Genomic DNA, 57671 nt, shown 5'->3' with positions numbered 1-57671 from the left:
CTTCGGCATCCAACCGAGGGCCGAAGGCGATCTCCGCGCCGCTCAGAACGTTCAAGAACACCTGGCACAGCTGCGTGCCTCGATGTTCGAGCGGCCGTGAGGCGTCTCAAATTGAGACGCGTGACACCACTTGCCCAGGGTTGTAATCGCTGAGCAACCGGCGGGAAGGACGTGATCATGAGCCGCCAAAGTGTGGCCAGAGCCCACCAGAAGATCCAGGAACTGTCCTGGGAACCGGCGTACCACACGCCGGTGTCGCATTACGGGACCGACTACACCTTCCGCAAAGCCAAGAAGAAGGACCCGCTCAAGCAGGTCCTGCGGTCCTACTTCCCCATGCAGGAAGAAAAGGACCACCGGGTGTACGGCGCCGAGGACGGCGCGATCCGGGGCAACATGTTCCGGCAGGTCCAGGAACGCTGGCTGGAATGGCAGAAACTGTTCCTGAGCATCATCCCGCTGCCGGAGATCTCCGCGGCTCGTGCGATGCCGTTGCTGTTCCGCACGGTGCCCAACCCCGAGCTGCACAACGGACAGGCGATCCAGATGATCGACGAGGTACGGCACTCGACGATCCAGCAGAACCTCAAGCGCCTGTACATGAACAACTACATCGACCCGGCCGGCTTCAACTCCAGCCTGCGCAACTTCCAGAACGACTACTGCGGCACGATCGGCCGCCAGTTCGCCGAGGGCTTCATCACCGGTGACGCCATCACCGCGGCGAGCATCTACCTCACGATCGTGGCCGAAACCGCCTTCACCAACACACTTTTCGTCGCCATGCCAGCCGAGGCCGCGGCCAACGGCGACTACCTGCTGCCGACGGTGTTCCACTCGGTGCAGTCCGACGAGTCACGGCACATCAGCAATGGCTACGCCACCCTGCTGATGGCGTTGTCGGACGAGTCCAACCACCAACTGCTCGAGCGGGACCTGCGTTACGCGTGGTGGAACAACCACCGCGTGGTCGACGCGGCGATCGGCACGTTCATCGAGTACGGCACAAAGGACCGTCGCAAGGACAGGGAAAGCTACGCGGAGATGTGGCGCCGGTGGATCTACGACGACTACTACCGCAGCTACCTCGTGCCGCTGGAGAAGTACGGGCTGGTGATCCCGCACGACCTGATCGAGGAAGCCTGGAACCAGATCTGGAACAAGGGCTACGTGCACGAGGTGGCCCAGTTCTTCGCCACCGGGTGGCTGGCCAACTACTGGCGCATCGACCCGATGACGGACAAGGACTTCGAGTGGTTCGAGTACAAGTACCCGGGCTGGTACGACCGGTACGGCAAGTGGTGGGAGAACTACAACCGCTTGTCTGTCCCGAATGGACATCACCCGATCGTCGCCGAGAACGTCGACTACGTGTACCCGCACCGCTGCTGGACGTGCATGGTGCCATGCCTGGTCCGCGAGGACATGGTGGTGGACAAAGTGGACGGCCAGTGGCGGACGTACTGCCACGAGGCCTGCCGCTGGACCGACGCCGAGGCGTTCCGGCCGACCTTCCAGGGCCGCAGCACCCCGAACATGGGCCAGCTCATCGGCTCACGTGAATGGGAGACGCTGTACCACGGGTGGAACTGGGCGGATGTCGTTTCCGACATGGGCTTCGTGCGTGACGACGGCAAGACCATGGTCGCCCAGCCGCACCTGGACCTCGATCCGAAGAAGATGTGGACGTTGGACCACCTGCGCCGGATGCCCGAGGTACAGAGCCCGAACGTCCTGCTCAACCAGATGTCCGACGAACAACGCGCCGCGTTCGTCGCCGACTACAACCGGCAGGGTCCGGCCGGCCGTCCCGCCCCTGCTGACTAGTCATGGGCGAGAAGCACAAGGTTCGCTTCGAGCCGGTCGGCGTGGAGATCGAGGTCGACGAGGACCAGACGATCCTGCGCGCCGCGGCCGAGCAGGGCGTCATGCTGATGCACGGCTGCAAGGAGGGCCAGTGTGCCGCCTGCAAGTCGTTCATCCTCGACGGCGATGACGTCGAGCACGACCGGTACTCCACGTTCGCGTTGCCCGACTACGAAAAGGAAGAAGGCTTCACGCTGCTGTGCCGGGCGCACGCGTACGAGGACCTGACGATCGAGTTGCTCAACTACGACGAGGAAATGATCCATTCGGGCCTGCCCATCCAGCAGGCCCGGGTGGAGGTCGTGTCGAAGGACCGGGTCACCCACGACATGCGGCACCTGGTCGTGCGGTTGATCGAGCCGCGGACGCTGAAGTTCTTCCCAGGGCAGTACGTGGACTTCGCGATCCCCGGCAAGGACGAGACCCGGTCCTTCTCCATGGCGAACACGTCGAGCGGGCCGGACGGGCTGCTCGAGTTCGTGGTCAGGATCTACCCCGGCGGCCTGTTCTCGCAGTTCCTGGACACCGAAGTCGCGGTCGGTGACCAGCTCGAGATCACCGGGCCGTTCGGGGTGTTCACGTTGCGCGACGCCCCTGGCGCGGACATCGTCTTCGTCGGTGGCGGCGCGGGTATGGCACCGATCCTTGCGCTGCTGCGATCGATGGCGGAGCGCGGTATCGACCGCAAGGCGACGTTCTACTACGGCGCCAGGCGGCGCAAGGACCTGTGCTTCACCGACGAACTGGCCGAGCTGGCCGCGAAGTTGCCCGGATTCCGGTACGTACCCGCCCTGTCCGAACCGGAGGACGGCGAGGACTGGGCCGGCGAGGTCGGCTTGATCACGGACGTCGTGCGGCGGCTGGAACGCAATCTCACCAGCGCCGACGCATACGTCTGCGGGCCGCCGCCGATGGTCGAGGCCGCGCTCGAACTACTGCCCGTGCTCGGCGTGGCCGAGAAGCGAATCTTCTACGACAAGTTCACCACGACCGGTGAAGCGGAGGACCGATGACATCAACCCAGGAGCATGCGGTTCATCAGCGCAGCGTCCCGAAGCCCGTCTTCACCGACGCCGAGGCGGGCGCGAAGGTGTTCCCCGACTCCAGCGCACGCCAGTTCAACTACTTCACCCCGGCCAAACGCAAGCAGAGCCACTACGAGGACGTCACCGTCGAAGTGCAGCCGGACCCACGGCACTACTTGTCCCAAGGCTGGCTGTACGGCTTCGCCGACGGCAAGGGCGGTTACCCTCTCGAATGGACAGTCCTCAAAGCCTGGGGAACGGACAAGCCAGAACCCGAACGAGGTCCAGGATCGGGCGGCAAGGGCTACGACTGGCCCGCACACGGCTGGCACGAATTCCGTGACCCCAACGAGGAATGGGAACTGACGCTCTACCGGTACAACTCCAATGTGGTCCGTCAGCTCAACCAGAACATCGAGGCGGCCCGCCAGGCCAAGGCGTTCGACCAGTGGAACCGCAACTGGGTGCAGTTCGTGGCACAGCACGTGGGTGCGTGGATGCACGTGGACCACGGCCTCGGGCTGTACCTGTTCGCCAACGCCAACCGCAGGGCGCCGACGAACATGCACAACAACGCGATCTCGGTGAACAGCATGCACCGGATCCGGGCGGCACAGGACCTCGCGCTGTACAACCTGACACTCAGCGAGGAACTGGCGGACTTCGACGGCAGCGCACACCTGGAGACGTGGAACAACGACCAGGTCTGGCAGGGCGTACGGGAGACCGCCGAAGAGCTCACCGGGATCTGGGACTGGTGTGAGGCGATCTTCGCGGCGAACATCGTGTTCGAGCCGTTGGTCGGCGAGATGTTCCGCAGCAACCTCGTCCAGCAGGCCGCACCGTCCAATGGGGACTTCATCACGCCGACGCTGATCGGCGCGGAGGAGTACGACTACGCCGAACGGGACCTGCGCTACACCAAGCCGATGTTCCGGCTGCTCGTCGACGACAAGCAGTTCGGCGCGGAGAACAAGAAGATCATGCAGCAGTGGCTGTCCACGTGGGTGCCTCGCTGCATCAAGGCCGTGCGCACGTTGCAGCCGCTGTGGTCGCAGCCGGACGCGTTGCCGCCGCGGTTCGAGGACGGCCTAGACCGGGCCAAGAGCCGTTTCACCGCCATCCTCACCGAACTGGACCTGCAAGCGCCGAAGGAGTTGGGCCAGTGACCGCGACGCAAGATCGCTTTCAGCGCAACAACACCGCGTCCAACATGTGCGGCTTCACCCTGATGAACAACCAGGTCGGCGCGATCGTCGCCGAAGTGATGCGGCACAAGGACAACGTCACCATCACACCGTTGCCGTCGATGATCCGGGTCGACGCGGTCGGCCGGATGGACGTGGTCTACGCCGAGATCGACGAGGCCGCCGGAGAGGAGGAAGGCTGGTTCAACGCCGCGGAGTTCGAAGAGAGCATGTCGACGCACTACGGCCGGATGATCCACGAGGACGACCGGACGATCATGTTCGCCAACCCCGAGGACGCCGCCGAGTACCTCGATTTCGACCTCGTAGCCCGTAGTTAGGAAGTCGCTGTGTACGAGAAAGATGGCGAGAAGTATTTCGTTGTCGACGGCCACACCCACTTCTGGGACGCCAGTCCGGAGAACTGGGTGGCAGGCCAGGAGCAGTACGCCAAGGGCTGGATCGAGTGCTTCCACGCCTACCAGGGCCTTGGCCCCGCCGAGACCCATTGGTCCATCGAGGAGTTCATGAAGTACTCGGAAGAAAGGATGATGAAGGACCTGTTCGACGAAGGGCACGTCGACATCGCCATCTTCCAGCCGACGAACCTGCGGCAGTGGTACAAGGAAGGGTTCAACACCACCGAGGCCGACGGTGCCATGGCCGAACGGCACCCCGGCAAGTTCATCGTCAACACCACATGGGACCCACGCGAAGGAGATGACGGCCTCAAGGGGCTCGAAGAACGCGCGAAGCGCTGGGGCTGCAAGGGAGTCAAGCTCTACACCGCCGAGTGGCGCGGTGACTCCCGCGGCTGGAGCCTGAAGTCCCCGGAGTCCGCCCGGTATCTGGAGAAGTGCCAGGAACTGGGGATCAAGAACATCCACGTCCACAAGGGCCCGACGATCTGGCCGCTGGACAAGGACGCGTTCGACGTGTCCGATGTGGATTACGCGGCGACCAACTTCCCCGAGCTGAACTTCATCGTGGAACACGTCGGCCTGCCGCGGATCGAGGACTTCTGCTTCATGGCCACCCAGGAACCCAACGTGTACGCGGGTCTCGCGGTGGTCGTCGGCGGTCTGATGCACGCCCGGCCTCGGTTCTTCGCCAAGGTGATGGGCGAACTGATGTTCTGGCTCGGCGAGGACCGGCTGATCTTCGGCGCGGACTACGCGATCTGGGAACCACGGTGGCAGGTCGAGGGATTCGTCGACTGGCAGATGCCGGACGGCGAGGAGTTCTCCGATTACGGCAAGCTCAACACGACCGTGAAGAAGAAGATCCTCGGCCTCAACGCGGCCCGGTTGTACGACATCGACATTCCGGCCGAGCTGCAGCCTGAGGCGAAGCCAACAGTTGAGCCCGTTGGCGTTTCGCAATGACTGGCGCGCTCACCGCCCAGACGGCCTTGCACGGGGCCGTCTGGGCCGGGCTCGGCACTGTGCTGGACCCCGAACTCGACGAACCGCTGACCGACCTGGGTTTCGTCAAACACTGCTGGGTCTCGCCAGCGGGCAAGGCCGTGGTGCGGCTGCGGCTCCCGACCTATTTCTGTGCTCCGAACTTCGCGTTCCTGATGGTGGCCGACGCCTATGACGCAGTGCGTTCCGTGCCGGGCGTGACCTCTGTCGACGTGAGACTGATCGATCACTTCGCATCCGACGTGATCAACAACGGCGTCGCCGCGCGCAAGGGTTTCGTGCGATCCTTCGAAGGCGAGGCTGTCGAGGAACTTGATTCCTTGCGTGCCGACTTTCTGCGCAGGGCCGTGCTGGCCGGTACCGATCGCGTGTGCCGGTCCCTGCGTAAGTCCCCTGTGGAGCTTGCCGGGATGACTCTCGGCGACGCTCCGGCGGGCCCGGACCTGGAGAGGTTGCGGGACCGCAGGCGAGAGCTTGGTCTGCCGTGCACAGACCGGGATCCGCTGCTCATCGACCCGGCCGACGGTTCGCCCATCCCGATGGGGAACCTGCGCAGGCATCTCGGGCTCGCCCGGGTGACGAGGGTCAGTCAGGAAGCCAATTCCGGAGTGTGCCGAGGCATGCTGCGGGCGAGATACCCGGAGGACGAGACATGAAGGCCGTCCGGCTGCATGCTTATCACCAGCAGCCCGTCGTGCAGGACGTGCCGGAACCGACGATCACAGGACCGTTCGACGTGGTGGTCAGGATCGGTGGGGCCGGGGTGTGCCGTACCGACCTGCACATCATCGAGGAACAGTGGGCGGAGAAGTCCGGCGTTCAGCTGCCTTACACGATCGGGCACGAGAACGCGGGCTGGGTCCACGAAGTGGGCTCCGCTGTGTCCAATGTGGCCGTCGGGGACACCGTGATCCTGCACCCGACCCCGACGTGCGGCCTGTGTCACGCGTGCCGCGCGGGCAACGACATGCATTGTGAGAACAGCACTTTCCCAGGGATCAACACCGATGGTGGCATGGCCGAGTACCTGCTGACGTCCGCACGTGCCTGCATCAAGTTGAACCCATCCACGCGGCCTGAGGATGTGGCAGCGCTCGCGGACGCGGGAATCACGGCTTATCACGCGGTCCGCAAGGCCGTTCCGCTGCTGTACCCCGGCACGACGTGCGTCGTGAACGGAGCCGGTGGCCTCGGCCATATCGGTATCCAAGCGCTTGCTGCGCTGACAGCTACGAACATCATCGTGGTGGACCGCAACGAAGACGCGTTGAAACTCGCGTCCTCTTTGGGCGCCGAACACACTGTTGTGGCCGACGGCAAGCACGTCGAAGCCGTGCTCGACCTGACCGGCGGCCACGGCGCCGAAGTCGTGCTTGATTTCGTCGCCGAGCAAGGCGCGCAACAGGATGCGTTCGCGATGACACGACGCAACGGATCGCATTTCGTGATCGGGTACGGCAGCAACATCGACATCCCGACCATCGACATCATCTCCACCGAACGGAACGTGATCGGCAACCTGGTCGGCACGTACAACGACCTCGCCGAGCTGATGGTGCTCGCCCAGGCGGGCAAAGTCACCTTGCACACCAAGCAGTATCCCCTCGACGCCGCGCTCGACGCGCTGGCCGACCTCGACGCAGGCCGGGTCCGCGGCCGTGCGATCCTCACGCCCTAAGGAGTGCCATGGCCAAGGAACTGCGCTTCGGCTCTGACGCCCGGAACCTGCTGCTCGCGGGCGTCGACAAGCTGGCGGACGCGGTCAAGTCCACGCTGGGCCCCAAGGGCCGCAACGTGATCATCGAGAAGATCACCGGATCCCCGGTCGTCACGAACGACGGGGTGACGATCGCACGGGAGATCCACCTCAAGGACCAGTTCGAGAACATGGGTGCGCAACTGGTCAAGGAAGCAGCGATCAAGACCAACGACGTGGTCGGCGACGGCACGACCACAGCGACTGTTCTGGCCCAAGCCATTGTGCGCGAAGGCATGCAGGCGATCGGCAAGGGCGCCAACCCGGTGCTCGTCAAACGCGGCATCGACCTCGCGGTCGGCAAGCTGGTCGCCTACCTGGAAAGCGTCGCGCATCCCATTAGGACAGAGCAGGACTACGCCAGGGTCGCCGCGATCTCCGCGAACGACGACGACGCGGTCGGCGAGATCATCGCCAGCGCTCTGCACACCGTCGGCGACGGCGGCGTGGTCACGGTCGAGGAATCCCCGCGGATCGGGATGTCCGTGGACTTCGTCGAGGGCTTCGAGTTCGACAACGGCTACATCTCGCCGTATCTGGTCACGGATCCGGGCAGGCTGGAAGCGGTCATCGACGACCCGTACATCCTGATGTGCAGCGAGAAGATCACCAAAGTCCAGGAGCTGATGCCAGTACTGGACAAGATCATGCGCGCGCCCCGGCCGCTCGTGCTCATCGCGGAGAACGTCGAGGGCACGGCGCTGTCGATGCTCGTGCACAACCACGTCAACGGCAACTTCAAGGCCGTCGCGGTGCGAGCGCCGGGGTTCGGCGACCGTCGCCTGCACAAGCTGGAAGACCTGTCCGCGGTGGTCGGCGGTGCAGTGCTGTCCCGGCAGTCCGGGTTCACCCTGCAGACGATGACGCTGGACCAGATGGGCCGCGCCAAGCAGGTCCGGGTCACCGAGAACACCACGACCATCATCGGCGGCTACGGCGCCGCGGAAGACGTCGAGTTCCGCGTGACCCAACTGCGGGCCGAGCTCGAACGCGCCCAGTTCGGCGTGGACGAGGACGTGCTGACCGAACGGATCGGCGCGCTGACCGGCAAGGTCGCGGTGATCAAGGTGGGCGCGGCAACCCCGGCCGAGCTCAAGGAACTCCAGCACCGGGTGGAGGACGCGCTGTCGGCGACCCGTGCCGCGATGGCCGAAGGCATCGTCGCCGGTGGCGGCGCCGCCTTGCTGCACTCCGCCCACGTCCTCGACGACTTGGACGTGCAGTCGGACTACGCGATCGGCGTCGACATCGTGCAGAGATCGCTGTCCGAGCCCGCGTTCCTGATCGCGGCGAACGCAGGCCACCAAGCAGCCGACGTGCTCGCCCAGTCCAAGCAACTCAGCCGGGACGAAGGCTTCGACGCGCTGCACGAGCGCTACGGGAACATGGTCGAGATGGGCATCGTGGACCCGCTGCGGGTCTGCCGCTCGGCGCTGCAGAACGGTGCGTCGGTCGCGGGTCTGCTGCTGACAACGGACTCGTTGATCGCCGAGGAACAAACCCCGTGGGGCGGTAGCGCTGCCCTGATGACCGAGTTCGGTCCGCTGGATGAAGGCCTGCACCAGCCGTCGCCCGACTCAAGCACTCCGCAGTCACTGGGCCTCGGCCCGTCTGTCGGCTGATCCCCTTTGATTGATTCCTCGTGCGTGGCCCTTTGCCACGCACGAGGAGAAAGGCTGCCCTGTTATGACTCAGACCGCCGTAGCAGTGCGGCCTCGTACCGTGGCCATGCTCGGACCCGCCTTTGTCGCGGCCGTCGCCTACATCGACCCTGGCAACTTCGCCACGAACATCACCGCCGGAGCGGAATTCGGCTATACCCTGGTGTGGGTAGTGGTAGCAGCGAACTTCGTAGCGATGCTCGTGCAGTACCTCTCGGCAAAGCTCGGCGTGGCAACGGGGATGGACCTGTCCGAGCAATGCCGTGAGCGCTATCCCAAGCCGGTCACCATCGGTCTGTGGATCCAGGCGGAACTGGTCGCCATGGCAACAGACCTGGCCGAGTTCGTCGGCGCGGCGCTTGGTTTGTACTTGTTGTTCGGTGTGCCATTGCCCATCGCGGGACTGATCACGGCTGTGGTCTCGTTCGGACTGCTTGAACTGACTCGGCGCGGGTACCGTCCTTTTGAGATCGCCATCGCCGGGTTGCTGGGCATTGTGTTCCTGGGCTTCGCCTATTCGCTGTTGTCGGTGGGCGGCAGTACGGCGGCTCCTGATCTCGCGTACTCGACCTCTGCCGATGAGATGCTGCTGCTCGCCGTGGGGATCATTGGTGCGACCGTGATGCCGCATGTGATCTACCTGCACTCGGCGCTGACCAGGGTGCGGAAGCTGCCGCCCACTCGCGAGGTGTTGAGGTCGCAGCGGCTCGACGTGATCCTCGCCCTCGGCACAGCCGGGTTGATCAACGTCGCCATGCTCGTCCTGGCCGCGGCCGTGCTGCCCGGTCTCGGCGAGGCCGATCCCATCATGTTCGCCCACTCCGAACTCGGCAGGCTGCTCGGTGGCGGTGCGGCACTCGCGTTCGCCGTGGCGTTGCTGGCATCCGGGCTGTCTTCGTCCAGCGTGGGCACGTATGCGGGACAAGTTGTCATGAGCGGGTTCATCCGGCGGAGCATCCCGCTGGTGGTTCGGCGTGGTGTGACCATGCTGCCCGCGCTCGTCGTGCTTTCGCTCGGGCTGCCTGTGACGGAGAGTTTGGTCATTTCCCAGGTAGTTCTGTCCTTCGGCATACCGTTCGCGTTGATACCACTGGTGTTGTTGACCCGGCGCGCGGATGTCATGGGCGCTTACGTCAACCGCAAGTCGACTACCGTGATCGCCGGGTTCTTCGCGGTGGTGATCAGTTGCCTGAACTTGTACCTGGCTACGTCGGTCATCTTCTGATCCGCGCCTCGCTGATGTCGGCCGCGACGGCATCCGGGCTGGGCATGCTGGCGATCTCGGCGGCGATCTTGACCGCGCTGTCGCGGAACGCAGGCGCGCACGGGGAAGTTGTCGGCGTGTACGGGATGACACCTGTTCGCCGCTGTCGCTCCTCCAGCACCACGGAGTATTCGACGCGCGCTGTGAGCACCTCAACGTCCTCTGCGGACAGCAATGACCCCACAGAAGCCGGACCGAAAGCCACGGGGTTGCCGCGGGCACGGAAGGCGCGTGCCAGCGGCAACAGCGGATAGATGTGGCCGAGCGTCGGAACCGTCGAGATCAGGACCTTCATATCCACAGTGTGATCGTTATGCGGTCAGGCCCGGGTGGCGAGTTTGGGCCACCCGGGCGTCACTGCACGATCGTCACACCGCTGATTCCCGCGCGTGGCCGCAATTTCAGCAACAAGCCACCGAATGGGCCCGGCTTCATCGTCCAGCCGACCGCAGCTTCGGACAATTGCCCCGAAGTCTCCGCGACCGGCCGGCCGTCGATGAACACCTGCTTGGGTTTGACCTGCGATGCCACCATCACCTGCGTCTCGGATGGAGCGTTCGAGACAAGCATCGTCGTTGTGCCGTACCGGCTATGGGCGACGAAGGTGCCGCCGGTCGGGCTGGTGGCATGCGTCAGGCCGCTGCCGGGAGCGTAGGTCCAGCCGGTACGGTCCCGCCGATCGAGGTCGTTGAGGTTCCAGGGCTGCGACCAGACTCCGTCGATCCTCTGGTTGAACCCGATCGCCGCCCCGGCCCGCAGGTACAGCGGGAACTCGTCCAGTGTGGAACTGCGGACCAGCCGCTGGTTTCCTTCGTGGACCGTGCCGGTGAACAAGTCGATCCAGCGACCCGCGGGCAGGTACACGTCCACCGGAGTCGGTTGGCCTGCCGCGGCGTCGGCTTCATTGCGGTCGGCCGTGGCGGGGATCGCCAGCAGGTCCGAGCCGATCATCATGTGCTGGTCGGCTGACCATGCGTTTTCGTCGGAGGGGTAGTTGTAGGCCATCGGGCGCACGATGGGTTCACCGGTTCGCGCCGAGTGCTGGGCCAAGCCGTAGAGATACGGGAAGAGCGCGTAGTGCAGCAAGACGTTGTCGCGGAAACGGGCGACCGTCTTGTCGTCATAGAGCCACGGTGTCGCGTTTCGCCCTGCACCACCGACCTCGAAGACCGGCGACACCGCCGAGAACTGTGCCCACCGGGTGAACAGGGTCGGGCTCGGCGCGCCTGTGCCGCCACCGTTGAAGCCACCCGTGTCAGTTCCCCACACCGGGTGGCCGGACAGCCAGGAGTTCAGTCCACGTCGGACAGACAGCCGAAGGCCGTCATACGTCGCCCGCGGGTCACCTCCCCACACGCCGTTCACAATGGACGGCAGACCGGTGTATCCGCCGCGCCACAATGTCGTGAACTTGTCTCCATAAAGCTTACGCAGAACCGATACGGTGGACTGGGCATACCGGACAGGGTTGGTGTTCATCAGTTCCGTGCCCGGCCCGGCGGCGAAAGTCGCGTCCTCGAGTTCGAACTCCTCTCCCCTGTCGCCCTTCACCATGTCGATTCCCAGCGAGAACAGCTTCTCCAGCTTCGCCTCGAAATGCGCGCGAGTCGCCGGGTTGGTCAGGTCGAGTTGCAATGGATCCGTCCGCGAGGTCTGGATGAACGAACCCGGCGGGTAGTCGGAGACCGGGCACGGACGCTCGGCTGCGACCGTACGCACGTGCGGTGAGATCCAGATGCCGAGGTGCACGCCGCGTGACTTGAGGTCGGCGACCATCTTGGGAGGATCGGGGAACTGGACCGGGTCGAACGTCAAGGTGCCGTTGCAGGAGTATCGGCTGTTCTGGCTCTCCCCCGGCAGTTTTGTCGAGATCTCCCACGGGTTGTCTATCCACTCCGTCGCCAGCGGGATACCCCGGTCCAGCAACTGGTTCACGTCATCGACCACGGTGGCCTGATCGGCAACCGTGTCACGCCAATGGGTCAAGGCGAACTGGCGGACAGGCGGCAAGGTCGGAAGGCCCGCCCTTGCGCTGTACGCGCGGACAACCTGGGACGGTCCACCCGCGTAGATCTCGTAGTCCAGTTTGTTGGTCTTGAAGCACAGTTGGGTCCGGTCAGGCTGACCGAGCTGGACCGGGCATGGCGGCGGCGTGTCCGAGCAGTGCGGCGGGTCGTTCACGGCGTTCGGGAACGCGATCCGGCCGATCGCGTCGGTCTCCGGGAACACCGCGTATCCGCGCGAGCTCAGGAAGAACGGACTCGGCATGCCGCTCTTGTTGCAGCTGCCCAAGTTGGCCGCGCCGGTGAAGAACGCCTTGTTCAGCAGCACACGGTGGCGCAGGTCGGTGTAGATGAAGTTGGCTCCGCCACCCAGGAAATGTTCGGCGTCGTCACCGGTCAGCGTCTCATGGACCTGAACGACGTCGGCCGCTGGCGTCAACCGCCATTCGACGCGAATGCCACGAGGTGTCCGCTGCACAGTCACGCGCGCGGTCCGGGAGGTCTCGTCAGTCGCCACGACATACGTGGACCCCTCGGTACGCAGCACGTTCTTCAGCTCGTGTGTGGTTCCATCGGCGAGGGTGTAGGACATCCGGCCAGCGGCCTGACGGAGTATCGGCCGGCCCTTGTCGAAGAACTGCAACCGGAACGGCGAATGATCGGCGGTCCAGTGCAGACCCAACTGCTGAGGTTGGGCGACCGCCGGTAGTCCAGCGGTAAGCAGAACGATGATGACCAGCAGCACGCGCACGCGGTTCAAGTCTTCTTCTCCTTGCAACTCCGTGCGGCGGAGCCAGTGCTGACGGCAGCCTACCCATCCGATGTCTTCCGGCGAAAGCCCATACGCTGTCCGGGTGATCCAACTTGGTCCGCTGCTGGCAGTCGTGTTGGGGCTGTTCGCAGCCACGGCGGCTGTGCTCGTCTGGCTGGGACGGCTCGGCCCGTGGCATTCGATCCTCACGGCCTCGGTCCGCGCGACGGTCCAACTCGCGGCCGTCTCGCTGCTGATCACGGCGGTCCTGCACTCCGGATGGCTGACCGCCGCGTTCGTACTGATGATGTTCTCGGTCGCCAGCATCACCTCAGCGCGGCGCTTCGGCAGCTGGTCGGACGCGGTCTGGGCAGCCGCCGCGATCGCGGCCGGAGTCGCGCCGCCATTGGCCGCGCTGATCCTGTCGGGCTTGGTCCCGGCCACGCCGATCGCCGTCGTGCCGATCGCGGGCATCCTGATCGGCGGCGCCATGACCGCCACGACACTCGCCGGCCGACGCGCACTCGACGAGCTGAAAACCCGCCGAGGCGAATACGAGGCGGCGTTGGCGTTGGGCTTCATGCCACGGGACGCGGCCCTGCTGATCTGCCGCCCGACCGCCGGACAAGCACTGGTTCCCGCGCTGGATCAGACCAGAACCGTCGGCCTGGTGACGTTGCCGGGCGCGTTCGTGGGTGTCCTGCTCGGCGGCGCGTCACCGATGCAGGCGGGTGCTACGCAGCTGGTCGTGCTGATCAGCCTGCTGCTGGTGGAGGCGGTCGGTGTCCTCGTCATCGTGGAGCTGATCGCAGCCGAGCGGGTCCGCCGACCACTGCCTTCGGAGCCATCAGCTGCCTGAGCCCACCGAGGGTAGCGTCAGAAGTGGTCCGTCCCGGCGAGCTCACGTTCGAAGCTGTCCGCGCGAGCGACCACGAGCTTCATCGGGCGCTCGAACTCCTCACGGACGCTCAGGTCCTCGATCGGCACGGTGTGCTTGAGCAGCGCGACGCCGTCGACGACCGCGACGCCACCGACGACCACCGAACCGGCGAGTTCGAGCAGCTTGCGCAGGTCGATCTGGTCGGCCCAGCCGACCGGAGAGGAGATCTCCAGCCACGCGCCGCCGTCCGCGTCCGGCACGTGGTGCACCGAGACCTGCTGGCTGCGTTCGCCGTCGGTGTCCAGGCGGAACCGCAGCCAGTCGGCGTTCTCCTCCAGGACCTCGTAGCGGGTCCGGACATAGTTGATCACTTCGGTCCAGCTGCTCACGCGTGCAGCATCTCATGCCGGTGGGGGTGGCACTACCGGCATGGGTCAGGCCGGCCGGATGGTTCACGACCGGCTGAATCACCACGCTGAACGCATGCGAGGACTCTTATCGATCACGCTGCTGATCGGGTGTGTGTCGGCCACACCTGCCATGGCCGACGAAGGACCGGACTGGACGCCGTGCGCGGCGGATCCACGCCAGGAATGCGCCACTGTCGAGGTGCCGAGGGACTACCACCGCGGCGAGAAGATCACGCTGGCGATCTCCCGGATCCGGACGGCGAAGCCGGAGACCCGCCGGGGCGTGCTGCTGCTGATCCCGGGAGGTCCCGGCAACTCGGGGCTCTACCGGCCGCTCACCCACGGCATGCGGCTGCCCCGCGAGGTGCTGGACCGCTACGACCTCGTCGGGTTCGATCCGCGTGGCGTCGGCCGGAGCACGCCCATCACGTGCGGTCTGACCGGCGACGACGCTCATCCACGTCACCTCCAGGCGTGGCCAGGACCGGGTGGTGACATCACCGCCAACGTCGCCCGCGCGAAACGGGTCGCCCAGGCGTGCACGCGCAACGAGCTGGTACGGCACATCACGACCCGCAACGAGGCCAGGGACATCGACCAGATCCGTCGGGCCCTCGGCGAACGGAAGCTCTCGTACTGGGGCGTCTCGTACGGCACGTACGTCGGTGCGGTCTACTCGACGATGTTCCCTGACCGCGTTGACCGGGTTGTGCTGGACAGCAGCGACGACCCCGACCCGCGTCGCGTCGCCTACGGCTGGGTGAACAACTTCGCGATCGGCGTCGAAGACCGTTTCCCCGACTTCGCCGCCTGGGCTGCGGCTCGCGCGAGCACCTACGGCCTTGGCGACACGCCCGCAGCAGTGCGCCAGACATACCTCGAGATGGCCGAACAGGTGCCCGATCTGCGGGCCTACATGTTCCAAGGGCTGTACACCGACGCGACATTTCCGTTGATGGCCGAGTACATGCGGGCCGCACGCGCGGGCGATCCGCTGCCGAGCATCCCGCTTCCCCCGCCGGACCAGTACCAGAACCTGTACGCCGTCCTGAACGCCACCGGCTGCAACGACGTCGCCTGGCCGCGATCCATCAACCGCTACGCCGCGGCCGTCGCGATAGACCGGCTCAAGTACCCGTTGACCGGAGGCATGCCGCAGAACATCACGGCCTGCGCGTTCTGGCCGTATCCGCCGGCCGAGCCTGCCACGAGGATCGCGCCTTCGCACAAGGTCCTGATGATCCAGAACCGTCGTGACCCTTCCACTCCGTACTCCGCAGCCCTGAAGATGCGTGAGGCGCTGAAGGCTCCCATGGTGTCGGTCGACGCGGGCGGCCACGGCGCATACTTCGCCAACGGCAACACCTGCGGCAACGACGCCGTCACCGCGTTCCTCGTCCACGGCACCCGAGTCAGCAAGGACTGCTAAGCGAGGCTGACCTCCACCGGGAGCTTCTTGATCCCGTTGACGAAGTTGGACCGCACGCGGGACACCTCACCGGTCAGCCGGATGTCGGCGAGTCGTGGGACGAGTTCTTCGAACATGACTCGCATCTCGACACGGGCAAGAACACCGCCGAGGCACACGTGTGGTCCTCCCCTACCGAAAGTGACGTGTGTGTTCGGTGCGCGCGTGACGTCGAACGTGTCGGGGTCGTCGAAAACGGTCTCGTCCCGGTTGGCCGAGGCGTACCACATGACGACCTTGTCGCCTTCCTTGATCTGTTTCCCGCCCAGTTCGGTGTCGCGGGTCGCGGTACGCCGGAAGTGGTAGATGGGCGAGGACCAGCGCAGGAATTCCTCGACTGCACCGGGGATCAGCGACGGGTCGTCACGCAGCTTCGCCAGCTGGGTCGGGTGCTGCAGGAGTGCGAGCATCGCGTGGGAGATCGCATGCCGTGTCGTCTCGTTGCCCGCGACCACAAGCAGCAGGAAGTAGTTGTCGAAATCCCGCGCGGACAAGGGGATTCCGTCGCGCGGGGTTTCGTTCACGAGCTTGGAGACCAGGTCCGTGCCGGTTCCGCCACGGCGTTGGCGCGCGAGCTCGCGGCCATACTCGAACACCTCGACAGACGCGGGTGACCGGAACGGCAGGTCACGGTATTTCTCGCTGTCGACCAGCACGTCGGCATAGTCGGGGTCGGCGTTGCCGATGATCCGGTTGCCCCAGTCGATCAGCTGCCGAGTGTCCTCATCGGGCACGCCCAGCAGGCGGGCGAGCACGTTGATCGGGAAGTCCGCGGCCACATCGGCGACGAAGTCGAAGCGCCCCTTGGGCAATGCCGCGTCCAGTGTCCGCGCGGTCAGTCCGCGCAAGAAGTCCGTGTACTGCCTGATCGCTGGGGCACTGAATTCGCGTTGCAGCAGGCCTCGCAGCGCCCGGTGGCGCAGGCCGTCGGTTTCCAGCAGGGACGCCCGGATGGCGATTTGGTCGTCGTCCACTTCCTCCAGGTTGACGAACTTGGCCGACGTGAAGGTTTCCGTGTCCTTGCTGACCGCGACGACATCCGCATGCCTTGTCACCGACCAAAAGCCCGAGTTCGGTGCCGGTTCGGTGTGCCAGTGAACGGGAGCGTGCCGGCGTAACGTGCGGAACATCTGCCACGGCGTCACGCCGTCGGTGAAGTTGTCCAGGTTGACGAGATCGACGTCCGAGAGTGCGATCATCCTATCTCTCAAAGGTGGTAGGCGTACTCGGTGAACTCCCAGTCGGTGACATGCCGCTGGAATCGTTCTACCTCATCGCGTTTGTAGCTCAGGAAGGAGGTGACGAAGTCCTTGCCGAGTGTCTCGGTCAGCGGTGTGTCCGCCTCCAACGCGTCCAGCGCGCTGGACAGATTTGACGGCAGGACAGGCGATTTGGCGGCGTCATAACCATAACCCTCCAGCGGGGCAGGCGGTTCGTCGCACGCCAGCACGCCGAGCAGAGCCGCGGCGATGGTTCCGGCGATGGCCAGGTACGGATTGGCGCTGGCGTCCCCGAGGCGAAGCTCGAACCTGGCGCCCGCACCGCGTTCCGGCGGAATCCGGATCATCGCGCTGCGGTTGTCCAGTCCCCAGTCGATCAGCCATGGCGCCAGCGTGTCCGGGCCGAAACGCTTGTACGAGTTGATGGTCGGGTTGGCCAGAGCAGCCAGTGCCGGTGCGTGCCGCAACACGCCTGCGATCGCGTGACGTGCCATTGTGGACAGTCCGTACTCCGCCGCCGGGTCGTCGAAGCAGTTGCCCGCGGAGTTCTCGCACGACAGGTGGAAGTGGAAGCCGGAGCCGCCCGCGTCGTTGAACGGCTTGCCCATGAAGGTGGCGAGCCTGCCTTCCTTGCGGGCCAGCTCTTTGATCGCGCACTTGAACCGGAAAGCCCGGTCCGCCGCGGACAACGCCTCAGAGTGCTGGAGGTTGATCTCGAACTGGGCGCCGTCGTACTCGTGGTTTCCACCGGTCACACCGATCCCGAGGTCACGCACGTGCCGCAGCACCCGGAGCAAATGGTTGTCCGGGTCGGCACGCAGCCCTGCGGTGTACACCGCTCCCGTCACCGACGAGTACCGGCGCCACCCGCTCGGCGATGACGGGTCCGGATCGCACAGGAAGTACTCCAACTCCGGCCCGACAATCGGGTGCAGGCCATGCTCGGCCGCACGCGCGATCACCGAACGCAGCACGTCCCTCGGCGATTCCGGGGCGGTCGAGTCGGCGAGGCACCAGGCCACGCCAGGCTCCCACGGAACAGCGACCACAGTGGACAGATCAGGGCGCACCGTGATGTCCGGCAGCCCGGCGTCCAGCCCGCCGGGAACCGCGACGGTGTCGCCCTGCGGGCTCGTGTGGTACACCGCGCGGCAGAACGCGAGCCCGTGCTCGTAAGCCGACGGGAGGTGTTCGACCAGGACGTCCTTGGCGCGGTCGGTACCGATCATGTCCGGGTAGGACACCCGCACGACGTCGATTCCCTCGCCGGAAAGGCGATCAACGAGCTCTTGCGCACTCACCGATGTCTCCCTCGGGCAGCCCATCGTTTGGGGTCAAACCGTATGCCGTTCACCGCGAGACCACAAGGCCATTCTTCGCCGTTTGCCGCATTGCCGCGGCAAAACCGGGGCGGGACACTGGACAGGTGAGACTCCGCTATGGAATCGCCATCGTGGCGGCCTTGGCGGTCGGCCTGGTCGCCGGGCTGCTGATCGCGCCGCGCGAGACGGACAAGCTGGAGGAGAACCTGCGGCTGTACGCCGTCGCCGAACAAGCCCGCTCCGCCATCCTGGCCAGCCCGTCCGCGACGTCGACACTGCAGGCGTGGTGCCGCGACCACCGCCTCGCGCCCGATCCGAAGATCGTCGCGCAGAACGAGGCCGGGGCGAACGCCCCGCTCACCGACGCCCAGCGCACCGACCTCCAGCTCGGCGCAGACGACCAAGTCCGCTACCGCAGGGTGCGGTTGACCTGCGGTGACCGGCTGCTGTCGGAAGCCGAGAACTGGTACGTGCCCAGCAGGCTCACGCCGGAGATGAACGAACAGCTCGACCGCACCACCACGCCGTTCGGGACCGTGGTGCAGTCGCTGACGCCCAGCCGCACAACCTTGCGCACCGCGTTCGATTGGCAGCTACTGCCAGGAGACTGGGCACGGGAGGACATTTCGACGCTGCGCGAAAACGCTCCCGATGCCACGTTCGACGCCAACCGGACGGTGTTCAGCATCGAGGCTGTGGTGCGGCGCGCCTCCGATCGCCTGCCCATCTCCCTGGTGCGGGAGAACTACAAACAGGGCCTGTTCGCCTGGTTGAACTGACTCCACGCTTGACCCCTGACCGCGGCCGACCTATCTTGTTTGAGGCCAAACGACCACGGAGGTTCGTGATGACCAGGGGATTCTTCTACCCGAAGACGGCGACGGGCGCGTCGTCGCTGATCCCACCGCCGCCGTGGCACTACTCGGGGGACCTGCTGACGATCGAATACCGCACGAACCCCGACCGCGTCCGTGAGCTGCTGCCCGAGCCGCTGGAGCTCACCGAGGAGGATCCCGGTGCGGTCGCGTTGATCTGGGCGGACTGGCAGTCCTGTTCGTACAGCCGGGACGAATTGCTCGATCCGGTCCGTTCGCAGTACAAGGAAGCGTTCGTGGTGGTGCGCTGCCGTTACCAGGGCACGACGTACTCGCGCTGTGTCTACATCTGGGTGGACAAGGACTTCGCCATCGCACGCGGGATCCACCAGGGCTATCCCAAGAAATTCGGTTCGATCCACATGACCCGGCCGCACCCCTACGGTCCCGCGCCGAAGCTCGAAGCGGGCGCCCGGTTCGGCGCGACGCTCGCCGCAGCCGACCGAAGGCTTGCTCAAGCCGTGGTGACTTTGCGAGAACCCTCTGACACCAACGGGTTCGTCAACGGCCATCCGATGGCACACCATCGGCAACTGCCGTCGATCACGGGTGACGGCCAGGCACTGGACGAACTGATCGAGTCCGGCGCGAAGTCGTTCGAGGCAGGCCAGGCGTGGACCGGTGAGGCGGACTTGGAGTTGTTCTCGGCACCGACCGAAGAACTGGCCAGGCTCGCGGTGCGTGAACCGATCGCGGCGTACTTCCGCCAGGTGGGCGTGGTATGGGACGGCGGCAAAGTGCTGGAGAATCGATGATCGAGCATTGGATCGGCGGCGAACGCGTCAGATCCGCGGAGACGTTCACCGACGTCTCCCCCATCGACGGCCGTGTGCTCACCGAGGTCGCCCGCGGCGGCGCCACCGAAGCCGAACACGCCGTCACCGCGGCCAAGAAGGCGTTCCCGGCCTGGGCACGGACCGCAAAAGCCGAGCGCGCCGAGATCCTGCACGCCATCGCGGACGGCGTGGAAAAACGCCTGGAAGAACTGGCGATCACGGAGACCGAGGACAACGGCGCACTGCTGCGGTCGCATCGCCGGGGTGTGATGCCACGGGTCGCGCACAACTTCCGGTTCTTCGCTGACTGGCTCGTTCAGTTGGAACACAAGGACTTCGACACCCGCGGACACACCAACCACGTGTCGTGGGACCCCGCCGGGCCATGCGCGTTGATCACGCCGTGGAACGCGCCGTTGATGTTGGCCACCTGGAAGATCGCGCCCGCGCTGGCCGCCGGGAACACGGTCGTGCTCAAGCCCGCCGAGTGGTCGCCGCGGACTGCCGCACTGCTCGCCGGCATCACCGCGGACGCAGGCCTGCCGGACGGCGTGTTCAACGTCGTCCACGGGTACGGCCCCGAGATCGGTGAACCGCTGGTCGCACACCCGGACATCCGGCGGGTCAGCTTCACCGGATCTGTGCCCACCGCCCGGCGGATCGCGGCGGCAGCGGCAGCCAACCTGACGCCGCTCAGCCTTGAGCTGGGCGGCAAATCACCGCTGCTGATCTTCGCCGACGCAGACCTGGATCTTGCCGTTGACCTGGCCGTCGAGCAGTACGACAACGCCGGGCAGGTCTGCCTGGCCGCCACCCGCGTCCTCGTCGAGGACAGCATCGCCGGCGAGTTCACCGAACGCTTCATCGCCAAGGCCTCTGGGTTGACGCAGGGCGATCCGCGGGACGAGGCAACGGACATCGGCCCGAACATCCACGAACGCCAGCTCGCCAAGATCGACGGCTACGTCCAACGGGCACTCGGCAGCGGTGCCACCGCGGTCATCGGTGGTGGCCCGAACGAGGACCTCGGTGGCCTGTACTACCGGCCGACCCTGCTCACGAACGTCGCACAAGACTCGGAAATCGTGCAGGAGGAGGTCTTCGGCCCGGTCCTGACCCTGCAGACCTTCAAAACCGAGGACGAGGCCGTGGCGATGGCCAACGACACCCCATACGGCCTCGCCGCCACCCTGGCGACCGGCGATCGCGACCGAGCCGATCGCGTGACCAAGCAATTGGTTGCCGGAACGGTCTGGGTGAACTGCTTCTTCGTGCGTGACCTGCGGGCGCCGTTCGGCGGAGCACGCCAGTCGGGCATCGGCCGGGAAGGCGGCACCTGGAGCTTCGACTTCTACTGCGATCTGAAGAACACCGTGACCGCACCGAAGGGGTGGAACGACCGTGGGTGAGATTGTCGGCGCGGGACTGCTCGCGCACGTCCCGACCATCGTTCTGCCCGGCGAAGACCGGCTGGAGCTCAACGAGGGCAAGGAGATCACCCTCGTCACCGGCCTGCAACAGCTCCGCGAAGATGTGTTCGACGCCGAGGACTACGACACGGTCGTCGTCCTGGACTCACACTGGGCCACGACCGTCGAATTCGTTGTCACCGCGCAGAACCGGCGAGCCGGACTGTTCACTTCGGAGGAACTGCCGCGCGGGATGTGCCGGATGCCGTACGACTTCCCGGGCGATCCGGAACTCGCGCGGAGTATCGCGGGTTTCGCGGACAAGCACGGCACGTGGATCACCCCGATCGACGACGACTACCTGCCCATCTACTACGCGACCATCAACCTGTGGAAGTACCTCGGCGAAGGCCTGCCGGACAAGCGGTGGATCAGCATCGGCGTCTGCCAGACCGGGGACATGGAGGATCACCTCCGGCTCGGCCGTGCCCTCGCCGACGGCATCGCGGCCACGGACCGCAAGGTGATCGTGATCGCGTCCGGCGCGATGTCCCACACCTTCTGGCCGCTTCGGCAATTGCGTGATCACGAGGCCAGCGATCCGGTGCACATCCGTACGCCGCAAGCCAGGGAAGCCGACTACGAGCGGATCGCCTGGTTCAAGGAAGGCAGGCACGACAAGGTCCTGCAGACCATGCCGGACTTCTGGGAGCACAAGCCGGAAGCCAAGTTCTTCCACTACATCATGCTGGCCGGTGCACTCGGCGAGGAGCGGTGGACCGCCCCTGCCCGGCAATACGGCGACTACGAGAACTCGATCGGAACCGGGCAGGTGCATCTTTGGTTCGATCGGCCGCGAGGAGGCTGGACCGCACATGCCTGAGTACCGTCGAATCCTGCTCGATGGCGCCGTCGTGGAGACCGTCCGGGACGGCGACGACCTCGTCGCGGGCGACGGCCGCCGGATCTTGGCCGCCGAGGCCACGCATCTTCCGCCGGTCGTACCGTCCAAAGTGATCGCTGTGCACCTCAACCACCGCAGCCGGGTCGAGGAATTCCAGATCACCCTGTCGGACACGCCGACGTACTTCCACAAGCCGACCTCCGCACTGAACGCCCACGGCGGCGCGGTGGTCCGGCCCGAAGGCTGCAAATGGCTCAACTACGAGGGCGAAGTCGCCATCGTCATCGGCCGGACGTGCCGCAACATCGCACCCGCCGACGCCGGGGCGTACATCGCGGGCTACACCGTCGCCAATGACTTCGGCCTGCATGACTTCCGTGACACGGACGCCGGTTCGATGTTGCGGGTCAAGGGTTCTGACACGTTGTGCCCACTCGGTCCCGGCCTGGTGACCGACTGGGACTTCCACGGCAAGTACATCAGGACGTACGTCAACGGAAACCTTGTGCAGAACGGTTCCACCGACGAGATGAAGTGGAACATGCATTATCTCGTCGCCGACATCGCCCGGACGATCACACTTCACCCAGGCGATGTGCTGCTCTCCGGTACCCCGGCCAACTCCCGGCCGGTCGTGCCGGGCGACGTGGTCGACGTGGAGGTGGAAGGCCTCGGCAGGCTGACCAACCTCATCCTCTCCGGCCCGACGCCGATCCGTACGGACGTCGGTGCGCAGCCAACGGAGTCCGAGGAAGTGCTGTCCACCGCGCTGGGCGGCGACTGGGAGTTCCGGGGCATCCGCCCACCGAGGAAGTCCCGATGAACCTGCGAGGCGGTCCACGATGGACACCAAGACAGCTTCTCTCAAGCCCAATGCCCTAGGCGTACTGGGAATTCTCTTCTTCGTCCTGTCCGCGCAGGCACCGCTGACCGGGATCGCCGGTGCCATGCCGATCGCGATCGCCCTCGGCAACGGGCCGGGCGTCCCGGCCGCGTACGCCGTTGCCGGACTGGTGATCCTGCTCTTCTCGGTCGGTTTCGTCGCCATGGGCCGCCATGTCGTGAACGCCGGCGCCTTCTACACATACATTGGCGAAGGCCTCGGCCGATTAGCCGGACGGATCAGTGCAGGCATCGCGTTGTTCGCGTACTGCACGATCCAGGCCGCGATGTACGGGCTATACGGGGCCACTTTGAGCGCCCTGATCTCGCCGGATGTCCCGTGGTGGGTGTTCGCGCTGGTGACGATGGCGATCGTGCAGGTGCTCGGCGCCGCCGGAGTCGAGATCGGCGCCAGGGTGCTCGCGGTGTTCGTACTGGCCGAGTTCAGCATCCTGCTGGTGTTCGGCCTGATCACGTTCTTCACGGGAGGCGGGCCGGAAGGCCTCGGCTTCGCGGACAGCTTCTCCCCCAGCGCGCTGTTGCAGGGCGCTCCCGGTGTGGCGTTGATGTTCGCGGTGGCATCGATGTTCGGCTTCGAGGCCACCGCGATCTACAGCGAAGAGGCCCGCGAGCCACGCAAATCTGTGCCTCGGGCAACGTATCTCGCCGTTGTGGTGGTGACGGTGTTCTTCGCCTTCACCTCGTGGATGCTCGTGTCCGCGCACGGTGCGTCGACGGCGACTGACGCTGCTGGTGCCGCGTTGACCGCGGGCGACTCCACATTGTTCGTGTTCGCGCCGATCGCGGACCTGTTCGGCAGCTGGGTCACCAGTGTCCTGCCGATCCTGCTGGCGACCTCTTTGTTCGCTGGGATTCTGGCGTTCCACAACTCCGCCAACCGATATCTGTTCTCGCTGGGCCGCGATCGGCTCCTCCACCAGCGCGTGTGTTCGCTCAACGCGCGCCAGGCGCCGTGGTTCGCCGGGTGCGTCCAGACGGTGATCGCGGTGGCGCTGGTCATGCCGTTCGCGCTGGCAGGTCAAGATCCGGTGCTGACGTTGTTCTCGTGGTTCAGTGGTGTGGCCGTACTGGCGATGATGGTGCTGTACTTCTTGACGTCCATCTCCGTTGTCGCTTTCTTCCGGCGTACACGCCTGGATGCTCGGCCTTGGAACACGTTGATCGCGCCCGCACTCGGCGCGACAGGTATCGCGGGGGCGATCGTGTTGATACTTGCCAACTTCACTACCTTGATCGGTGGCTGACGTGACTCACGAGGAGTGGCTGCGCCGGGCGAAGGACCTGCGGTTCGAAGATATTCCTTGCTCGAAGACCTTTGCCGTCGTCTCACCACGCGACGGCCAGGTCCTCGCCGACGTGCCCGACGCTGGCGAGTCCGAGGTAGACGACGCGGTGACCGCCGCACGCCGGGCTTTCGACTCGTGGTCGCAGGTGGCACCGGTGGAGCGGGGCAAAGTACTGCTCCGGATCGCCGATCTGCTCGAGCAGCACCGGGAAACGCTGGCGTTGACGATCAGCCTGGAGATGGGCAAGCCGATCACCGACGCGTACACAATCGAGCTTCGTGCCGCTATCAACACGTTTCGGTGGTACGGCCAGCTCGCCGACAAGCTGACCGACGCGGTGCCGCAGACTTCACCGGAGGCGTTGGCGCTGGTAACACGCGAGCCGGCCGGGGTCGTCGGTGCCGTTGTGCCGTGGAACTTCCCGTTGACGTTGGCTTCGTGGAAGGTCGCTCCGGCATTGGCGGCCGGGTGCACGGTCGTGCTCAAGCCGTCGGAATTCTCACCGCTTTCGGCGTTGCAGCTCGGCCGGCTGGCCATCGAGGCCGGCCTGCCGCAGGAGCTCTGAACGTCGTGACGGGCGATGGCCCCACCGCGGGCCGGGCGATCGGGCTGTATCCGGACGTCGATGTGCTCGCGTTCACCGGGTCCACCGCCGTGGGCCGCGAATACCTGCGCTACTCCGCCGATTCCAACCTGAAACGAGTCTGGCTGGAGCTCGGCGGCAAATCGCCGAACATCATCCTCCCGGACGCACCGGATCTAGCGAAGGCGGCCGCGACCGCCGCGTGGGGCATTTACTTCAACCAAGGCGAGATGTGCACGGCTCCGTCCCGCCTGCTCGTGCACTCGTCGGTGGCCGCTGAAGTCACCGAGGCCGTAGTGGAACGGGCCCGCGCGCTGCGAGTCGGCGATCCGCTCGATCCGGCGACGGAGCTGGGCGCCTTGGTCAGTTCGAACCATATCGAGCGCGTACTCGCGTACGTCCAAAGTGGGCTCGAAGAAGGTGCCCGGCTGCTGACCGGCGGCGCCCGAGTCGGCAATTCCGTGCAGCCGACCGTGTTCGATCAGGTGACGCCGCAGATGCGGATCGCTCGCGAGGAGATCTTCGGGCCGGTGTTGTCGATCCTCACCTTCGACACCGTCGACGAGGCCATCGCCTTGGCGAACGACACCGAATACGGGCTGGCCGCAGGCCTCTGGACGTCGGATTTGTCCACAGCGCACAAGGTCTCCCGGGCTTTGCGGGCCGGGACCGTGTGGGTCAACTGCTACGAGGAAGGCGACCTGACCGTTCCCTTTGGTGGGATGAAGCGGTCGGGCAACGGGCGGGACAAGTCCGTGCATGCCTTGGAGAAATACACCGAGCTGAAGACGACCTGGATTCAGCTCTGATTCTTCGGACGGCGACCGCTTCGCCGCGGCGGCAACGTCGATCCCGCGAGGAGTTCCTGCCGCCGCTCGTCACCGTACATCTCGACCTGACGCACGATCTTGCGCAGTGACTCCGCGGTGCCGCGGCACTCGTCGAGGCTCAGCTGCTTGGTCACGAAGACCTCTTCCTCGTTGAACGCCGGGAAGATCCGCCGCATCAGCTCCTCACCTTCCTCGGTGAGGCTGAGCAGCACGAGCCTGCCATCCGACGGATGCGCGGCGCGGTGCACGAACCCCCGTGTTTCCAACGTTTTCGCCACGCCGGTGAGGGTTCCCTTGGAGATCCCGGCTTCCTCGGCCACGTGCCGGGTCTCCGACTCGCCCCAGACCCAGATCACCCAGAGCACCACGAAGGTGGTCCAGGTCAGGTCGACCTCGCGCAGCACACCGCCTTCGAAGTGCTGGCGGACCGCCATGGCCGCGCGGTGGATGTTGGCCACCGTCGCCATCTGCTCGCGGCTGATCGCGATCCCGCCGAGCTTGGCCTCGGCCAGCTTCTCGGCCTCGCTGATCGATCGGTGGCCAGGCACGGCCCCAGTGTACTGGCTGAAGATCCGCCTGGACATTTCGTCCACGAAAGACGTATCGTCCAGCGCATGGACGCGTTCGAACGGCTGGCACCCGCGGCCGAGGCGATGGCCCGGCTGCTGTCCCCGCACGCCGAGGTCGTCCTGCACGACCCGAAGACCGGCACGATCGCGGCGATCTGGAACCCGATGTCCGGCCGGACGATCGGTGACCCGTCCCTGCTCAGCGAGCTCGACGGGATCCGGCCGGCCAGCCGGGACGTCTACGGGCCGTACCCGAAATCGCTCGCCGACGGCAGGCGCCTGTCCAGCGTGAGCGCGGTGATCAGGGACGACTCCGGGCACGCCGAGGCGGTGTTCTGCGTGAACGTCGACCGGACCGCGTTCGACGAGGCCGCCCGCTTCCTGGCCGCGTTCGCCGCACCGACCACCGAGCAGCCCAAAGTGCTGTTCGAGAACGACTGGACCGAGACGCTCAACGACCTGGTCGGCGGGTACGTCCGCGAGCACAGCACCCAGGTGGGCAACCTGTCCAAGCACGACCGCCTTGTCCTGGTCGGGCAGCTGGACGCGGCCGGGATCTTCACCCAGCGCCGTTCGGTGCCCGTGGTGGCCCGTGCCCTGCACATCTCGCGGTCGGCCGTCTACCAGCTGCTCGCCGAATCCCGGAAGGACACCCCCGATGCCCGTACTTCCTGAGTTCCGGTTGGAGACGTACTTCTCGAAGTGGGAGTTCGCGGCCCGCTACCACCTGACGGCCTCGGACGCCGAGTCGATGAAGCTGCCGGAACTGCTCGCGCTGGCCAGCGACGAGAACCGGGCCCGCTGGGACTCCCTGCACCTCGGCTACACCGAGACTTGGGGCATGCCCGCACTCCGGGAGGCCATCGCGGACACCTACTCCGACGTGTCGCCAGATCAGGTGCTCTGCTTCGCCGGCGCCGAAGAAGGCATCTACCTGGCCATGCGGACATTGCTGCGGCCGAGCGACCACGTCATCGTGATCACGCCCAACTACCAGGCCGCCGAGACCATCCCACTGTCCATTTGCGACGTCACCGGGGTCGCACTGCGGCCGGAGGACGACTGGGCCTTGGACCTGGACGCGGTGGTGGGCGCGATCCGGCCGAACACCCGGATGATCTCGGTCAACTTCCCCAACAATCCCACCGGCGCTGTCCCCGCCGAAGCTGTGTGGCTGCGGCTCACGCAGATCTGCGACGAGCGCGGGATCACCCTGTTCGGCGACGAGGTCTACCGCGGTCTTGGCACCGCTGCCCTGCCCCAAGCCGCTGACATCTCGCCGAACGCGATGTCGCTCAACGTGATGTCCAAGGCGTATGGCTTGCCAGGACTGCGGATCGGCTGGATCGCGTGCCGTGACCGCTCGGTGCTGGAACGCCTCGAACGTGCCAAGCACTACACGACCATCTGCAACTCGGCGCCAAGTGAGATCCTCGCGTTGATCGCGCTTGAGGCTCGCGACCGGATCCTGGTGCGTAACCGGTCCATCATCGCCGAGAACATCCCGCTGTTCGACGAGTTCTTCACGCGGTTCGCCGACTTGTTCGAGTGGGCGCCGCCGCAGGGCGGGTGCGTCTGTTACCCGCGCTATCTCGGGTCGGACGGTGTCGAGACGATGTGCACTGAACTCGTTGAGCAGGAAGGTGTTCTGCTCCTGCCGGCCAGCATCTACGCCTCCGCACTGACCGAAACGCCCACCGACCGGTTCCGGGTCGGGGTCGGCCGCAAGTCGCCGGAAGCGGCCTTGGAGCGCTGGGCCACCTGGTTGGAGAAGCGTCGGTGAGAATCGTCAGCCTCGCCGAACTCCGCGCCGCGGCTTCCTTCGACGTGGTGTTCGGCGCGGTCCGGGACGCACTGGTCGCCCATGCCGCCGGTGCGACGCAGATCCCGCCGCCGATGCACCTCGTTTTCCCTGACGTGGACGGCGACTGTCACGTCAAAGCCGGATACATGACTGGCGCACAGCACTTCGCGGTCAAGATCGCCAGCGGGTTCTACCGGAACTCGGCTGTGGGTCTGCCCAACAACAACGGCCTGGTCATGGTCGTGGACGCGACGAATGGCGTACCTGCCGCGATCCTGGCCGACGAAGGCTGGCTCACCGCTTGGCGGACCGCGGCGGCCGGTGCGTTGATCACCCACGCGCTCGCTCCTCCTGAGGTCTGCGATATCGCCGTCATGGGTACGGGTTTGCAGGCACGGCTTCAGGTCGTCTGGCTGCGTGAACTTCGTACTTTGAATTCAGTCCGCGTCTGGGGCAGGCGGCCGGGCGAAGTCGAAAGGCTGTGCGAAGAGCTGGCGGAGGACGGCATCAACGCTTCACCCGGTGACATCGCTGGTGCGGAGTGCGTCATCACCGCCACCGCGGCCACCACTCCCCTCGCCCCAGCCGATGCGTTCAGTTCTGCCGTCCATGTGACGGCTCTTGGCACGGATCTGCCTGGCAAAGGTGAACTCCCACCGGAACTGTTCGCATCAGCCTCGATCATCGCGACCGACGATCACGAGCAATGCCTGCACCACGGAGACTTCGGCAACGCAGTCCGCGCAGGAATTGTCTCGTCCGACTCCGATGTATCGGTGGGAAGTGTGCTGCGGGACGGCGTGCGGCACCGATCCGGCCTGTCCATCGCGGACCTGACCGGTATCGGTGCCGCCGACGCAGCCGTCGCCTCAGCGGTGTTGAGCGTGCTCGGTTAGGCCGCGGCTACCTCGAACTCCGACACTTGGCCAGCGGGCCAGCCGGTGTTGGCGGTGATGTGCAGCCGGACGAACCGCTGTGTGGTCGTGCCGAAGCTGACCGAGGCGGTGTTGCCGCTCGCGGGATCGAACGTGTAGCCGCGAGAAGCGACGATCGTGCCGTACGAGCCTCCGTCGCTACTGCCCTGGATGGTCAGCGTCTGGGTGCGTGTGCCCCAGGCGCTGGAGGGCGGTAGTTTCAGGGTGACCCGGTTGACCGCGGTCGCCGCGCCAAGGTCCACGGTCAACGTCTGCGGGAAGGCGTTGTTCGTGCTCTCCCAGTAGCTGTTGGCGTTTCCGTCATTGGCGTTGCCCGCCGGGAAGCCGCCTTGCGAACCGCTGGCTGTGATGGACTTGCCGAGGGCGACATTGCTGCCCGGGCCGGGCGGCTGTGGCGGGCCGGAGTTGGGCGGTGGCCAGGTCGCGCAGTTCGGCCACGTGCCGGTCCATCCGCTGTTGCCCGAACCGGTGAACGTCATCCTCGGGATGTTCGTCGGATAAGGGCAGTTGTACGTTCCCGTGACGCCGACCCCGGACGCTGTCAGGTTGCTGATGCCGACCGTGCCCTGGGTCTGCGACTGGACGACGAACGTGCCGACGCCCTGGATGGTCGCGCCGTCGATGGTCACGCCTTGGATGGCTTTGCCCTGGCCGTTGCCGTCGATGAAGTGGATCGCGGCGTAAGGGCTTTGCACCGCACGCAGGCCCGTGATCCTGATCTGGGCGTTGATCGCCGAGTCACGGGCGTCGATCCACAGCGCACCAACGCCGAACTGCCAGTTCGGGTCGAGCGCACCCGCCCGAAGTGTCGCGTTGTTGGACAACGTCGTGGTCCCGGACAGCGGTGATGAGTTGAACCGGTTGCCGACGTGGATACCGCCGCCGAGGGCGTTGGTGTCCTGGACGAGGTTGCCGGTGACGGTGTTGTTGGAACCGCCGTACAGCGCGATGCCGTTAGCCAGGTTCGGCTGGATCACGGTGTTGTTCGCGATCGTGTTGCCGGAGTCTGCGCCGCCGTTGGACCAGAACGCGATGCCGTCGTCACCGTTGCTGCGGAAGTAGTTGTTCCGGACCGTCGAGTTCGTGGCGACGCTGTCGAAGTTCAGACCGTCGGCCTGGGTGCTCATGATCCGGTTGTTCTCGACGGTCACGTTGTTCGACGGCCCGTTCATGATCCAGAGACCGCACTTGGTGTTCTGGATCCACAGGCCCGACACGACCGAACCGGTGCCGATCGCGCCATGGAACGCGTTGTCCGGGTTGTTGTCGACGCGTTCGGTCACGTCCCCGAACACCGCGAAGTTGTACAGCCGGATGTTGCCTTGTGCGCTGCCGTTGTTGAAGATGTTGTTGCCGTACAACGCGGTGTGCCACTGTCCGGCGCCGCGGACGGTGGTCTGGTCGATCTGCAACGCCGATCGGATGTCGAACCTGCCGGGTGGGATCCAGACCTCGCGGTTCTGTGAGCGGGCGGCCGCGATGGCGTTGCGGAACGCCTGGGCGTCGTCCGAGGTGTCGTTGGGTGTCGCGCCGTACTCCGTGACGGACAAGGAGTTCGCCGGTTGGGTGCCTGGCCCGCTGACCTGCTCGAAGTCGGCGAGATCGATCGTGGCCTGGCCGACGTCGCCGCCGTCGGCCTGGACGCGGACTCGTGCACCCGCTGCGGCGTTCTGGCCGAACAGCAGCCGGGAGTCGTCGAAGAAGTGGTGCGTCTTCGATCCGGTGATCCAGCCAGTGTCCACATAGGTGTACCGGGTCGTCACCGGCAGCCCGGCGCTGAGCTTGGTTCCGTTGACGTACACCGAAAGCCTGCCGTTGCTGCCGTTCGGCAGGTTGTATCTGACGTTGATCGAGTTCGCCGCGGCAGGCAGGACGAACTCGACGTACTGGCCTTGGCCGATCCGGATGCCTTGGCGCCCAGAGGCTTCGGAGGCGACCGTGCCTTGCGTGTGATCGGGGCCGACCAACGTGCCGTTCGTGGCTGAGCACTCTGCCTCGACAGTGCGGAACGGCACCGAGGCGCCACCCGAGATCGTGGTCGGACATGCCGCGATGACGGCGGCGTTGGCAGGACTCACGGCGAGGGTGAGTCCGGACGCGGTCAGCGCCGCGGCGGCTAACGCCGCCCGGGCGCGGACATAGGTGGGAGACATCTTTGGCACACACCTTTCCGGGACGTGCAGGGATGTCGAGGGCATGGCTCGACGTACGCCGGACTTTCCGTGATGCGCTTGTGCAGGGGTGAGCAGGATCATACGAATCTTGAACAGCAGGACGCAAGACTGTGACGATATTCAGAAATCTTTCGACATTACCTAGTCGCTGATCCGCCCGGCAGTAAGCAAGGTTAGGCTTACCTATGCTTATTGGGAGGGTGTTACCAATCGTGCTGGCTGGGGCGTTGCTCGCCGGATGCGGGACGGCCAGCCAAGAAGCGCCCCAGCAGGCGGCGCCGGCCGGAGCGTTCCCGGTGACGATCAAGAACGCGTACGGCGAAACCGTGATCAAGCAGAAGCCACAGCGCGTGGTGGCGCTCGGCCTTGGCGACATCGCCGTCGCGAACGCGCTCGGCGCGAACATCGTCGGTGCGGTGAAGAACTACACGGGTAAGCCGCTTCCGTACCTGCGAACAAAGCTGGACGAAGCCGTGTACGCGGTCGACCCGGACGCGCTGAACATCGAGAAGATCGCGGCGTACCGGCCAGATGTCATCCTCGCGCTCACGTGTTACGGCCTTGACCAGGCCGAATACAACGCCCTGAGCAGGATCGCGCCGGTGGTGACGTATGAGAAGGAGCTCTACGCCTCACCGATGGACCAAGATGCGCTGACCATCGGCCGCGCGCTGGGCGATGAGGCCGGAGCACGCAAGCTTGTCGACGACGCGAACGCGAGTATCGCGAAGGTGAAGAGTGAGCTGCCGAGGTTGGCGGGGAAGACGTATCTGTACGGGCAGGCTCGTGGGGAGATCCTGCCGTTGGTCGTCGGTAAGGACAACATGTCGACCAAGTTCATGGCTTCGCTGGGGTTGAAGGTTCCGGACGCGTTCGCGGGTGCTCAGACGAGTTCGGAGTTGGCACCGGGGACCATCGGGTTGAGTTATGAGAACGCCGATCAGCTTGATACGGCGGATGCGCTGTTCATGACGTTCGCGGGTCCGGATGATCAGACGAAGTTCGAGTCGAATCCGTTGACGCGGGATCTCAGGGTGATCAAGGAAGGCCGGTACCACCCGATGAGCATCGAGGCCGCGCAACTTTTGCAGGCTCCGGATGTCGTTGGCGTGGATTACCTGCTCGGTGAGCTCAAGCCGACTTTGGCCAAGATCGGGGCTTGAGGTTACTTCGCTTGGTCGGTGGGCTCTTGGGTCTTGGGTCACTGCGGCGGGCTCTGTGGTTGGTTTTGGCGTGCTTGCGGGTCGCCGCGGCGCGCTCGTTGGTCACCTTCGGCGCGCTTTGGCTCACCGCGGCGCGCTCTGTGGTCGCCTTCGGCGCGCCCCTGTGAGGGGTCGGCGCGATTTGGTGTGGAGCCTCTGCGCCGCAAAGGACAGGGAAAGCGGGCAGGACCTGCGGCCCTGCCCCGCCGACAAGCTTATTTGCGGCGCCACTCCACACAAAATCGCGCCGACTACCACTTTTTGGCGCGCCTCTTTCGTGGCTTGGGCGCGCCTTCACTTGGGCCCGGGCGCGCCTCCGCTGTTGCTTTGGGCGCGCCTCTATCGTGGCTTGGGCGCGCCTCTTCGTGCTCCGGGCGCGCCTCCGCTTTGCTTTTGCCGCGCCTCCACTTGGGGCAGGGCGCGCCTCCACTGTTCTTCGGGCGCGCCTTCGCTTTTGGTTGGGGCGCGCCTTGTGTTGGGCTTGGGCGCGCCTCCACTGTGGGCGGGCGTGCCTCGCTTGGCGTGTCCACCTTTGCGGCACTATGACATGCACTTTGCGGCACCTCGAATTGCCCCGACCAGGCACCTTCTTATTGCAAGTCCGCGTTGATGATCGCTTCCACCAGTACTTCTCCATCCGGGGTGAGCTGGATTCCCGTGTTGTCCACCAGCAGCAATCCTCGATCCACCAGCGATTCCAGTCGTTCACGCCATGGCCCGGCCATCACGTCTCGCCCGAACCGGCCGCGGTGGACGGAGTTGCGCACCGGTTGCAAGGTTGACAGGGCCATTTTGATCGCGCGGGATTCTTGGGCTTCTGGTGAGAATCGTGTTGCTGAGCCCAGGGGGACACGGCCTGCGTCGACCGCTTCCGCGTAACGCTGCCAGTGCACGTCTGTGATCGCTTCGGATTTGCGGCAACTCGAGCTGCCGCCTAGGCCGATCGCTACTTCGGCTTCCTGCCTGTGCTGGTCGACCATGATGGATTTCCATTCTTCCGGTCCGTGGCCGGACCGGGCGAAGTACATCGTCGGGTGCTCTCGATATCCCGCGTCGCGCAGGCCTTCGGTGAGGATTTCCCGCATCTGGTATTGCTCGCCCAGTGATGGCCAGCGATGTCCGTCTCGGACGAGCTTGTCCCGATACGATGGGATCTGCCATGCGGCTGGTTGGACGCCTGCTACTCCAGTCCTTGTGTCGGAGTAGGACTTCAGGTGCAGTTTTGTGCAGACGACCGCTGTCAGTTCCAAGTCCAGCACTGTGTCCAGGTCGCGGCGGATGCTGTCGATGTTCTGGTCGAGCAGGCCGTACATCAGGTCGATGCTGATCCAGGGGAAGCCGATCTGTTGGGCGGTACGGACGAACGATACGCACATGTCCGCGCTGTGCTCGCGTCCGCATTCGGCCAGTACCTTGTCGTCGAAGGATTGCACTCCGCTCGACAGCTTGGTGACGCCCAGCGACGCCAGCAGTTCCAGTTTCGCCGGGGTGAACGTGCTCGGGTCGCCTTCGAACCGGATCGCGGTGTCCGGGCCGAACGTGAAGTTCGAACGGTAGAAGTCCAGCAGTTTGCGGATGGCGTCCGGCGGCAACAACGACGGTGTGCCACCGAAGACGTTGAACTCGCCGATCGGGGCCGTTCGCAGCGCGGGCACTTCCCTCAGCCAGGACTTGGCTTCCTTGATGTTCCAGTCCACCCATTGGCTTGCCTTGGCGTCGGCGTTGTCGCCCTTGGCAAGAACGACCGGGTACTGGCAGAACCGGCAGCGGTACGCACAGGTCGGGATGTACGACCACAGGTGGATCGGTGCCGTGTCGGCGAGCTGGGTGTCCAGGTCGGCAAGGAAGTCCGCGGGTTCGTAGTCCGGTTCGTTGCCGGGGAACACGTGTGCCCCGAACGGATCCTCCACAACGTATTCCAGCAAGTGTTGGTTCTCCGGCGCGGCAAGGGCTTCCGCCACGTGTGGTCGTGGGTGCGACGGGTCCAGCACGCGCAGTGACGCCAAAGCCGTTGCGTAGTCCATCAGAACACACCTCCGTTGCCGAAGTAGTTGTGTGCCTCGCCGGATTCCCTGTCTTCGCAGTAGTACTTCACGAACTCGGTGAACCGGTCCGGCGAAACGTCCTGCAAACACGGCGGTAGCGGGGGCGGGTAGCCGATGTCGTCGCCGACGGTCGCTCGCAGGCGGGCGAAGATCTCGTCGGCGAACTCGAAGTACAGCCGGTAGGACGGTGTTTTGTACGAGTGGATCGGGGTGAAGTCCGTCATCCGCATCTCGTCCTTGATCTCCGCGATCCGCCTGCCCAACCGCTCTGCCAAGGACGGCCCGAAGAACTCGATCACGGCGTCGTCGTCCAGCAGCGACGGTGTCAGCAGGACAGGCAGGATCGTGTTCTTCGGTGTGAAGTCCTTGACGGAGAAGTCCCACGCTTGTCGGGCTTGCTCTTCGGTGAGGTCGGCACCAGTACCTTCGGCCTGCGGGCGGATGTCCCGCATGACGATGATCCCGTCAGAGCCGTAGGCCCGGCCGGCGATCACCTCGTCGATCGCGTGATCGACACGTCGCGGGTTGATCTCCACGCGCGACCGGGGCACGTAACCGATGTCCTCACCGCTGCCACGGACTTTGATGCCGAAGTCCCAGTCGTCGGACAGGTGGTTGACGAACCGGCCGTCCTGCAGCTGGTAGAAGATCTCGATCCCGCCGACTCGGTCGTGCACGTCACGGTCGACCGCGAAGCCCTTGCCGTCGGGGAACCCGCCGAACAGCGCGAACGTCACCGCGCGGCAGCGCAAGGTCTTGGTGATCGCGTCCCAGAGCCGTGGGCGCCCGGCGAAATGCTCAGCGGAGTAGTAATAGTCGCAGACGCCGATCGCGGCTTTGCCGGATTCCATGGCCACGAACAACTCATACAGCCAGTCCTCGTCGACGCGGCAGTCGGCGTCCGCGGATACGAGGTAGAACCGCTCCTCCGCGTTGACCCGGCCACGACTGCGCACGCTCGCGAACTGCATTCCCGTCCGGCGTGCACAGGACACACCTTGCTCGGGCTCGGGAATGACGTGCACGGCGAGATCCGGGTGCTCGGCCGCGAAGGTTTTGGCGATCTCCGCTGTGTTGTCCGTGGAGTTGTTGTCCACCAGGACGACCTCGTACGTCGACCGGTCCAGCCCGCGCTGGTGGTACAACGAGTCCAGGACCGCTGGCAGGTTGGCGGCCTCGTTGTACACCGGCAATATCACGCTGAGCCGGACTTGTTCGTCCATCGGGACCAGCACCAGCCTGTCCAACAGGTCACGTGCCGTGCCGAAATCGCGCTCGCCCAGCCGGAAGTTGTGCTCCGCCATCTCCGCTCGTTCCTCCTCGTCGGTGAGCAAGTCCCGGACTTGTCCGATGAAGTCCTCGTCCGGCAGATCATCGGTGAGCAGGGGCGCCCGAAAGCCTTTGCTGCCGTAGACCGTGTCGTACAGTTCGTACCGGGTCGTCACGTACGGAACTCCGGACGCGATGGCCTCCCCCACCGGATTTCCGTAGCTCTCGTAGTCGAATGAGGTCAGGAAGGACACGAGGTCCGCGTGGGCGAGCAAGTCACGCACCGAATACTTGCATCCCGTCGACCGGCCGATGTCGTCCTCGTGCGGCGCCAGCCACCCACCGAAGACGACGCGGTCCGTCACACCTAACTGCCGGGCAAGCGCCACAAGCCTGCGGTACTCGTCCGGGGATTCGGTGGTATCCCCCGCTACGAACAGGACCGCGTCCGGGATCCCGGCCAGCAGGTGCAGGTCCCGATCGATCCGCTTCTGCCTGATGATTCTCGTGCACCGCGCGATCAGGGGTGCTCGCGCCGGAATGCCGTAATCACTTCGGAAATCGGCGTTACCGGTGTGGATGGTCGCCTTGCGGTGCGTGAACGTGTTCGGCAGGACGTCGATCGCCCGCAAGTGCGGCGCCCATTCAAGCGTCTTGCGGCGGGCTTGGTCGTGCAATGCCAGGTAGTGGATATGCGGCGAATTCGGCGGTTTCGGCGTCGCCGGATACGGGTAGACGCCGTACTTGCCGGAACTCGGTTCGCTCTGCCACATCAGGTCGTGGTCACGCCAAAGGACGTACCGCCCGCGGTTGCGGCCGTACTTCTCGATCGCGAGGTGCAAAGCCTTGGTGTACGTGATGTTCTCGGGCAGCGTGCCGTTCTCCACCAGCACGTACTCGATGTCGTTGGCTTCCCATGCCGCCACGATCAAGTCGCTGAGCCGCTCCGCGATCGAGTCGATCCGGGGCAGCAGGTGGGTTCCTTCGCCGCGTCCGACCACTTCGCGCAGCACCTCGGCGACGAAGTCCCTGTCGTACCCGGGAATCTGCTCGACGCCTGCGATCCGGCCGAGCCGCACCCACTCCGGCAGCAGCTGGGCTTCGTCTTGGTAGGGCCGGAAGAACGCGTCCTTGTCGGCCTTGATGTCGTAACCGAGATCCAGCACCACCGGCACACCACGATCAGCGAAGTGCTTTGCCGTCTTCACGAACTCCACCACGACACCGGAGATGGGCGTGGCGTCGAAGGAGATGCCCCAAAGCCCCGTCATACCTTCCGAAGCTAACGGTTGAACACCAAGCCCGCCGGATGAGTTACGGGCACGCCGACTGGCAGGTTCTCGCCACCTCCGGCCTATCGCGATACCGGTACTGTCGTTGGGATACCGAATTCGACGGTGAGCGAGAGACCACCGTCGTCGTTGGGACGGGCCGTGATCCTCGCGTGGTGCGCCCGCGCGATCGATGCCGCGATCGACAACCCGAGGCCGGCGCCGTCGTGCCGTGTCCGCGTGTGCAACCGGCGAAACGGCTGGAACAGCTCGGGGATCCGATCGGCGGGTACGTGCGGTCCGGTGTTCCGGACGGTCAGCAGTCCCAATGCGGTAAGTCCGATGTGTACTGATCCACCGGGGTGGTTGTAGCGGACGGCGTTGCTGACCAGGTTGACGAGCAATCGATGCAGGAGGACCGGATCGCCCCGAATGACAAGCGGTTCGGTCGACACAGTCATGGCGATCGCTTCGGAGGTCGATTCGGCCGCGGTCTGCCGGACGAGCGCTGCGAGGTCGACCGGTTGTGGCGCATCAAGACCGTGATCGGCTTCGGCGAGCACGAGCAACGAGTCGATCAGCTGTTCGGTCCTCTGATTGTGGGTCAGCAGTTTCGCCCTGACCTCAGGCAGGTCCTCGGCGTCCTCCAGTCCGATCTGGATCGCGGCGCGCTGCGTGGCCAACGGCGTGCGCAGTTCGTGCGCGGCGTTGGCGATGAACCTGCGCTGGCTGTCCACCGAACGTTCAAGGCGTTCGAGCATCGCGTCGAACGTGTCGGCGAGCTCTTTCAGTTCGTCGTTCCGGCCTGTCAAGGCGATTCGTTCGTCCAAGTTGGACAAGGAAAGCCGTTGCGCCGTCGCGGTGATCCGGCGCAGCGGCCGAAGCATCCGGCCGGCCATCCACCAGCCTGCGATGATCGACAGCAGGGTCAGCACCACGATGGTGATCACGGTTGCTGTCCATTGGTCCCGCAGCACTTCGTCCGGCAGGTTCTCCACGTCCGCGAACGGTCCTGGAGGTATCGGCGGGAGGACGGGCCTGGCCACGGGGCGGCCGCCCGGGGTGATCTGGGCGACCTGGGCGTGCAGCCGGTCGCTGAAGACCGAGTTCACCACGATCACCAGGATCGTGGACGTGACCAGGAAGATCCCCGTGTACAGGGCGGTCAGCCTGCCCCGCATGGTCCGGCGTCTCACAGCACGTACCCCGCGCCCGGCACGGTCTGGATGCACGGCGGGTCCCCGAGTTTCGCGCGCAGCCTGCTGATGATCACCCGGACCACGGTGGTGAAGGGATCCGTGTGCTCGTCCCACGCCGATTCCAGCAGCCGTTCGGAGCTGACGACCGCGCCATTGGCTCGCATCAGCACCTCCAACACCGCGAACTCCTTCAGTGACAGGCGAAGGAACCGGCCGTCCCGCATCACCTGCATGCGTTGCGTGTCCATCTCGATCCCGTGCCGCCGCAACGTCGGTGGCACGGGTGCCTGGCTGCGTCTGCCCAATGCCTGCACCCGTGCCACCAGTTCGCTGTAGTCGAAGGGTTTCGGAAGATAGTCGTCGGCGCCGAGGCCGAGACCGGCGACCCGCTCGGGCACCGACGCCGCCGCGGTGAGCATCAGGATCCTGGTCCGTGCCCCCGATCGGACCAGGTCCTGGCAGATCTTGTCGCCGTGTACCTCGGGTAGGTCCCGATCAAGTACCAGTACGTCGTAGTCGTTGACGGCTAGCCGCTCCGACGCCGCAGTACCGTCGTAGGCCACGTCGACCGCCATGGCGTGCCTGCGCAACCCCGTGGCGACCAGATCTGCCAGGTCCCGTTCGTCCTCAGCCACCAGCACTCGCATGCCCAGTGCCTAGCGGATCGGACGTTTCCCCCACGTGAACGTCACTTCAGCAGAGCGAGTGCCTTCGCCACGCCAGGGTCGCGGCCAGCGGAGAGGTCGGCCGCGGTGATCGGCGCGAAGTGGTCGGGCGGCACGCCGACCGTGTCGACCTTGGCCCGGTCCGGCCCGATCTCGTGGATCTTCGGCAAGCCGATCATGCTGCCGTCGTCCAGTACCCACCCGTCCCCAGGGCCGGAGACGGCACCGGCGGTGCGCTGGCCGACCAGCGTGCCGAACTTCAAGACCTTCGCAGCACTCGAGAAGGCGTCACACGCCGATGCACACCGGCGGTCGGTCAACGTGATCAACGGCAAGTTCACCAGCGGCACCGAGTCGTCGGTGCGGTTCGGCGTGCACTTGTCCTTCACGTCGCACCAGTAGCTGTACGTCTTGCCGTGCACCCACGAGCTGACCAGCTTCTTAACCTCGTCAGGCGACCCACCGCCGTTGCCACGCAGATCGAGCACAACCCCGCGCAGTGTGCGGTCCTTCCCCAGATCCGCGATGGCCTTGAGCACCTTGTCCGCGGCATCGCGCGCGAAGCCGCGCATCGACACATACGCGACGTCACCGGGCAACAGCTTCGACTCGACCACCTCACGCTGCGGCGGCGGGCCTGACGGCTTGGTCACCGTCAGCGTGTACGTCTTGGTCTCGCCGGTCGACGGCCTGCGCATGGTCAGCTTGACCTGCTGGCCTTCCTTGGCCTCCATCAGCCACTCGACCACGCCCGGAACCGCGACGCCGTTGATGAACAGCGGTACGTCGTTGACCGTGAGGATCTCGTCCCCCAGTTTGATGCCCGCGTTCGCGGCCGCGCTGCCCGGCAACAGGTCCACCACGAAGGCCGGGCCACTCGTCGTGGGATCGGTCCGGCCCGGGCCTCGCGCGTGCGAAGGCAGGAAGCCGACCGGCACGGAGTCCGACTCCGTCGGGCGCATCCACCGGGCGTGGTTGTCGTTGAGGCTGTCGACCATCGCGGTGATGGTCACCTCGGCGACAGCCTGGTGCACGTCCGCAGGCAGCTTGGCGACAATGTCCTGGTAAGCCTTGCTGAACGCCCGCCAGTCGGCGTCCCGCTTGCCGGTCAGCACCGGAGCACTCGCGTTCGCCTGGTCAAGCCCCCGGCGTTGCAGCTCCCTGGTGAACGCGGCGAAGGCCGGTTGTAAAAGGTCACGGCTGTCCAAGACGGGACCGCTGAAGTAGTTGTCGAAGATGCAGTAATACGCCTGACCGATGGTGGTGACCGTCGTCGGCGTCAACGGCGGCGGTTCCTGCGGCGGCGTCCGGCACGTCGATGGCTTGCCAGCCTCGGGGCTGGCACTGACCGTCGCGGTACTCGCGACCGCCGCCACAGCGGTGATGATCGCGAAGAGTTTTAAGGATTTCACGGCCGCAACTCTGCTGAGCGCGCCGTTGCTGGGGCGCGAACGGAATCGTTAACACCGCAGCAGCAAGTTGTGAACTATTCTGGCCGGTTCCAGGCAACCTCGGTAACACCCTTACGCGTGTAACGCGATGTACGTGATCAAAGGGGGAGGGGGCGCCGATGGAAGACGCACTTGACGTGCTCGGCGTAAGACATGGCTGAGCGGTGGGCCAGGCTGCGGTTCGGCTCTCCTGGCCTGTTCACGCTGCTGACGGCTTCGATCGGGGCTGGAGTCGTCTGGGTTTCGTGGGTGGTCGGGTATTTCAGCTTCGAGCTGCGCCACGTGTTCTTCGCGGCTTTCAGCGGTCTGTGCTTCGCAGCCGCCAGCGCTTTCGGACGCAGTCAGGCACCCCCACCATTCCCACCCGGTCTGCACCTCGACGACACGATGAGAATCTGGCGGCTCGTGCGCTACGGCGGTCCAGTCGAGAACAAAGCTGATGTATCGGCTGTCAACCATCACGCCCGGTGGCTGCTTAGCGGGCCCAGTACCTCGGCCTTGGCAACCGGGCTCGCCGTGGCCATATCGGTGGCGGCGGTTGTCATCATCGTTGCTCCCAAGGACGATCCCTTCTACGTCCGAGTGCCCGCGCTGTACCTGGTCGTGTTCGCGGCGATGATCCCCATGACCATGCGTCGCGCGAAATGGCTCTGGAACGCGGAACGTGTGCTCGAAGTGCCGAAGCGATAACCGAGGCGGACCAGTGGAAGAATGGTGGATGAGGCGAGCCTTCGGCCCGCGGGGATGGTGGGCGCTGGTGAACGGCCTCACCATGGGCATGGTGATGTGGATCGTCTGGTTGATCGCCCGGCCGGGATTCGCCTGGGGCCCGGTGATCGTCTCGGCCGGGTCGGGTCTCGGCGCCGCGCTCGGGAGTCTCAGCGTGCGCAAACAGATGCTTGCGGCCTTTCCACCAATGACCCTCCTTGAGGAAAAGATCAAGGCGTGGCGAATCGTGCGGGACGGTGGACCGGTCGACAACGCGGCCGACGTGCGGATAGTGGCACGCTATGCCCAGTGGATACTTCGCCGGCCCTCGGCAGTGACCGTGTTTCTCGCGTGGTTCGCAAGCATAGCAATCACACTAGGCCTCAGCCTCCTGATCATCGACGTCGATCCGGAGTACGCGAGGGTCTGCGCTATCGCCACAGTTCTGTGTCTTGCGTACTTCCCCATTATCCTGCGGATCCCCAAGCAGCGCGAGAACGCTGAACGGGCGCTCACAGCCAGCCGTGCCGTGATGCCTGCACCCCCAACTGGAAGCGAGTCTGCGCCCCCAGGATCTCCTGCAGGCGGCTGATCCTGCGGGCAACCGTCCGTTCACTCACGCCGAACTCGCGAGCGATCGCCTCGTCAGTCAGCCCCGCGCTGAGGTACGTGAGCAGCCGCTGGGTATCCCGGCTCGGTGTGTCACCGGCGGGCGCCGTCTCGGTGCCCGCGGTGATCGGCACCGCCATGCGCCAGTAGGCGTCGAATATCCCGACAAAACCAGTCAGCAACGGTGACCGGTGCACGACCACCGCCGCGATGTCCTCGTCGGACCGGGCGGTGAGCAACGCCCATCGATCGTCCACAATGGTCAAGTTCATCGACACGTGCGGGAACACCCGGGCCTGCTCCCCCGCGTCCACGCACCGCTGGACCATCCGCAGTGCCTCGGGATCACGCAGCACGTGCGTGCCGTAGATGACCTGATACGCCACGCCACGCGCCAACGCGTCGAACAGGCCCTCGACGATCTTGTGCCCGTCCGGGCCCAGGTTGCCGACGCTCAGCGCCCGCACCCGGGTCCGTGCGTCGGTCTGCACCCGGTCGAGGACCGCGCGACCGGCCGAATAGGACGGTAAGACTTCCAGGTATGTGTCGTTCGTCTTGTTCCAGACCCTGGCCAACATGGCCGCGCTCTGCCTGGCGAGTGCCGTGTAGCGCTCGGCGAGCGCCTCCATTGCCAGCTGCGGCGGGCAGGCCACGAGGGTGCCGCCGCTGCGCTCGACCAGGCCGGCGGCCTCGAGCTCGGCGACGGCCTTGTGCTCGGGCTCGACGCCGGTCGTCCCGTGCTCGACGAGGTCGAGGTACACCCGTTCCGCGTCAGCCGAGATACCGAGGGCTTGCAGCGGCTGCATGGACCCTGTTCTACCACCTGAAACACCGTGATTGGGCTAATCGGGCGACTACCTGGGCGATCACGTTTGCGCAGGCCGGGTTACGGGCAGCCGAAGAGCACCGCCGATCAACGCCCATTCGCCGAGAGGAGCGTCCCGCCATGGCTCGCCGATTCATCCACCACCCTGCTGGACGACGACGGCGACGGTCCGGCGGGGATTTCGAGTATCCAGGCGCCTGCACGTGCCGTGCGTTCTCCGGTGGACGCGCCGTGCACAACTACGGTCAGCCTGGATGTCGCTACGCAGAGCTGGACGACCGAACCTCCGCGCACTGATTTCACTGTTACTGCAACAGATTTCCCCCGTCCGCCGGTGGCGCAGCGCGGGCGAAACGCGATAGCTGATGCGTGTTCGTCTTGCACGGGGGCGGTTGATGGAGATCATGGTGCTGGGGCGGCCGATGGTGCACATCGGCGGCAATGGATTACGTCCACTCCGGCGGATGGCCCGGGTTTTGCTCGGGCTGTTCGCGTTGCGGCCGAATCGGCCGCTCTCACTCGAGTGGCTCATCAATGGGTTGTGGCCAACCAAACCGCCCGCGTCCGCCGCGGCGAACGTCCGGTCTCATATCGCGGAGTTGCGGCGTCTGCTGGCGGGCGGGGACAAGCCGAGTATCGAAACGCTCGACGACGGCTACATGCTCGTCACGGCACCGCATGGCGTCGATGCGTTGCTGTTCCGGGAACTTGTCGCCCAGGCCCGTAAGCACACCGGGCTGGACGCGGCCAGGTTGCTCACCCAGGCCGTCGGCTTGTGGCGCGGGGACGTGCTCGAGGGCGTGCCCATTCCGGCGGCGCTGGAAGCCGAGGCCGCGATGCTCGAGGACTTGCGGATGTCCGCGACCGAGGAGCTGGTGGAGGTCCGGATGTCGTTGGGGCACGAGCAGGATCTCGTGCCCATCCTGAAGGGCCTGGTGATCGAGCACCCGTTGCGGGAACGGCTGTGGCACCAGCTGCTTCTCGCACTGTGGTCGACCGGGCGGCGCAGCGAGGTGCTGGAGGAGTACCAGCGGCTGTGGTCGCTGCTGGACCGGGAGCTGGGTGTGCGGCCGGCCCAGGCCACCACCGAGCTGAACGAATTGGCCCGGCGTGGTTGACCGGCTGTATGCACACGTGTGTGCGCGGCTGTATGCGCGGCGTTCTTAGTGTCGTTTTTCCCAACCCAGCAAGGAAAGGGGAAAACCATGACAGCTGCCATGCTCGCGGATGCCGAGGAGCTCGTGGCTCGTTGGCGAGAAGGCCTGGACCTGGACAGCCCGGCCGGCCCGATCTTCGCCAGCGGCGAGTTCGCCGAGGGTGACATCGTGGCCTGCAACCCGCCTGGCAGCCGGTGCTCGTCGTGCACCGCGTCCCGGCCGGTCTTCTGCTGCTGAGCCCGTTCCATGGCACCTGACGAGGTCGGCGAGCTCGACCGCACTGTGGAATGGCTGATCGGACCGGCACTGCACCGGCTGGACGGCCGCCTGGCCGGGCTCGCCGGCCTCGTCGCTGCCGAGGTCGGCGCCTTCGTCGACGCGACCCGCGAGGTCCTGCTCGATTCGGTGCGCCGCAAGGTGAACCGGGTCATCGTGCTGGAGCTCAACGCCGCACGGGTCACCGGCAAACTCACCGCACCCGACCCGGCCGGACGGTGGCGTGAGTTCCTGCGAACCGCCACCGAACCAGCGTTTTGGCACGGCTTGACCGAGCACTACCCGCATCTGCTCGAACGGCTGCAAGCCGTGGTGGACAACCGATGCGCGGCCGTGCTCGCCATGGCAACACGGTTCGCTGACGACCGTCCAAAGCTGGGTTCGTTGCTCGGTAACGATGTCGGCGAACTGCTGAAGATCGAGATCGGTGCGGGTGACAGCCACCGTGGCGGTCACACCGTTTCGTTGATGCACTGTGCCGGTGGGACAGTGGTTTACAAGCCGCGCCCGATGCAGGTCGACGCCCAGCTCGCCGGCCTGCTGGAAGTCCTTGACCCGCAAGGCATCAGGGTGCCCAGGGCGATCGTGATGGACGGCTACGGCTGGGCCGAGCACGTGGCACACCGTTACTGTGACAGCGATTCCGAGCTCAGCACCTTCTACCGGAACCTCGGCCACTGGCTCGCGGTGATGCGCCTGGTGTCAGGAACCGACTTGCATGCCGAGAACATCATCGCCTGCGGGCCGATCCCGGTCGTCGTGGACTGCGAGAGCATCTTCACGCCCCGGCCGCCGCATCCGCCGACCGGCGCGGGCGAGGCGACCGACCGTGCCGCCGAACTGTTGAACGGGACCGTGATGCGAACCGGCCTGCTCCCGGGCCGCGGCGCGGGCCTCGGCTGGCGCGGTGTGGACGGTTCCGCGATGGGCATGCTGCCCGGCCAGCAACCGGACATCGGCCTGCCCGACCTGGTCGGCGCCGGAACCGACACAGCCAAGATCGCCATTACGCCCCAACAACTCCCGCCGACGCAGAACCTGCCGAGCCGCAACCCTCAGCTCGGGCGTTACTGGGGCGAGGTGGTCGCCGGGTTCGACGCGATGGCGTCCCGGATCAACGCGCTGGACCGCTCCGGCGAGCTTGAACCGCTCCTTCAGCGGTTTTCTGACTGTGTTGTGCGTGTGGTGGTGCGCGACTCAGAGGCGTACACGGAACTCGCCCGAATGCTGTGGCACCCGGTCGGTCTGCACAACCAGCCCGCTGCCGAGCAGAAAGCCTTGGCACTGATCGCACGGCATTCGATGAACACCCGTGGGCCCGCCGAACAGGCCGTGCACGCGGCCGAGGTCGCCGAGTTGCTGATCGGTGACATCCCGGTGTTCACCACGACACCGGCCGAAGGGTGGCTGCACACCCCGGCAGGAACGGTCTGCGGGCCGCGGCAGGACCAGATCCAGCTCTGCCTGCAGCGCTGGCGGGAAGCCGATTTCGCGCTGGAGCGCCGGGTCACGCACGCCGCCTTGGTCAGTGCCTATCTGAACCAGGGTGCCGAGCCTGATCTGCGGCAGATGGACACGTCCGTCGAAGAGTCCGATGTGGATGCTCGGCGCCGGGCGCTCGCGGCTGCCGAGATCCGTACTCTGGCTTCGGAAGCCGTCCGGGGCAGCGACGGAACCGTAACGTGGTTCGCGCCCATCCTGGACCGCTCCGGCTGGCAGACCACGCCGCTCACGCCCGACCTGTACAGCGGAACGCTCGGCGTGGCTGTCCTGCTGGACGGCTACGCGCAGGAGGTCGCGGCCGGGCGAGCGGATCTTGTTCCCGAGGCCGATGGCCTGCTGGACGGCGTTATCCAGACCGCGCGGCGGACCCAGCACTGGTGGGCCGAGCAGGCGACGCACACCAAACGGCGTCCCGACCCGCCCGGTGGCTACATTGGACTCGGCTCGCAGATCTGGTGCTGGCTCACCCTGGGCCATGTCGAGGACGCCCTGTTCCTCGCCGCGCAGCTGCCGGCAGCGATCGAGGCCAGTGAAGGGCCTGACCTCGTCGTCGGTTCGGCCGGGTCGATCGTGCCGTTGCTGATGCTGGCCCAGCGGACCGGGGACGACCAGTGGACGGACCTGGCTGTCCAGGTCGGCGATCACCTTGCCGCGACGGTGTTACGGCCCGCTCCCGGCCAGGTCTGCTGGTCGGTGGCGAACTTCCCGGACGGGATCGGCGGCTTCGCCCACGGTTCGACGGGTATCGGCTGGGCGCTGGCCAGGCTCTCGCTCGCGACCGGTGAGGCGCGGTTCGCGACATTGGCCGACGAGGCTGCCGCGTTCGAGGAGACGTGGTACTCCACCGAGCGCGGCGGGTGGTTGGACCCGCGTGAGCCGACGTCAACCGTGGCCGCGTGGTGCCATGGTGCGCTTGGTGTCGGGCTCGCGGCCGCGGATCTGTTGGGCCGTGGGTTCGCGCCCGACCGTAACCACGATGTCCTGCGGCGTGCTGTTGCCGCCACCGAGGAAGGCGGCTTCGGCTGGACACATACGTTGTGTCACGGCGACATGGGGTCCTGGGAGTTGCTGGGCGCCTCCAGAACCGCGCAGATCATCACCAGCCTGGAGACGCACGGCACGACGACCGGTCTGGCTCGTGAGGTGTACTCGCCGAGCTTGATGTCCGGTTCGGGCGGTGTGGCGTACCAGCTGCTGCGGATGCACCCCGAATGCACGCTGCCGTCAGTGTTGGTGCCCGGTGAGTGACGATCCGCGGGAGCTGAACACCCCGCATTGGCAGATCGACGAGAAGGCGGAGGGCCCGCGCCGAGTCATCCGCAGCCTGCCACGGGTGACGTGGCCGGTGCTGCGGATGATCTGGGACGCGGCGCCCAGGTCCGCATTGCTCATCGCGATCATGCAGGTGACCTCGGGGTTGGCGGCGGCGTTCGGCCTGTTCGCGACGGCCGAGGTGCTGACCGAACTGTTCTCCTCGGGACCGACCGCTGATCGTGTCGTCGCCGCGCTGCCGTCCTTGCTGTTCGTCGGCGGGGCGTATGCCTTGCGCGGCGCGATGGACATCGGTGTGGCGATCGCGCACGCCCGCATCACTCCCGCAGTCCGGCGATTGGCCGAGGAACGGCTGTATCAGGCGAGTTTGAGCGTGGAATTGGCCGCGTTCGACGATGCCCAGTTCTACGACCGGATGCACCGGGCTCGGGATCGTGGGCTGTTCTACATCGAGCGGTCAACCGACAACCTGGTCGAGCTCATCGGCTCGGTGCTGGGCATTGCCGCCGCGGTCAGCAGCCTCGCAGTACTGCACCCTGTATTACTACCTGTACTACTGTTGGCAGTGATACCTGACGCGTGGGCAGTCCAGCGATCGGCAATGCTGGCTTACGCGAGCATGGCCCGTGCGGTCACTTTGGACAGACGAGTGCAGATGGTCGCCGAACTGGCCACCGAACGCGAGCCCGCGGCGGAGATCCGGGCATGCCAGGCCGAGCCGTTCGTCATGCACGAGTACCGCGTTGTCGCGGACCCGTTGCGGGACGAGGACATTCGGCGCGGTGTCGCCCAGGCACGCGTCCGTGGTGTCGGCCGTGCGCTCGCCGGCGTCGGGTTGGCCGTCACGTATGTCGTTCTCGGGCTTTTGGTGCACGCGTCGTGGGTTCCGTTGGCCGTCGCCGGAACGGCGGTGATCGCCATCAGGGCGTCCACGACTGCCTTGAACCGCTTGGTCCTCGCCTCGAACCAGCTGGTCGAGCAGGGCATGTACGTGGCCGACTACTTGGCGTTCCTGGACTCCGCGCAACGCCCGCCGGTGGCATTGCCCGCAGTGGTCGCGGACCCGAGCCGTGTTCAACTGTCCAACGTCAGCTTCACGTATCCAACCAGCCCGCAGGCCGCTCTACGGGACGTGTCCATGACCATCGAGCGCGGTCAGACCATCGCGCTCGTGGGTGAGAACGGCTCCGGCAAAACCACCTTGGCGAAGCTGATCGCCGGTCTGTACACGCCGTCCTCAGGCCTGGTGTGCTGGGACGGGACGGACGTGCACTCGCTGGACCGGGCAAGCATCGCCAATCGGGTGATGATGGTTCTGCAGGACCCCATCCGCTGGCCGCACACCGCGCGGGCGAATGTCCAAGCCGGACGCCACGACCGAGACGATCCGGTCGCTCTCGTGGCCGCCGCCGCGCAGTCCGGTGCCGACGAAGTCGTCGACCGCCTCCCCTCGGGCTGGAGCACCTTGCTGTCCAAGCAGTTCCGCGGCGGTCAGGAGCTTTCTGGCGGCCAATGGCAACGGCTCGCGGTAGCCCGTGGCCTGTTCCGTGACGCCCCACTGCTCATCTGGGACGAACCGACCGCGCCACTCGACGCCAAGGCGGAATTCGCGGTCTACGAGTCGTTGCGCGCGTTGGCTGAGGAGCGCACTGTCGTGCTGATCACACACCGCCTGGCCAGCGTGCGCCACGCGGACCGGATCTACCTTCTGCACGAAGGAGAACTCGTCGAACAAGGCACCCACACGGAACTGATGGCACTGGGCGGGCGCTACGCCGAACTGCACGACCTGCAAGCGAAGATGTACGCCGATGCTTGACCTCGTACTGCCGGACGACCCGCGCTACTCGTTGTCCCGCAACCAGTTCATCGGAACGCGGGACGAAGTCCTCCCCCAAGCCGTCGCCCGCTGCGCCACACCCGACGACGTGCTCGAAGCACTCGACTTGGCCGCGGATCGCGACTGGCCGTTCGCGATCCGCGGCGGCGGCCACAGCAACGCGGGCTACTCCAGCAGCACCGGCCTTGTCATCGACCTCTCTCCCGCCTCGGCCGTCACTGTGTCGGGCCGGGAAGTCACGGTCGGCGCCGGACTCCGAACAGGACAGTTGGCGGAGTTGCTCTCCCCTTTGGAATTGCTGGTCCCCGCGGGCTCATGCCCGTCGGTCGGTTTGATCGGCGCGGCGCTCGGCGGCGGTTTCGGCAGCCACGGCCGGACGCACGGGCTGACGTGCGACCACCTGGTGTCCGCGAAAGTCGTCCTCGCCTCAGGGAAGGTGGTCACGGCATCCGCCGAGTCCGAACCGGACTTGTTCTGGGCACTGCGTGGCGCGGGCGGCGGCAACTTCGGCGTGGTGACCAGCGCGACGTTCAGTGCGGTGACATCGACGCGCCGCACCCATTTCCGCTTCTCCTGGGACCTGTCGGCCTCCTTGGTCCACGCCTGGCAGGAGTGGGCACCGTTCGCACCGAACACCACATCCGCCGAACTGATACTCCTCAGCCCCGACTACGCCGAAGACCCACCACAGATGCTGCTGATCGGTGCAGGCGATCCGACAGCGCTGCTGACTCAGCTCCCGAAGCCCAACCTTGCCGAGGTTCGACACCTTTCCGCTGCTGAAGCCGCACTGCTGCACGCAACCCCGTATTCCGCCGCAGCCCACGACCCGTCGAGCATCCCCCTCATCCACTCCCGCCCAGGTATGAGCACAGCGAAGACCGCTTTCTTCACGCAGCCTCTGCCGTCCTCCGCCATCGACGCGCTCCTCGCGCATTTCGTGGCGGCACGCGTTCCCGGCGAGATGCGCGAAGTCGCTTTCACCCCATGGGGCGGTGCCTACCGATCGACCGTTGATACGGCGTTCCCGCACCGGAACCCGTCATTCCTGGTCAAGCACACCGTCCTGGTCGGTCCCAACGGCGCGGCCAGGCGCGGCCACGAAGCCCTCGCCTGGCTCACCGCAAGCTGGAAGACGCTCGAGGGCACGGGCGCCTACCCCAACTTTCCCGACCCGTCGCTGCCCGACTGGCTGACGGCCTACTACGGCCCGAACGTCCCCCGGCTGCGAGAGGTCAAGGCGGCGTACGACCCCGGCAACCTCTTCCAGTTCGGCCAATCTATTCGGTGACCCCGGTGTCCCCGAGTGCCACCTTGCCCGCGTAGGACAACGTGACCTCGGGGTTCAGCGGGTGGAAGGTGCCCGCACGAACGTCCCGGAAAGCCCGCTCCAACCCCGCGCGACGGAAGAAAGACCGCCCACCGAGCAAATCCATCGCCAGGTTGACGACCTCGACGGCCTCAACGACGGCTTGGCGCTTGGCAAGCATCACGGTCGTCAAAGTCTCCGGGTTCACGGTGTACTCCGTGCCCAGTTCGTCAAGAGAGCCCATCAGCGCCCACCAAGCACCCCGAAGCTTGGCGTCCATCAACCCGACCTGCCGGTGCACCTGTGCCGCCCGGCGATCGACAGAGACCTTTGAGACAGCGAGATCCCTGGCCCCGGCGGCAATTCCGAAGTACGTAGCGCCCACCACAGGTGCGAAGTGGACAGTCGCGGCCAGCAGCGGCACGCCGAACTCGCCGTAGGCCCGACGGCCCACGATCTTGCCAGAAGGCACCAAGACGTCCTCGAGAACGACGTCATGGCTCGCCGTGCCGCGCATCCCCACCGTGTCCCAGGTTTCCTCGATCCGGACGCCGGGCGCGTCCAAGGGCACGCTGAAGTGCAAGACCTCCGACTGGTCCGGCAGCACCGCGCTCGTCGACACCACGTTCGCCCGGGGTGCCTGGCTGCAGAAGGCTTTCCGGCCCGTCACGCGGTAGCCGTCGTCTGTGGGGATCGCGACTGTCGTCGGCCAGAGCCAGTCTGAGCCTCCGCTTGTCGCGATCACCATGCCCTCGGCGACCTTCCGCAACACGGTCTCGGCGTCACCAGCACCCATTCGACGGCGATAGCACTGCATCAACGTCAGATAGTTGTGCATCGCGGCCGACAACGCTGTCGCGCCGTCGTGGCGGGCCAGTTCCGCTTGGGCGTAACAGACTTGGCGGATTGTCGCGCCTAAGCCGCCTAACTCTGCGGGAACCGCGAGGGCTAGGTAGCCGTACTCCTGCATCGCCGCGTATGCCTCGGCCACGAAGGTCGCGTCCCGGTCATGCGAGGCCGCGTGCTCCGCGGCGATCGCGCCGACTCGGGCTGCCAGGTCGACGAACCGGGTGTCGTCGGGCCGGACTGGTGTTGGGTATGTGCCTGTTTGAAGCGTCATGGTCGTCATGGCTCACGACGGTAAGAACGTCCGCGGCGCACAGGTAGTTCTAAAACTGAACCCGGCGTAACGGATATCGTGCCTGGTCACGACATATGAACATGCGGACCTACGCCCAGTACTGCCCGATCGTCCGCGCCGTCGAGTTGCTCGGCGACCGGTGGACGTTGCTCATCGTGCGCGACATGCTGATCGGCTCCACCCGGTTCAACGAGCTCGCACGCGGCCTGCCCGGGATCTCCCGGGCGCTGCTCGCCCAGCGCCTCCGCCAGCTGCACAAGGCCGGCCTGGTCACGCGGACCGACGACGGCTACGCGCTCACCAAAGCGGGGACGGACCTTCGGCCGATCGTCTTCAGTCTCGGCGAGTGGGGCGCACGGTACGCGTTCGGCGACCCGCAGCCTTACGAACTGGATCCCGAGGTGCTGATGTGGTGGATGCACGGCCGCATCGACACCAGTGAGCTGGTCAAACGCGCCGTCATCCAAATCGACGTCACCGACCGGCGCAGACAGTTCTGGCTCGTGCTCGAGCCGGGCGACGCCTCCATCTGCTACACCGACCCCGGCTTCGACATCGACGCCGTGCTCAGCGCCGACCTGCCGACCCTCTACCGCATGTGGGAGGGTGAGATCGAACTGCTTGACGCCGTCAAGGCCGGATCCATCGGCCTGACCGGTGCCCGATGGGTCATCCGCAGCCTGCCCACCTGGCTCATGCTCAGCCCGGTCGCCGCGACCGTCCGCGCGGTCCGCGGCAGCTGACCACGCCGTGCGTGAAAGCGCATCTCACCCGTCCGATACCCTCGACAACGGTCTTGGGCGTGTGTGATCCGAGTATGATCATGCTCACCTGAACCAACCTTTTGCACCGCTACGGCATCTATTCCTCGTAGAGGGAAAGCACGGATCTGGAAGCCACGGGTTAGGTGACTTGCATTCAGGGTCGGGGGGACACACGTTGAGCCTGCTACGGGCCGTTGGGCGACCAACCGCGCTCGGCGTCGTCGTCGTGACCGCGCTCAATCTGTTCGCCTTGTTGTGGATGCTGACCGCCCGCACTCCCGGTGGCGGCCTGAGTTTCGACGTCTACCGGATCGACATCGACGCCTACCGGATCGGGCTCAAGGTCTGGTGGGACGGCGGCGATCTCTACGGCCGGATGCCGGAGACCCAGGTCGGGATCAGCCTCCCGTTCCTGTACCCGCCGTTCGCGGCCGCGTTCCTCGCGCCGCTCGGCATATTGCCGTTCGGTGTGGCCAGTGCGCTGTGGACGCTGCTGACAATCGCGTTGGTCGCCCTCGTGATCGTCCTGGTACTGCGGTCGATCGGCGCGTCGAACCCCTGGTGGCTCACCGCGGCGCTGCTGCCGTTCGCGCTGTTCATCGAGCCGGTCCGGGACCACATCTTCTTCGGCCAGGTCAACATCTTCCTGATGGCGCTGGTCGTGCTCGACCTGCTGGTCAAGTCGCCGCGCTGGCCTCGGGGCCTGCTGATCGGGCTGGCCGCGGCGATCAAGCTGACCCCGCTGGCCTTCCTGCTGTTCCTGCTGCTCAGGCGCGATTTCCGGGCCGCGGTGACCGCTGTGTTGTCCTTCGTCGCGTTCGGCGTCATCGGTGCGCTGATCTCGTGGGAGAACTCGGTCAAGTTCTGGACAGGCGCGATGTTCGGCAGTGACCGGGTCGGTGCCGGATATGCCGGAAATCAGTCCATTCTGGCCGTGCTGCTCCGGCTCGGCGGGGAACCGCCGCTGCGCAGCGTGGTCTGGATCGGGTTGTGCGCCGTGGTGCTCGTGCTGGGCATCTTCGCGATGCGCACTGTGCTCGCGGACGGCAAAGTCGCGCTGGCGATGGGCATCAACGCGCTGATCATGCTGCTTGTCTCGCCTATTTCGTGGTCGCACCACTGGGTCTGGTGCGTGCCGCTGCTGCTGGCACTCGCCTGGCATTCGAAGGTGCTCGCGGCCGCCGGGCTGGTGGTGTTCTCGCTGTCGGCGCACTGGTGGTGGCCGAACACGGTCAATCGCGAGCAAGGCTGGGACGCGCTGCAGCAGATAGCAGGTAGCAGCTATCCCATCTTCGCCGTCGCGGTGCTCGTCGTCCTCGCGATCCGCGTTTCCAAGCAGAATGCGTCCTTGTCGCTGTCCGGCCGGAGCAATTCACCGGAGTTGTCAGGTCTGGACTGATCACTGACGTAGGGTCCGATGAGTTTGGGACACTCGAAGGGTCTTACTGTCATGGTGACGACGCACATCCTGGAAACCGCCGAGGTCGACCTCGCGTACGACCTGCACGGACCGCTGCCGACAGCGGACGGACGGCCGCTGTTGTTCATGATCGGCCAGCCGATGGACGCCACCGGGTTCACCCGGCTGGCCTCGTACTTCCCTGACCGCACAGTGGTCACGTACGACCCGCGTGGGCTTGGCCGCAGCAACCGCAAAGACGGCCGGGTCGACAGCAGACCTGAAGTCCAGGCAGGCGATCTGCACGCTCTGGTCGAGGCGCTCGGTGCGGGCCCGGTTGAGGTGTTCGCCAGCAGCGGTGGCGCGGTGACCGCGCTCGCGTGGGTCGCGGCGTACCCGAGTGACGTGGTCACGCTGGTGGCGCACGAGCCACCGCTCATCCACGTACTGCCCGACGCGCCCGCAGCCGAACGCGCGCTGAACGGGTATTTGGAGGCGTACCAGGCCAAGGGCTTCGGCGCCGGGATGGCGACCTTCATCGGCATGACGGCGTGGAAAGGCGAGTTCACCGACGAGTACTTCGCCCAGCCGCCAGCCGATCCCGCCCAGTTCGGGATGCCGACCGAGGACGACGGCAAGCGTGACGACCCGCTGCTGTCCGACCGGGCCATCGCCATCGTCCAGTACCGGCCCGACGTCGAGGCGCTGACCACCGCCTCGACGCGCGTGGTGATCGCCGTGGGTGAGGAGTCCAAGGACGTCTTCACCGGACGCACCGCGGTCGCCACCGCCGAACTGCTCGGCCAGGAGGTGACCGTGTTCCCGAGCCACCACGGCGGCTTCCTCGGCGAGGAGTTCGGATACGCCGGTCAGCCCGAGGCGTTCGCGGCCAAGCTGCGTGAAGTCCTCGACAAGGGCTGACCGTCACACCTCAGCGATGCCCGCCGCATGCCGGCGGGCTAGCTCCTGGTACAGCGACGGATTCGTGTCGATCCACTCGCGCGCGCTGTCGGTGAGCGGGATATGGCGTTTGGCCGGCGATCCCATCGCCATCACCTCGGCCGGGACCTCTGAAGCCGGAGTCACCGTCGACCCGGCCGCGATCATGGCCCGTTCCCCGACGCGCGAACCATCCAGCACAGTCGAACCGTTGCCGACGATGGCGTAGTCACCGATCACGCAGTCGTGGACCAGGCAGAGGTGCCCGACGGTCGCGCCGCGGCCGACCGAGCAGCCGTTCGGGCCGACGTGGATGACCGCGTTGTCCTGGACGTTGGCGCCCTCACGGATCACGATCCGGCCGAAGTCCGCGCGGATCACCGCGCCGTACCAGACCGAAGCGCCGGCTTCGACGATCACGTCACCGACCAGGGTGGCCGTGGGTGCGATCCAGGCGGACGGGTGGACCTGCGGGCTCTTGCCTTCGAAGGAGAACAGCGGCATGCCCGCAGAACCTACTTCACGAAGTCGGGTACCACCTTCGGCGGCCACGTCCCCGCCTCGAGAATCCCCTCCGCATAAGCCTTGGACACCAGCGAAGTCCGATTGGGGGCGCGAAGTTTCCGCAGCAGATTCGTCACGTGGTATTCCACGCCACCACGGCTGAGATCGACCATCACCGCGAGTTTGGCCGTCGACACGCCCGCCGCGACACCTTCGAGAATCCGCGAGTCCATTTTGGTCAGTATCTTTTTTGTGCCGCCGCCAGTGGTCTCCGGCCGGCGCTCCTGCTCGGATTCGACCATCACGATGATCGTCTCGCCGCGCAGCCCGTCACGCCGGACGACGTCCATGAAGTACCGTCCGCGAAGGTCGTCCGGGTGACAGCCGAGCCGCCGGTAGAGCTGCTGGCTGGCCTTCACCACCACTCCGCGCGCATCAACCTGCGCCGCGCACACGCCCGGCACCGCGTTGAATGACCGGAAAACTTCGTTGTCCACCTGGACGACCCACCTCTCACCCCAGAGAACAGGTCCCTCCCGCACGTCCCGGCCGAGAGTATCCACGCCGGGTGTGGCTTCGCAAGGCTTCTTGAGTTGTCCGATGTTGCTTGCCGTGTTTTTGAGTGGGGTTCAGCGCTCCCGTGAAACAAGCGCATCCATTGCCGGAGCCAGGTGGAACAACGCATTCCGCAGAAGATCAGCCAATGGAATCGCGGGCACGACAACAAGACCTGACTCCGTACGAGTAATCCATCGCTCAACCGCGACCCTGGCCGCCGCCGAGATCGCCGCGGCGAGCACCGCTGTGGCCAGTTCGTCGTCGACGCCGGTCCGGGCCGCGATGGCGGATGCGAGGGGCGATTCGATCGACAGGACCGTCTTGACGTACTCCTCCCGCAACGCGGGCGCGGTGGTGATCAACGTGAGCGCGTCACCCGCCGGCTCACTGGTGTACTGCTCAGCGATGGCCGCCACGACCGCCTCGGCCAGGGACTCTTCGGCCGGGCGCGCGAGCAGCGCATCCGCGATCCCGTGGGCACGCTCGGCACCAATCGCCGCGACGATGGCCTGCTCACGGCTGGAGAAGTAGTTGTTGTACGTCCTGGGCGACACGCCCGCGGCCTCGGCGATATCGTCGACGCGGACGTTCTCCGGACCACGCTCCAGCGCCAGCCGCAGCGCCGCAGCGCTGAGGGCCTCCCGGGTAGCGATCTTCTTGCGTTCACGCAGTCCGCTCATTTCCGCAGCATATCTTGCGTGCACGCACTTTCCGACGTGCAACTCACCGGTTGCACATAGCGGTGCGATGTGCAACTATTGGGTTGCATATCAACCGAGGAGGGTTCATGGTTTCCGACACCATTCAGCGCGACATCACCATCTCCGCGTCCATCGACAAGGTGTGGGCCGCGTTGACCGAGGAAAAGCACATCAAGGAGTGGTTCGGCGATGAGGCCGAAGTCGACCTGCGGCCAGGTGGCGCGATCGTCTTCGGCTGGGCGCCGCACGGACGGTTCCACGGCAAGGTGGCAGCCGTCGAGCCGCCGCATCGGTTCTCCTACTGGTGGGCTCGTCCTGCCGACACCGATCCCGCACCGGGCAACCAGACGCTGGTCGAGTTCACCCTGTCCGAGGACGGCGACGGAACGCGCCTGCGGGTCATCGAGAGCGGCTTCACCGCGCTTAGCGGGGATCAGGAACTGGCGGTCAAGGAGAACACGGAAGGATGGCACCGTGAACTCGACGAACTGCGGGCGTACGTCGAGGCCTGACGGGAGCGGATGATGACCAACGGTGTCGACGAGGTGCTGGCGGCGCTAGCGGATCCGACCCGTCGACGCCTGCTGGACGCCCTCGCCACCCGCGGCGAGGCCACTGCGACCACACTGGCCACCGACGTCCCGGTGACCAGGCAAGCGATCGTCAAACACCTGTCCGTGCTGCAGCAGGCAGGCCTGGTCGACGGCGGGCGGCACGGCCGTGAGGTGCGCTATTCGGTCAAATCCGATCGGTTGGCCTCGACCGCGACCTGGATGGCGGGCCTCGCCGACGAATGGGACCGTCGACTGCGGACCATCAAGCGGATCGCGGAGTCTTGACCGACAGGTGCCGTGAACTCGGTACCAACGCGGCCGCTGCCGGTGCGAGGAAACACATCGCGGCACACACGGCGAGCACCGCGCTCAAGCCGTACCCGTCGATCGCCGGCACGATCAGGGCGAGCCCGACGGGGGCCAGTCCGTAGGAGATCAGGAAGTCCAATGAGGACACGCGGGCCAGCTTGTCCGGCTCGACTTCCCGTTGCATCGCGGTGAACCACGGCACGTTGAACAGTTCGATGCCGATCCCGACCGCGACGAAGGCGGCCACGATCACGACCGGGTGCACTGGAAACAGCATGCTCAGCGGCGCGAACCCGAACAGGGCGAGGCCGCCGAACGCCGCCCAGCCCTGGTTGCGTGGCCGCCACCGCGCAATGATCAACGCGCCGGCCAGGGCACCGACCGAATACGCGGTCGTTCCCGCGGCCAGAACGAATTCCGTGCCGTATCGGTCCCGGCTGACCAGCGGCAACGCGACGGCGATCGCGGTCTGCCCCACGGCGGCTGTGAGGGCCAACGCGCCGAGTCCGGCAAGGAACCACGGGTGCCTGCGCGCTTCCCGCAGTCCATCAAGGAATTCCTGGTGGAGTTTGCCGCGCTCACGCGGCGTTTGGCTTGCTCCCCGTGGCGGGACGAGCGCGACGATCAGCCACAGCGCGCAGGTTCCCAGCAATATCGCCGATGTGCTCACCACGTTCGCCAGCAGAGCGGTCACCCCAGGCGCGACGAGGGTCGAGACCCGCACGGCGAACGTCATCGCCGCGTTCGCCTGCTGCCGCTGGGAACCGTCCACGACCTCGGCCGTGAGCGCCTGGAACGCCGGACGGCACGCACCCTGCCCGGCGCCGAGCAGCACCGAAGCAATGACCATTACGGGCAGTCCGCCGAACGCCACCAGCGGCGTGCTCACAAGCGACAGAACACCAGCCCAGAACA

52 protein-coding genes and 1 pseudogene (2 of these 53 cut by a window edge) are annotated in these 57671 nt (G+C 65.8%); 35 read left to right on the top strand and 18 right to left on the bottom strand.

The genetic code is table 11. The features are described from left to right. From B9C43_RS03200 to B9C43_RS03155, 10 genes are all read left to right on the top strand, one after another. Nucleotides 1-100: the 3' portion of a hypothetical protein gene (locus tag B9C43_RS03200; RefSeq protein WP_033379812.1), read on the top strand. Its footprint begins 131 nt before the window's first position; the window shows 100 of its 231 coding nt (coding positions 132-231); its start codon lies beyond the left edge, outside the window; the stop codon is at nt 98-100. Nucleotides 101-177: 77 nt separating this feature from the next. Beyond that, entirely contained in the window at nt 178-1827 is a 1650-nt protein-coding gene (locus tag B9C43_RS03195) for a ferritin family protein (RefSeq protein WP_143446074.1), read from the top strand. Between the two features lie 2 nt (nt 1828-1829). Next, nucleotides 1830-2879: an NADH:ubiquinone reductase (Na(+)-transporting) subunit F gene (locus B9C43_RS03190; RefSeq protein WP_084424496.1), complete on the top strand. Its 1050-nt coding sequence runs from the start codon at nt 1830-1832 to the stop codon at nt 2877-2879. Continuing rightward, nucleotides 2876-4060 carry a ferritin family protein gene (locus B9C43_RS03185; protein ID WP_084424495.1) on the top strand — a complete coding sequence of 395 codons (1185 nt, stop codon included), beginning with the start codon at nt 2876-2878 and terminating at the stop codon, nt 4058-4060. Before B9C43_RS03190 ends, B9C43_RS03185 begins: the two co-directional genes overlap by 4 nt. After that, nucleotides 4057-4419, top strand: coding sequence for a propane 2-monooxygenase effector subunit MimD (gene mimD / locus B9C43_RS03180; protein WP_033379815.1), 363 nt, complete (start codon nt 4057-4059; stop codon nt 4417-4419). The genes B9C43_RS03185 and mimD overlap by 4 nt, the downstream gene beginning before the upstream one ends. A gap of 9 nt (nt 4420-4428) precedes the next feature. Next, complete coding sequence (locus B9C43_RS03175; RefSeq protein ID WP_084424494.1) at nt 4429-5463, top strand: amidohydrolase family protein; 1035 nt, start codon at nt 4429-4431, stop codon at nt 5461-5463. Further along, nucleotides 5460-6158: an iron-sulfur cluster assembly protein gene (locus tag B9C43_RS03170; RefSeq protein ID WP_084424493.1), complete on the top strand. Its 699-nt coding sequence runs from the start codon at nt 5460-5462 to the stop codon at nt 6156-6158. The genes B9C43_RS03175 and B9C43_RS03170 overlap by 4 nt, the downstream gene beginning before the upstream one ends. After that, on the top strand, nt 6155-7180 hold the full coding sequence (locus tag B9C43_RS03165; RefSeq protein ID WP_084424492.1) for an NAD(P)-dependent alcohol dehydrogenase: 1026 nt from the start codon (nt 6155-6157) through the stop codon (nt 7178-7180). The genes B9C43_RS03170 and B9C43_RS03165 overlap by 4 nt, the downstream gene beginning before the upstream one ends. A gap of 8 nt (nt 7181-7188) precedes the next feature. Further along, nucleotides 7189-8880, top strand: a complete 1692-nt coding sequence (groL, locus tag B9C43_RS03160; protein ID WP_084424491.1) for a chaperonin GroEL — start codon at nt 7189-7191, stop codon at nt 8878-8880. Between the two features lie 64 nt (nt 8881-8944). Further along, the gene (locus B9C43_RS03155; RefSeq protein WP_084424490.1) at nt 8945-10144 is read left to right on the top strand and encodes an Nramp family divalent metal transporter; all 1200 of its coding nucleotides are present in this window, start codon (nt 8945-8947) and stop codon (nt 10142-10144) included. On the opposite strand, the gene B9C43_RS03150 is transcribed toward B9C43_RS03155, so the two are convergent. Together B9C43_RS03150 and B9C43_RS03145 are read right to left on the bottom strand one after the other, a co-directional pair. Beyond that, nucleotides 10134-10478 carry a glycosyltransferase family protein gene (locus B9C43_RS03150; protein WP_084424489.1) on the bottom strand — a complete coding sequence of 115 codons (345 nt, stop codon included), beginning with the start codon at nt 10476-10478 and terminating at the stop codon, nt 10134-10136. The genes B9C43_RS03155 and B9C43_RS03150 overlap by 11 nt on opposite strands. A gap of 59 nt (nt 10479-10537) precedes the next feature. Continuing rightward, on the bottom strand, nt 10538-12937 hold the full coding sequence (locus B9C43_RS03145) for a glycoside hydrolase family 31 protein (RefSeq protein WP_235038519.1): 2400 nt from the start codon (nt 12935-12937) through the stop codon (nt 10538-10540). Between the two features lie 106 nt (nt 12938-13043). Here B9C43_RS03145 and B9C43_RS03140 point away from each other — a divergent pair, with 106 nt between their 5' ends. After that, a complete protein-coding gene (locus B9C43_RS03140) occupies nt 13044-13796 on the top strand; it encodes an ABC transporter permease (RefSeq protein ID WP_407657079.1) in 753 nt (250 codons plus the stop codon). A gap of 17 nt (nt 13797-13813) precedes the next feature. On the opposite strand, the gene B9C43_RS03135 is transcribed toward B9C43_RS03140, so the two are convergent. After that, complete coding sequence (locus B9C43_RS03135) at nt 13814-14206, bottom strand: hypothetical protein (protein WP_033379822.1); 393 nt, start codon at nt 14204-14206, stop codon at nt 13814-13816. 94 nt (nt 14207-14300) lie between these two features. On the opposite strand from B9C43_RS03135, the gene B9C43_RS03130 reads away from it, so the two are divergent. After that, a complete protein-coding gene (locus tag B9C43_RS03130; protein WP_143446072.1) occupies nt 14301-15656 on the top strand; it encodes an alpha/beta hydrolase in 1356 nt (451 codons plus the stop codon). Here B9C43_RS03130 and B9C43_RS03125 read toward each other — a convergent pair. Continuing rightward, entirely contained in the window at nt 15653-16894 is a 1242-nt protein-coding gene (locus B9C43_RS03125) for a cytochrome P450 (RefSeq protein WP_084424486.1), read from the bottom strand. The two genes, B9C43_RS03130 and B9C43_RS03125, sit on opposite strands and share 4 nt — an antisense overlap. Before the next feature lie 8 nt (nt 16895-16902). Further along, entirely contained in the window at nt 16903-18216 is a 1314-nt protein-coding gene (locus B9C43_RS03120) for a glutamine synthetase family protein (RefSeq protein WP_033379824.1), read from the bottom strand. Nucleotides 18217-18341: 125 nt separating this feature from the next. Here B9C43_RS03120 and B9C43_RS03115 point away from each other — a divergent pair, with 125 nt between their 5' ends. The 7 genes and pseudogenes from B9C43_RS03115 to B9C43_RS60065 all read left to right on the top strand — a co-directional run bounded on the left by B9C43_RS03115 (nt 18342) and on the right by B9C43_RS60065 (nt 25782). After that, a complete protein-coding gene (locus B9C43_RS03115) occupies nt 18342-19016 on the top strand; it encodes a hypothetical protein (protein WP_143446070.1) in 675 nt (224 codons plus the stop codon). A 68-nt stretch (nt 19017-19084) separates the two neighbouring features. After that, complete coding sequence (locus tag B9C43_RS03110; protein ID WP_084424484.1) at nt 19085-19867, top strand: acetoacetate decarboxylase family protein; 783 nt, start codon at nt 19085-19087, stop codon at nt 19865-19867. Then, a complete protein-coding gene (locus B9C43_RS03105; RefSeq protein ID WP_235038407.1) occupies nt 19864-21297 on the top strand; it encodes an aldehyde dehydrogenase in 1434 nt (477 codons plus the stop codon). The genes B9C43_RS03110 and B9C43_RS03105 overlap by 4 nt, the downstream gene beginning before the upstream one ends. Next, nucleotides 21290-22180: a 3,4-dihydroxyphenylacetate 2,3-dioxygenase gene (locus B9C43_RS03100; RefSeq protein WP_084424482.1), complete on the top strand. Its 891-nt coding sequence runs from the start codon at nt 21290-21292 to the stop codon at nt 22178-22180. Before B9C43_RS03105 ends, B9C43_RS03100 begins: the two co-directional genes overlap by 8 nt. Then, nucleotides 22173-23024, top strand: coding sequence for a fumarylacetoacetate hydrolase family protein (locus tag B9C43_RS03095; RefSeq protein ID WP_084424481.1), 852 nt, complete (start codon nt 22173-22175; stop codon nt 23022-23024). The genes B9C43_RS03100 and B9C43_RS03095 overlap by 8 nt, the downstream gene beginning before the upstream one ends. A gap of 19 nt (nt 23025-23043) precedes the next feature. Further along, on the top strand, nt 23044-24348 hold the full coding sequence (locus B9C43_RS03090; protein WP_084424480.1) for an APC family permease: 1305 nt from the start codon (nt 23044-23046) through the stop codon (nt 24346-24348). Then, nucleotides 24341-25782 (top strand): annotated as a pseudogene (locus B9C43_RS60065) (aldehyde dehydrogenase). Before B9C43_RS03090 ends, B9C43_RS60065 begins: the two are co-directional and overlap by 8 nt. On the opposite strand, the gene B9C43_RS03080 reads toward B9C43_RS60065, so the two are convergent. Next, the gene (locus B9C43_RS03080; protein ID WP_033379845.1) at nt 25773-26351 is read right to left on the bottom strand and encodes a MarR family winged helix-turn-helix transcriptional regulator; all 579 of its coding nucleotides are present in this window, start codon (nt 26349-26351) and stop codon (nt 25773-25775) included. The pseudogene B9C43_RS60065 and the gene B9C43_RS03080 overlap by 10 nt on opposite strands. A gap of 66 nt (nt 26352-26417) precedes the next feature. Here B9C43_RS03080 and B9C43_RS03075 point away from each other — a divergent pair, with 66 nt between their 5' ends. Genes B9C43_RS03075 through B9C43_RS03065 form a run of 3 tightly spaced genes read left to right on the top strand, consistent with a single transcriptional unit; the run spans nt 26418 to nt 29072 of the window. Then, on the top strand, nt 26418-27047 hold the full coding sequence (locus B9C43_RS03075; protein WP_033379830.1) for a helix-turn-helix transcriptional regulator: 630 nt from the start codon (nt 26418-26420) through the stop codon (nt 27045-27047). Further along, entirely contained in the window at nt 27031-28155 is a 1125-nt protein-coding gene (locus tag B9C43_RS03070) for an aminotransferase class I/II-fold pyridoxal phosphate-dependent enzyme (RefSeq protein WP_084424479.1), read from the top strand. Before B9C43_RS03075 ends, B9C43_RS03070 begins: the two co-directional genes overlap by 17 nt. After that, nucleotides 28152-29072, top strand: coding sequence for a Rossmann-fold NAD(P)-binding domain-containing protein (locus B9C43_RS03065; protein ID WP_160096275.1), 921 nt, complete (start codon nt 28152-28154; stop codon nt 29070-29072). Before B9C43_RS03070 ends, B9C43_RS03065 begins: the two co-directional genes overlap by 4 nt. Here B9C43_RS03065 and B9C43_RS03060 read toward each other — a convergent pair. Next, nucleotides 29069-31264 (bottom strand): discoidin domain-containing protein, encoded by a 2196-nt coding sequence (locus B9C43_RS03060; protein ID WP_084424477.1) that lies wholly within the window; start codon nt 31262-31264, stop codon nt 29069-29071. The genes B9C43_RS03065 and B9C43_RS03060 overlap by 4 nt on opposite strands. 221 nt (nt 31265-31485) lie before the next feature. Here B9C43_RS03060 and B9C43_RS03055 point away from each other — a divergent pair, with 221 nt between their 5' ends. Then, complete coding sequence (locus tag B9C43_RS03055; RefSeq protein ID WP_160096273.1) at nt 31486-32448, top strand: ABC transporter substrate-binding protein; 963 nt, start codon at nt 31486-31488, stop codon at nt 32446-32448. 629 nt (nt 32449-33077) lie between these two features. Here B9C43_RS03055 and B9C43_RS03050 read toward each other — a convergent pair. The 5 genes from B9C43_RS03050 to B9C43_RS03030 all read right to left on the bottom strand — a co-directional run bounded on the left by B9C43_RS03050 (nt 33078) and on the right by B9C43_RS03030 (nt 40348). Continuing rightward, on the bottom strand, nt 33078-34511 hold the full coding sequence (locus B9C43_RS03050; RefSeq protein WP_084424475.1) for a radical SAM protein: 1434 nt from the start codon (nt 34509-34511) through the stop codon (nt 33078-33080). Next, entirely contained in the window at nt 34511-37072 is a 2562-nt protein-coding gene (locus tag B9C43_RS03045; protein ID WP_084424474.1) for a glycosyltransferase, read from the bottom strand. The genes B9C43_RS03050 and B9C43_RS03045 overlap by 1 nt, the downstream gene beginning before the upstream one ends. 83 nt (nt 37073-37155) lie before the next feature. Further along, nucleotides 37156-38268 (bottom strand): HAMP domain-containing sensor histidine kinase, encoded by a 1113-nt coding sequence (locus B9C43_RS03040; RefSeq protein ID WP_235038404.1) that lies wholly within the window; start codon nt 38266-38268, stop codon nt 37156-37158. Beyond that, nucleotides 38265-38918 (bottom strand): response regulator transcription factor, encoded by a 654-nt coding sequence (locus B9C43_RS03035; protein ID WP_084424472.1) that lies wholly within the window; start codon nt 38916-38918, stop codon nt 38265-38267. The genes B9C43_RS03040 and B9C43_RS03035 overlap by 4 nt, the downstream gene beginning before the upstream one ends. Before the next feature lie 41 nt (nt 38919-38959). Further along, complete coding sequence (locus B9C43_RS03030) at nt 38960-40348, bottom strand: S41 family peptidase (protein ID WP_143446066.1); 1389 nt, start codon at nt 40346-40348, stop codon at nt 38960-38962. 192 nt (nt 40349-40540) lie between these two features. Between B9C43_RS03030 and B9C43_RS03025 the strand changes: the two genes are divergently transcribed. After that, complete coding sequence (locus tag B9C43_RS03025; RefSeq protein ID WP_084424470.1) at nt 40541-41077, top strand: hypothetical protein; 537 nt, start codon at nt 40541-40543, stop codon at nt 41075-41077. Nucleotides 41078-41144: 67 nt separating this feature from the next. Continuing rightward, complete coding sequence (locus tag B9C43_RS03020; RefSeq protein WP_143446064.1) at nt 41145-41687, top strand: hypothetical protein; 543 nt, start codon at nt 41145-41147, stop codon at nt 41685-41687. Here the strand turns inward: B9C43_RS03020 and B9C43_RS03015 are convergent. Further along, nucleotides 41608-42510: a helix-turn-helix transcriptional regulator gene (locus B9C43_RS03015; protein WP_084424468.1), complete on the bottom strand. Its 903-nt coding sequence runs from the start codon at nt 42508-42510 to the stop codon at nt 41608-41610. The genes B9C43_RS03020 and B9C43_RS03015 overlap by 80 nt on opposite strands. Before the next feature lie 385 nt (nt 42511-42895). On the opposite strand from B9C43_RS03015, the gene B9C43_RS03010 reads away from it, so the two are divergent. From B9C43_RS03010 to B9C43_RS02995, 5 genes are all read left to right on the top strand, one after another. After that, the gene (locus B9C43_RS03010; RefSeq protein WP_084424467.1) at nt 42896-43648 is read left to right on the top strand and encodes an AfsR/SARP family transcriptional regulator; all 753 of its coding nucleotides are present in this window, start codon (nt 42896-42898) and stop codon (nt 43646-43648) included. An 87-nt stretch (nt 43649-43735) separates the two neighbouring features. Then, a complete protein-coding gene (locus B9C43_RS03005; protein WP_037270310.1) occupies nt 43736-43924 on the top strand; it encodes a DUF6229 family protein in 189 nt (62 codons plus the stop codon). A 9-nt stretch (nt 43925-43933) separates the two neighbouring features. After that, entirely contained in the window at nt 43934-46714 is a 2781-nt protein-coding gene (gene lanM / locus B9C43_RS55380; protein ID WP_200825409.1) for a type 2 lanthipeptide synthetase LanM, read from the top strand. Then, nucleotides 46707-48557: an ABC transporter ATP-binding protein gene (locus B9C43_RS55375; RefSeq protein WP_143446062.1), complete on the top strand. Its 1851-nt coding sequence runs from the start codon at nt 46707-46709 to the stop codon at nt 48555-48557. The genes lanM and B9C43_RS55375 overlap by 8 nt, the downstream gene beginning before the upstream one ends. After that, nucleotides 48550-49869, top strand: a complete 1320-nt coding sequence (locus tag B9C43_RS02995; RefSeq protein WP_084424466.1) for an FAD-binding oxidoreductase — start codon at nt 48550-48552, stop codon at nt 49867-49869. Before B9C43_RS55375 ends, B9C43_RS02995 begins: the two co-directional genes overlap by 8 nt. Here the strand turns inward: B9C43_RS02995 and B9C43_RS02990 are convergent. Continuing rightward, entirely contained in the window at nt 49859-51016 is a 1158-nt protein-coding gene (locus B9C43_RS02990; RefSeq protein WP_084424465.1) for an acyl-CoA dehydrogenase family protein, read from the bottom strand. The two genes, B9C43_RS02995 and B9C43_RS02990, sit on opposite strands and share 11 nt — an antisense overlap. A gap of 92 nt (nt 51017-51108) precedes the next feature. Between B9C43_RS02990 and B9C43_RS02985 the strand changes: the two genes are divergently transcribed. The 3 genes from B9C43_RS02985 to B9C43_RS02975 all read left to right on the top strand — a co-directional run bounded on the left by B9C43_RS02985 (nt 51109) and on the right by B9C43_RS02975 (nt 54112). Further along, on the top strand, nt 51109-51771 hold the full coding sequence (locus B9C43_RS02985; protein ID WP_033379865.1) for a winged helix-turn-helix transcriptional regulator: 663 nt from the start codon (nt 51109-51111) through the stop codon (nt 51769-51771). Nucleotides 51772-51967: 196 nt separating this feature from the next. Further along, nucleotides 51968-53191, top strand: a complete 1224-nt coding sequence (locus tag B9C43_RS02980; protein ID WP_084424464.1) for a glycosyltransferase 87 family protein — start codon at nt 51968-51970, stop codon at nt 53189-53191. A 51-nt stretch (nt 53192-53242) separates the two neighbouring features. Beyond that, nucleotides 53243-54112: an alpha/beta fold hydrolase gene (locus B9C43_RS02975; protein WP_200825408.1), complete on the top strand. Its 870-nt coding sequence runs from the start codon at nt 53243-53245 to the stop codon at nt 54110-54112. Nucleotides 54113-54115: 3 nt separating this feature from the next. Here the strand turns inward: B9C43_RS02975 and B9C43_RS02970 are convergent, their stop codons facing one another. The 3 genes from B9C43_RS02970 to B9C43_RS02960 all read right to left on the bottom strand — a co-directional run bounded on the left by B9C43_RS02970 (nt 54116) and on the right by B9C43_RS02960 (nt 55872). After that, a complete protein-coding gene (locus B9C43_RS02970) occupies nt 54116-54634 on the bottom strand; it encodes a gamma carbonic anhydrase family protein (protein ID WP_084424463.1) in 519 nt (172 codons plus the stop codon). 11 nt (nt 54635-54645) lie between these two features. Beyond that, nucleotides 54646-55131: a response regulator transcription factor gene (locus B9C43_RS02965; protein ID WP_051894694.1), complete on the bottom strand. Its 486-nt coding sequence runs from the start codon at nt 55129-55131 to the stop codon at nt 54646-54648. 132 nt (nt 55132-55263) lie between these two features. After that, nucleotides 55264-55872: a TetR/AcrR family transcriptional regulator gene (locus B9C43_RS02960; RefSeq protein ID WP_084424462.1), complete on the bottom strand. Its 609-nt coding sequence runs from the start codon at nt 55870-55872 to the stop codon at nt 55264-55266. A gap of 107 nt (nt 55873-55979) precedes the next feature. Between B9C43_RS02960 and B9C43_RS02955 the strand changes: the two genes are divergently transcribed. Together B9C43_RS02955 and B9C43_RS02950 are read left to right on the top strand one after the other, a co-directional pair. Continuing rightward, nucleotides 55980-56405: an SRPBCC family protein gene (locus B9C43_RS02955; protein WP_084424461.1), complete on the top strand. Its 426-nt coding sequence runs from the start codon at nt 55980-55982 to the stop codon at nt 56403-56405. 12 nt (nt 56406-56417) lie between these two features. After that, entirely contained in the window at nt 56418-56732 is a 315-nt protein-coding gene (locus B9C43_RS02950; RefSeq protein WP_084425553.1) for an ArsR/SmtB family transcription factor, read from the top strand. Here the strand turns inward: B9C43_RS02950 and B9C43_RS02945 are convergent. Then, a protein-coding gene (locus B9C43_RS02945; RefSeq protein ID WP_143446058.1) for an MFS transporter crosses the window boundary here: on the bottom strand, nt 56710-57671 show its 3' portion. Its footprint extends 244 nt past the window's final position; 962 of the gene's 1206 nt are visible here — the last part of the coding sequence; the start codon falls outside the window, past its right edge; the stop codon is at nt 56710-56712. The two genes, B9C43_RS02950 and B9C43_RS02945, sit on opposite strands and share 23 nt — an antisense overlap.

This window comes from Kibdelosporangium aridum, from assembly GCF_900176515.1.
GTDB classification, from domain to species: domain Bacteria; phylum Actinomycetota; class Actinomycetes; order Mycobacteriales; family Pseudonocardiaceae; genus Kibdelosporangium; species Kibdelosporangium aridum.
The sequence above is the reverse complement of the archived record's forward strand: the minus strand, read 5'-3'. Positions and strand labels throughout refer to the sequence as shown.

Excerpts from the sequence above, each read along its gene's own strand:
- B9C43_RS03195 (WP_143446074.1), top strand. The coding sequence starts at position 178 with ATGAGCCGCCAAAGTGTGGCCAGAGCCCACCAGAAGATCCAGGAACTG.
- B9C43_RS03190 (WP_084424496.1), top strand. The coding sequence starts at position 1,830 with ATGGGCGAGAAGCACAAGGTTCGCTTCGAGCCGGTCGGCGTGGAGATC.
- B9C43_RS03185 (WP_084424495.1), top strand. The coding sequence starts at position 2,876 with ATGACATCAACCCAGGAGCATGCGGTTCATCAGCGCAGCGTCCCGAAG.
- B9C43_RS03170 (WP_084424493.1), top strand. The coding sequence starts at position 5,460 with ATGACTGGCGCGCTCACCGCCCAGACGGCCTTGCACGGGGCCGTCTGG.
- B9C43_RS03165 (WP_084424492.1), top strand. The coding sequence starts at position 6,155 with ATGAAGGCCGTCCGGCTGCATGCTTATCACCAGCAGCCCGTCGTGCAG.
- groL (WP_084424491.1), top strand. The coding sequence starts at position 7,189 with ATGGCCAAGGAACTGCGCTTCGGCTCTGACGCCCGGAACCTGCTGCTC.
- B9C43_RS03155 (WP_084424490.1), top strand. The coding sequence starts at position 8,945 with ATGACTCAGACCGCCGTAGCAGTGCGGCCTCGTACCGTGGCCATGCTC.
- B9C43_RS03150 (WP_084424489.1), bottom strand. The coding sequence starts at position 10,478 with ATGAAGGTCCTGATCTCGACGGTTCCGACGCTCGGCCACATCTATCCG.
- B9C43_RS03130 (WP_143446072.1), top strand. The coding sequence starts at position 14,301 with ATGCGAGGACTCTTATCGATCACGCTGCTGATCGGGTGTGTGTCGGCC.
- B9C43_RS03125 (WP_084424486.1), bottom strand. The coding sequence starts at position 16,894 with ATGATCGCACTCTCGGACGTCGATCTCGTCAACCTGGACAACTTCACC.
- B9C43_RS03110 (WP_084424484.1), top strand. The coding sequence starts at position 19,085 with ATGACCAGGGGATTCTTCTACCCGAAGACGGCGACGGGCGCGTCGTCG.
- B9C43_RS03105 (WP_235038407.1), top strand. The coding sequence starts at position 19,864 with ATGATCGAGCATTGGATCGGCGGCGAACGCGTCAGATCCGCGGAGACG.
- B9C43_RS03095 (WP_084424481.1), top strand. The coding sequence starts at position 22,173 with ATGCCTGAGTACCGTCGAATCCTGCTCGATGGCGCCGTCGTGGAGACC.
- B9C43_RS03090 (WP_084424480.1), top strand. The coding sequence starts at position 23,044 with ATGGACACCAAGACAGCTTCTCTCAAGCCCAATGCCCTAGGCGTACTG.
- B9C43_RS03075 (WP_033379830.1), top strand. The coding sequence starts at position 26,418 with ATGGACGCGTTCGAACGGCTGGCACCCGCGGCCGAGGCGATGGCCCGG.
- B9C43_RS03070 (WP_084424479.1), top strand. The coding sequence starts at position 27,031 with ATGCCCGTACTTCCTGAGTTCCGGTTGGAGACGTACTTCTCGAAGTGG.
- B9C43_RS03060 (WP_084424477.1), bottom strand. The coding sequence starts at position 31,264 with ATGTCTCCCACCTATGTCCGCGCCCGGGCGGCGTTAGCCGCCGCGGCG.
- B9C43_RS03050 (WP_084424475.1), bottom strand. The coding sequence starts at position 34,511 with ATGGACTACGCAACGGCTTTGGCGTCACTGCGCGTGCTGGACCCGTCG.
- B9C43_RS03045 (WP_084424474.1), bottom strand. The coding sequence starts at position 37,072 with ATGACGGGGCTTTGGGGCATCTCCTTCGACGCCACGCCCATCTCCGGT.
- B9C43_RS03035 (WP_084424472.1), bottom strand. The coding sequence starts at position 38,918 with ATGCGAGTGCTGGTGGCTGAGGACGAACGGGACCTGGCAGATCTGGTC.
- B9C43_RS03025 (WP_084424470.1), top strand. The coding sequence starts at position 40,541 with ATGGCTGAGCGGTGGGCCAGGCTGCGGTTCGGCTCTCCTGGCCTGTTC.
- B9C43_RS03015 (WP_084424468.1), bottom strand. The coding sequence starts at position 42,510 with ATGCAGCCGCTGCAAGCCCTCGGTATCTCGGCTGACGCGGAACGGGTG.
- B9C43_RS03010 (WP_084424467.1), top strand. The coding sequence starts at position 42,896 with ATGCGTGTTCGTCTTGCACGGGGGCGGTTGATGGAGATCATGGTGCTG.
- B9C43_RS03005 (WP_037270310.1), top strand. The coding sequence starts at position 43,736 with ATGACAGCTGCCATGCTCGCGGATGCCGAGGAGCTCGTGGCTCGTTGG.
- lanM (WP_200825409.1), top strand. The coding sequence starts at position 43,934 with ATGGCACCTGACGAGGTCGGCGAGCTCGACCGCACTGTGGAATGGCTG.
- B9C43_RS02995 (WP_084424466.1), top strand. The coding sequence starts at position 48,550 with ATGCTTGACCTCGTACTGCCGGACGACCCGCGCTACTCGTTGTCCCGC.
- B9C43_RS02990 (WP_084424465.1), bottom strand. The coding sequence starts at position 51,016 with ATGACGACCATGACGCTTCAAACAGGCACATACCCAACACCAGTCCGG.
- B9C43_RS02985 (WP_033379865.1), top strand. The coding sequence starts at position 51,109 with ATGCGGACCTACGCCCAGTACTGCCCGATCGTCCGCGCCGTCGAGTTG.
- B9C43_RS02975 (WP_200825408.1), top strand. The coding sequence starts at position 53,243 with ATGGTGACGACGCACATCCTGGAAACCGCCGAGGTCGACCTCGCGTAC.
- B9C43_RS02970 (WP_084424463.1), bottom strand. The coding sequence starts at position 54,634 with ATGCCGCTGTTCTCCTTCGAAGGCAAGAGCCCGCAGGTCCACCCGTCC.
- B9C43_RS02960 (WP_084424462.1), bottom strand. The coding sequence starts at position 55,872 with ATGAGCGGACTGCGTGAACGCAAGAAGATCGCTACCCGGGAGGCCCTC.
- B9C43_RS02955 (WP_084424461.1), top strand. The coding sequence starts at position 55,980 with ATGGTTTCCGACACCATTCAGCGCGACATCACCATCTCCGCGTCCATC.
- B9C43_RS02950 (WP_084425553.1), top strand. The coding sequence starts at position 56,418 with ATGACCAACGGTGTCGACGAGGTGCTGGCGGCGCTAGCGGATCCGACC.